The organism is Streptomyces sp. A5-4, assembly GCF_051131715.1.
Lineage (GTDB): Bacteria > Actinomycetota > Actinomycetes > Streptomycetales > Streptomycetaceae > Streptomyces.
The window spans coordinates 4,825,001-4,880,296 of the sequence record NZ_CP178591.1 but is presented as its reverse complement, the minus strand read 5'-3'; the positions used below and the strand labels follow the sequence as shown (position 1 = coordinate 4,880,296).

Annotated in this window: 59 protein-coding genes and 2 rRNA genes (2 of these 61 only partly in view); 24 read left to right on the top strand and 37 right to left on the bottom strand. The window is 69.8% G+C overall.

Annotated elements, in window-relative coordinates; translation table 11 throughout:
- Positions 1-942, bottom strand: partial view of a glutamate-1-semialdehyde 2,1-aminomutase gene (gene hemL, locus ACLLJJ_RS22740; protein ID WP_434594575.1) — the 5' portion only. It extends 375 nt beyond the left edge of the window; the window shows 942 of its 1,317 coding nt (coding positions 1-942); the start codon lies at positions 940-942; its stop codon lies off the left edge, out of view.
- Positions 943-1,058: 116 nt separating this feature from the next.
- Between hemL and ACLLJJ_RS22735 the strand changes: the two genes are divergently transcribed.
- Positions 1,059-1,622, top strand: a complete 564-nt coding sequence (locus ACLLJJ_RS22735; protein WP_434600492.1) for a hypothetical protein — start codon at positions 1,059-1,061, stop codon at positions 1,620-1,622.
- Between the two features lie 169 nt (positions 1,623-1,791).
- Here the strand turns inward: ACLLJJ_RS22735 and ACLLJJ_RS22730 are convergent, their stop codons facing one another.
- The 3 genes from ACLLJJ_RS22730 to ACLLJJ_RS22720 form a co-directional block, all read right to left on the bottom strand.
- Complete coding sequence (locus ACLLJJ_RS22730; RefSeq protein WP_434600491.1) at positions 1,792-3,018, bottom strand: cytochrome P450 family protein; 1,227 nt, start codon at positions 3,016-3,018, stop codon at positions 1,792-1,794.
- Positions 3,019-3,731: 713 nt separating this feature from the next.
- Positions 3,732-3,875 carry a hypothetical protein gene (locus ACLLJJ_RS22725; protein ID WP_434594572.1) on the bottom strand — a complete coding sequence of 48 codons (144 nt, stop codon included), beginning with the start codon at positions 3,873-3,875 and terminating at the stop codon, positions 3,732-3,734.
- Positions 3,876-4,084: 209 nt separating this feature from the next.
- Entirely contained in the window at positions 4,085-4,345 is a 261-nt protein-coding gene (locus ACLLJJ_RS22720) for a helix-turn-helix domain-containing protein (protein ID WP_434600490.1), read from the bottom strand.
- Here ACLLJJ_RS22720 and ACLLJJ_RS22715 point away from each other — a divergent pair.
- Positions 4,272-4,562, top strand: coding sequence for a hypothetical protein (locus ACLLJJ_RS22715; RefSeq protein WP_434600697.1), 291 nt, complete (start codon positions 4,272-4,274; stop codon positions 4,560-4,562). The genes ACLLJJ_RS22720 and ACLLJJ_RS22715 overlap by 74 nt on opposite strands.
- Positions 4,563-4,611: 49 nt before the next feature.
- Here ACLLJJ_RS22715 and ACLLJJ_RS22710 read toward each other — a convergent pair whose 3' ends face one another.
- Both ACLLJJ_RS22710 and ACLLJJ_RS22705 read right to left on the bottom strand, forming a co-directional pair.
- Positions 4,612-5,562, bottom strand: a complete 951-nt coding sequence (locus tag ACLLJJ_RS22710) for a M56 family metallopeptidase (protein WP_434594569.1) — start codon at positions 5,560-5,562, stop codon at positions 4,612-4,614.
- Between the two features lie 3 nt (positions 5,563-5,565).
- Positions 5,566-6,024: a BlaI/MecI/CopY family transcriptional regulator gene (locus ACLLJJ_RS22705; RefSeq protein WP_434594567.1), complete on the bottom strand. Its 459-nt coding sequence runs from the start codon at positions 6,022-6,024 to the stop codon at positions 5,566-5,568.
- Positions 6,025-6,175: 151 nt separating this feature from the next.
- Here ACLLJJ_RS22705 and ACLLJJ_RS22700 point away from each other — a divergent pair, with 151 nt between their 5' ends.
- Positions 6,176-6,751, top strand: coding sequence for a TerD family protein (locus ACLLJJ_RS22700; protein ID WP_434594565.1), 576 nt, complete (start codon positions 6,176-6,178; stop codon positions 6,749-6,751).
- Positions 6,752-6,836: 85 nt separating this feature from the next.
- Positions 6,837-7,412 carry a TerD family protein gene (locus tag ACLLJJ_RS22695; protein WP_434594562.1) on the top strand — a complete coding sequence of 192 codons (576 nt, stop codon included), beginning with the start codon at positions 6,837-6,839 and terminating at the stop codon, positions 7,410-7,412.
- A 54-nt stretch (positions 7,413-7,466) separates the two neighbouring features.
- Here the strand turns inward: ACLLJJ_RS22695 and ACLLJJ_RS22690 are convergent, their stop codons facing one another.
- Together ACLLJJ_RS22690 and ACLLJJ_RS22685 are read right to left on the bottom strand one after the other, a co-directional pair.
- Positions 7,467-8,480: a hemolysin family protein gene (locus tag ACLLJJ_RS22690; RefSeq protein WP_434594559.1), complete on the bottom strand. Its 1,014-nt coding sequence runs from the start codon at positions 8,478-8,480 to the stop codon at positions 7,467-7,469.
- A complete protein-coding gene (locus tag ACLLJJ_RS22685) occupies positions 8,477-9,853 on the bottom strand; it encodes a hemolysin family protein (protein ID WP_434594557.1) in 1,377 nt (458 codons plus the stop codon). Before ACLLJJ_RS22685 ends, ACLLJJ_RS22690 begins: the two co-directional genes overlap by 4 nt.
- Before the next feature lie 384 nt (positions 9,854-10,237).
- Here ACLLJJ_RS22685 and ACLLJJ_RS22680 point away from each other — a divergent pair, with 384 nt between their 5' ends.
- Positions 10,238-11,323 carry a magnesium and cobalt transport protein CorA gene (locus tag ACLLJJ_RS22680; protein WP_434600489.1) on the top strand — a complete coding sequence of 362 codons (1,086 nt, stop codon included), beginning with the start codon at positions 10,238-10,240 and terminating at the stop codon, positions 11,321-11,323.
- 59 nt (positions 11,324-11,382) lie between these two features.
- On the opposite strand, the gene ACLLJJ_RS22675 is transcribed toward ACLLJJ_RS22680, so the two are convergent.
- Complete coding sequence (locus tag ACLLJJ_RS22675; RefSeq protein WP_434594555.1) at positions 11,383-12,306, bottom strand: cation diffusion facilitator family transporter; 924 nt, start codon at positions 12,304-12,306, stop codon at positions 11,383-11,385.
- 361 nt (positions 12,307-12,667) lie between these two features.
- On the bottom strand, positions 12,668-12,988 hold the full coding sequence (locus tag ACLLJJ_RS22670) for a hypothetical protein (protein ID WP_434592928.1): 321 nt from the start codon (positions 12,986-12,988) through the stop codon (positions 12,668-12,670).
- Between the two features lie 101 nt (positions 12,989-13,089).
- Here ACLLJJ_RS22670 and ACLLJJ_RS22665 point away from each other — a divergent pair, with 101 nt between their 5' ends.
- Complete coding sequence (locus tag ACLLJJ_RS22665) at positions 13,090-13,404, top strand: helix-turn-helix domain-containing protein (RefSeq protein WP_434594552.1); 315 nt, start codon at positions 13,090-13,092, stop codon at positions 13,402-13,404.
- 12 nt (positions 13,405-13,416) lie between these two features.
- Complete coding sequence (locus ACLLJJ_RS22660) at positions 13,417-14,136, top strand: IS630 family transposase (RefSeq protein ID WP_434600488.1); 720 nt, start codon at positions 13,417-13,419, stop codon at positions 14,134-14,136.
- 34 nt (positions 14,137-14,170) lie between these two features.
- Here the strand turns inward: ACLLJJ_RS22660 and ACLLJJ_RS22655 are convergent, their stop codons facing one another.
- Positions 14,171-14,818 carry a hypothetical protein gene (locus ACLLJJ_RS22655; protein ID WP_434594549.1) on the bottom strand — a complete coding sequence of 216 codons (648 nt, stop codon included), beginning with the start codon at positions 14,816-14,818 and terminating at the stop codon, positions 14,171-14,173.
- Positions 14,819-14,888: 70 nt separating this feature from the next.
- Here ACLLJJ_RS22655 and ACLLJJ_RS22650 point away from each other — a divergent pair, with 70 nt between their 5' ends.
- From ACLLJJ_RS22650 to ACLLJJ_RS22640, 3 genes are all read left to right on the top strand, one after another.
- Positions 14,889-15,395 (top strand): GNAT family N-acetyltransferase, encoded by a 507-nt coding sequence (locus ACLLJJ_RS22650; protein WP_434594546.1) that lies wholly within the window; start codon positions 14,889-14,891, stop codon positions 15,393-15,395.
- Positions 15,396-15,861: 466 nt separating this feature from the next.
- Complete coding sequence (locus tag ACLLJJ_RS22645; protein WP_434594543.1) at positions 15,862-16,704, top strand: NAD(P)H-binding protein; 843 nt, start codon at positions 15,862-15,864, stop codon at positions 16,702-16,704.
- Positions 16,705-16,774: 70 nt separating this feature from the next.
- Complete coding sequence (locus ACLLJJ_RS22640; RefSeq protein ID WP_434594541.1) at positions 16,775-17,530, top strand: Mut7-C RNAse domain-containing protein; 756 nt, start codon at positions 16,775-16,777, stop codon at positions 17,528-17,530.
- A 15-nt stretch (positions 17,531-17,545) separates the two neighbouring features.
- On the opposite strand, the gene ACLLJJ_RS22635 is transcribed toward ACLLJJ_RS22640, so the two are convergent.
- From ACLLJJ_RS22635 to ACLLJJ_RS22625, 3 genes are all read right to left on the bottom strand, one after another.
- Entirely contained in the window at positions 17,546-18,037 is a 492-nt protein-coding gene (locus ACLLJJ_RS22635; protein ID WP_434594539.1) for a MarR family winged helix-turn-helix transcriptional regulator, read from the bottom strand.
- A gap of 80 nt (positions 18,038-18,117) precedes the next feature.
- On the bottom strand, positions 18,118-18,690 hold the full coding sequence (locus ACLLJJ_RS22630; RefSeq protein ID WP_434594536.1) for a TetR family transcriptional regulator: 573 nt from the start codon (positions 18,688-18,690) through the stop codon (positions 18,118-18,120).
- 104 nt (positions 18,691-18,794) lie between these two features.
- Positions 18,795-19,295: a hypothetical protein gene (locus ACLLJJ_RS22625; RefSeq protein ID WP_434594534.1), complete on the bottom strand. Its 501-nt coding sequence runs from the start codon at positions 19,293-19,295 to the stop codon at positions 18,795-18,797.
- A gap of 61 nt (positions 19,296-19,356) precedes the next feature.
- Here ACLLJJ_RS22625 and ACLLJJ_RS22620 point away from each other — a divergent pair, with 61 nt between their 5' ends.
- Together ACLLJJ_RS22620 and ACLLJJ_RS22615 are read left to right on the top strand one after the other, a co-directional pair.
- Positions 19,357-19,692, top strand: coding sequence for a YnfA family protein (locus ACLLJJ_RS22620; RefSeq protein WP_434594531.1), 336 nt, complete (start codon positions 19,357-19,359; stop codon positions 19,690-19,692).
- 10 nt (positions 19,693-19,702) lie between these two features.
- Positions 19,703-20,458: an SDR family NAD(P)-dependent oxidoreductase gene (locus tag ACLLJJ_RS22615; RefSeq protein ID WP_434594529.1), complete on the top strand. Its 756-nt coding sequence runs from the start codon at positions 19,703-19,705 to the stop codon at positions 20,456-20,458.
- 17 nt (positions 20,459-20,475) lie between these two features.
- Here the strand turns inward: ACLLJJ_RS22615 and ACLLJJ_RS22610 are convergent, their stop codons facing one another.
- Entirely contained in the window at positions 20,476-21,054 is a 579-nt protein-coding gene (locus ACLLJJ_RS22610; protein WP_434594527.1) for a TetR/AcrR family transcriptional regulator, read from the bottom strand.
- Between the two features lie 270 nt (positions 21,055-21,324).
- Here ACLLJJ_RS22610 and ACLLJJ_RS22605 point away from each other — a divergent pair, with 270 nt between their 5' ends.
- Positions 21,325-21,690, top strand: coding sequence for a S1 RNA-binding domain-containing protein (locus ACLLJJ_RS22605; protein WP_434594524.1), 366 nt, complete (start codon positions 21,325-21,327; stop codon positions 21,688-21,690).
- 7 nt (positions 21,691-21,697) lie between these two features.
- Here the strand turns inward: ACLLJJ_RS22605 and ACLLJJ_RS22600 are convergent, their stop codons facing one another.
- On the bottom strand, positions 21,698-22,525 hold the full coding sequence (locus tag ACLLJJ_RS22600) for a transposase (RefSeq protein ID WP_434594521.1): 828 nt from the start codon (positions 22,523-22,525) through the stop codon (positions 21,698-21,700).
- Positions 22,526-22,745: 220 nt separating this feature from the next.
- Positions 22,746-23,939, bottom strand: a complete 1,194-nt coding sequence (locus ACLLJJ_RS22595) for an RtcB family protein (protein ID WP_434594518.1) — start codon at positions 23,937-23,939, stop codon at positions 22,746-22,748.
- A gap of 161 nt (positions 23,940-24,100) precedes the next feature.
- On the opposite strand from ACLLJJ_RS22595, the gene ACLLJJ_RS22590 reads away from it, so the two are divergent.
- From ACLLJJ_RS22590 to ACLLJJ_RS22580, 3 genes are all read left to right on the top strand, one after another.
- Positions 24,101-24,940 (top strand): DUF3558 domain-containing protein, encoded by an 840-nt coding sequence (locus ACLLJJ_RS22590; RefSeq protein ID WP_434594516.1) that lies wholly within the window; start codon positions 24,101-24,103, stop codon positions 24,938-24,940.
- 169 nt (positions 24,941-25,109) lie between these two features.
- Positions 25,110-25,826, top strand: a complete 717-nt coding sequence (locus tag ACLLJJ_RS22585; protein ID WP_434594514.1) for a DUF3558 family protein — start codon at positions 25,110-25,112, stop codon at positions 25,824-25,826.
- 163 nt (positions 25,827-25,989) lie between these two features.
- The gene (locus ACLLJJ_RS22580; protein ID WP_434594512.1) at positions 25,990-27,471 is read left to right on the top strand and encodes a DUF2637 domain-containing protein; all 1,482 of its coding nucleotides are present in this window, start codon (positions 25,990-25,992) and stop codon (positions 27,469-27,471) included.
- A gap of 53 nt (positions 27,472-27,524) precedes the next feature.
- Here ACLLJJ_RS22580 and ACLLJJ_RS22575 read toward each other — a convergent pair whose 3' ends face one another.
- Entirely contained in the window at positions 27,525-27,728 is a 204-nt protein-coding gene (locus tag ACLLJJ_RS22575; RefSeq protein ID WP_434594509.1) for a hypothetical protein, read from the bottom strand.
- 211 nt (positions 27,729-27,939) lie between these two features.
- A complete protein-coding gene (gene lysS, locus ACLLJJ_RS22570; protein ID WP_434594507.1) occupies positions 27,940-29,700 on the bottom strand; it encodes a lysine--tRNA ligase in 1,761 nt (586 codons plus the stop codon).
- 310 nt (positions 29,701-30,010) lie between these two features.
- Between lysS and argS the strand changes: the two genes are divergently transcribed.
- On the top strand, positions 30,011-31,780 hold the full coding sequence (gene argS, locus ACLLJJ_RS22565; RefSeq protein WP_434594504.1) for an arginine--tRNA ligase: 1,770 nt from the start codon (positions 30,011-30,013) through the stop codon (positions 31,778-31,780).
- An 82-nt stretch (positions 31,781-31,862) separates the two neighbouring features.
- On the opposite strand, the gene ACLLJJ_RS22560 is transcribed toward argS, so the two are convergent.
- A complete protein-coding gene (locus tag ACLLJJ_RS22560; protein ID WP_434594502.1) occupies positions 31,863-32,132 on the bottom strand; it encodes a DUF1876 domain-containing protein in 270 nt (89 codons plus the stop codon).
- Positions 32,133-32,311: 179 nt separating this feature from the next.
- On the opposite strand from ACLLJJ_RS22560, the gene ACLLJJ_RS22555 reads away from it, so the two are divergent.
- Positions 32,312-33,205, top strand: a complete 894-nt coding sequence (locus tag ACLLJJ_RS22555; RefSeq protein ID WP_434594499.1) for an NAD(P)-dependent oxidoreductase — start codon at positions 32,312-32,314, stop codon at positions 33,203-33,205.
- Here ACLLJJ_RS22555 and ACLLJJ_RS22550 read toward each other — a convergent pair.
- Positions 33,195-33,593 (bottom strand): ATP-binding protein, encoded by a 399-nt coding sequence (locus tag ACLLJJ_RS22550; protein WP_434594496.1) that lies wholly within the window; start codon positions 33,591-33,593, stop codon positions 33,195-33,197. The two genes, ACLLJJ_RS22555 and ACLLJJ_RS22550, sit on opposite strands and share 11 nt — an antisense overlap.
- Before the next feature lie 112 nt (positions 33,594-33,705).
- Here ACLLJJ_RS22550 and ACLLJJ_RS22545 point away from each other — a divergent pair, with 112 nt between their 5' ends.
- From ACLLJJ_RS22545 to ACLLJJ_RS22535, 3 genes are all read left to right on the top strand, one after another.
- Positions 33,706-34,530: a helix-turn-helix domain-containing protein gene (locus tag ACLLJJ_RS22545; protein ID WP_434594494.1), complete on the top strand. Its 825-nt coding sequence runs from the start codon at positions 33,706-33,708 to the stop codon at positions 34,528-34,530.
- On the top strand, positions 34,527-34,775 hold the full coding sequence (locus ACLLJJ_RS22540; RefSeq protein WP_434594493.1) for a DUF397 domain-containing protein: 249 nt from the start codon (positions 34,527-34,529) through the stop codon (positions 34,773-34,775). Before ACLLJJ_RS22545 ends, ACLLJJ_RS22540 begins: the two co-directional genes overlap by 4 nt.
- Positions 34,776-34,873: 98 nt before the next feature.
- On the top strand, positions 34,874-35,761 hold the full coding sequence (locus ACLLJJ_RS22535) for a chitinase (RefSeq protein ID WP_434600487.1): 888 nt from the start codon (positions 34,874-34,876) through the stop codon (positions 35,759-35,761).
- Between the two features lie 118 nt (positions 35,762-35,879).
- Here the strand turns inward: ACLLJJ_RS22535 and hemB are convergent, their stop codons facing one another.
- From hemB to ACLLJJ_RS22505, 6 genes are all read right to left on the bottom strand, one after another.
- Positions 35,880-36,872, bottom strand: a complete 993-nt coding sequence (gene hemB / locus ACLLJJ_RS22530) for a porphobilinogen synthase (protein WP_434594491.1) — start codon at positions 36,870-36,872, stop codon at positions 35,880-35,882.
- Positions 36,873-37,175: 303 nt separating this feature from the next.
- Positions 37,176-38,849 (bottom strand): uroporphyrinogen-III synthase, encoded by a 1,674-nt coding sequence (locus ACLLJJ_RS22525; protein WP_434594489.1) that lies wholly within the window; start codon positions 38,847-38,849, stop codon positions 37,176-37,178.
- Positions 38,846-39,802, bottom strand: a complete 957-nt coding sequence (hemC, locus tag ACLLJJ_RS22520; protein ID WP_434594487.1) for a hydroxymethylbilane synthase — start codon at positions 39,800-39,802, stop codon at positions 38,846-38,848. Before hemC ends, ACLLJJ_RS22525 begins: the two co-directional genes overlap by 4 nt.
- Complete coding sequence (locus ACLLJJ_RS22515; RefSeq protein ID WP_434594485.1) at positions 39,799-41,463, bottom strand: glutamyl-tRNA reductase; 1,665 nt, start codon at positions 41,461-41,463, stop codon at positions 39,799-39,801. Before ACLLJJ_RS22515 ends, hemC begins: the two co-directional genes overlap by 4 nt.
- Entirely contained in the window at positions 41,460-42,233 is a 774-nt protein-coding gene (locus tag ACLLJJ_RS22510; protein ID WP_434594482.1) for a redox-sensing transcriptional repressor Rex, read from the bottom strand. Before ACLLJJ_RS22510 ends, ACLLJJ_RS22515 begins: the two co-directional genes overlap by 4 nt.
- A gap of 272 nt (positions 42,234-42,505) precedes the next feature.
- A complete protein-coding gene (locus tag ACLLJJ_RS22505) occupies positions 42,506-42,781 on the bottom strand; it encodes a glutaredoxin family protein (protein WP_434594479.1) in 276 nt (91 codons plus the stop codon).
- A gap of 124 nt (positions 42,782-42,905) precedes the next feature.
- Between ACLLJJ_RS22505 and ACLLJJ_RS22500 the strand changes: the two genes are divergently transcribed.
- The 3 genes from ACLLJJ_RS22500 to ACLLJJ_RS22490 all read left to right on the top strand — a co-directional run bounded on the left by ACLLJJ_RS22500 (position 42,906) and on the right by ACLLJJ_RS22490 (position 46,448).
- Positions 42,906-43,862, top strand: coding sequence for an HAD family hydrolase (locus ACLLJJ_RS22500; RefSeq protein ID WP_434594477.1), 957 nt, complete (start codon positions 42,906-42,908; stop codon positions 43,860-43,862).
- Positions 43,863-44,222: 360 nt separating this feature from the next.
- Positions 44,223-45,005: an ECF subfamily RNA polymerase sigma factor, BldN family gene (locus ACLLJJ_RS22495; protein WP_347125370.1), complete on the top strand. Its 783-nt coding sequence runs from the start codon at positions 44,223-44,225 to the stop codon at positions 45,003-45,005.
- Positions 45,006-45,248: 243 nt separating this feature from the next.
- A complete protein-coding gene (locus ACLLJJ_RS22490; protein WP_434594474.1) occupies positions 45,249-46,448 on the top strand; it encodes a DUF5667 domain-containing protein in 1,200 nt (399 codons plus the stop codon).
- 479 nt (positions 46,449-46,927) lie between these two features.
- Here ACLLJJ_RS22490 and ACLLJJ_RS22485 read toward each other — a convergent pair whose 3' ends face one another.
- The 10 genes from ACLLJJ_RS22485 to ACLLJJ_RS22440 all read right to left on the bottom strand — a co-directional run.
- Positions 46,928-48,022 carry a lysophospholipid acyltransferase family protein gene (locus ACLLJJ_RS22485; protein WP_434594473.1) on the bottom strand — a complete coding sequence of 365 codons (1,095 nt, stop codon included), beginning with the start codon at positions 48,020-48,022 and terminating at the stop codon, positions 46,928-46,930.
- 1 nt (position 48,023) lies between these two features.
- Positions 48,024-49,061, bottom strand: coding sequence for an NAD-dependent epimerase/dehydratase family protein (locus ACLLJJ_RS22480; protein WP_434594470.1), 1,038 nt, complete (start codon positions 49,059-49,061; stop codon positions 48,024-48,026).
- A gap of 171 nt (positions 49,062-49,232) precedes the next feature.
- Positions 49,233-49,331 carry a 30S ribosomal protein bS22 gene (locus tag ACLLJJ_RS22475; RefSeq protein WP_003948845.1) on the bottom strand — a complete coding sequence of 33 codons (99 nt, stop codon included), beginning with the start codon at positions 49,329-49,331 and terminating at the stop codon, positions 49,233-49,235.
- A gap of 110 nt (positions 49,332-49,441) precedes the next feature.
- On the bottom strand, positions 49,442-49,654 hold the full coding sequence (locus ACLLJJ_RS22470; protein WP_434594434.1) for a helix-turn-helix domain-containing protein: 213 nt from the start codon (positions 49,652-49,654) through the stop codon (positions 49,442-49,444).
- 128 nt (positions 49,655-49,782) lie between these two features.
- On the bottom strand, positions 49,783-50,598 hold the full coding sequence (locus tag ACLLJJ_RS22465) for a phosphatase (RefSeq protein ID WP_434594431.1): 816 nt from the start codon (positions 50,596-50,598) through the stop codon (positions 49,783-49,785).
- 167 nt (positions 50,599-50,765) lie between these two features.
- The gene (locus ACLLJJ_RS22460) at positions 50,766-51,938 is read right to left on the bottom strand and encodes an acetoin utilization protein AcuC (RefSeq protein ID WP_434594428.1); all 1,173 of its coding nucleotides are present in this window, start codon (positions 51,936-51,938) and stop codon (positions 50,766-50,768) included.
- A complete protein-coding gene (locus ACLLJJ_RS22455) occupies positions 51,907-53,115 on the bottom strand; it encodes an MFS transporter (protein ID WP_434594425.1) in 1,209 nt (402 codons plus the stop codon). Before ACLLJJ_RS22455 ends, ACLLJJ_RS22460 begins: the two co-directional genes overlap by 32 nt.
- 43 nt (positions 53,116-53,158) lie before the next feature.
- Positions 53,159-53,803 carry an HAD family hydrolase gene (locus ACLLJJ_RS22450; protein ID WP_434594422.1) on the bottom strand — a complete coding sequence of 215 codons (645 nt, stop codon included), beginning with the start codon at positions 53,801-53,803 and terminating at the stop codon, positions 53,159-53,161.
- A 68-nt stretch (positions 53,804-53,871) separates the two neighbouring features.
- A 5S ribosomal RNA gene (gene rrf, locus ACLLJJ_RS22445) occupies positions 53,872-53,988 on the bottom strand.
- 74 nt (positions 53,989-54,062) lie between these two features.
- Positions 54,063-55,296 (bottom strand): 23S ribosomal RNA (locus tag ACLLJJ_RS22440); it runs 1,889 nt beyond the window's last position.

The window sequence follows — 55,296 nt, the reverse complement described above, 5'->3', positions numbered from 1 at the left end:
GGTGGCGACCGGGTTACCGGAGAGGGTGCCCGCCTGGTAGACGGGGCCCTCGGGCGCGAGGTGCGCCATGATGTCCCGCCGACCGCCGAACGCGGCGGCGGGGAATCCGCCACCCATGACCTTGCCGAAGGTCATCAGGTCGGGTGCGACACCGTCGACGCCGTACCAGCCGGCCCTGCTCGTACGGAAGCCCGTCATGACCTCGTCGGAGATGTACAACGCGCCATTTTCGGCACACAGGTCCTTGAGCCCCTGGTTGAAGCCCTCTCCCGGCGGGACAACGCCCATGTTGCCGGGCGAGGCCTCCGTGATGACGCACGCGATCTCGCCGGGGTGCGCGGCGAAGGCCGCTCGTACGGCGGCGAGATCGTTGTACGGGAGGACAACCGTGTCGCCGGTCTGGGCGCCCGTGACCCCCGGCGTGTCGGGCAGCGCGAAGGTCGCGAGGCCGGATCCGGCGGCGGCGAGCAGCGCGTCCACGTGGCCGTGGTAGCAGCCCGCGAACTTCACCACCTTGGCGCGGCCGGTGAAACCACGGGCGAGACGGATGGCCGACATGGTCGCTTCGGTACCGCTCGACACGAGCCGTACCTGCTCGACGGGCGCGATCCGGTCGACGATCTCCTCGGCGAGCGCGACCTCGCCCTCACCGGGCGTACCGAAGGAAGTGCCGCGCGCGACAGCCTCCTGCACGGCCGCGACGACCTCGGGGTGGGCGTGGCCGAGAATCATCGGCCCCCACGAACACACGAGGTCGACGTACTCACGGCCGTCAGCATCGGTGAGGTACGGACCGGCACCGGACACCATGAACCGGGGCGTACCGCCCACGGCCCTGAATGCACGGACCGGAGAGTTCACGCCGCCGGGCGTCACGAGGGACGCGCGGTCGAAAAGCGTCTGCGAAACTGGGGCGTCATAGGGGAAGCTCACACAAGCCATGGTGTCAGAGGCTCGGACGGACTTGCGGACAGGTGTTTCACCGCACATCCGTGGGGGAGGTCACTGTCACGATGATCGGGTTGCGCGGCCACGGCCGCGAGTGGTCGGGTGGAGATATGCATCGCGGTGGCGAAGTGGGCGAGGGGACCGATGACCTGGGTCCCGAGCGGACCCGGCGCGGCCGACACCGTCGGGAGCACGAGAAAATGACCGACGCGCACACGGGAAGCAGGAGTGGCCGGGTGGGGGTGACCTACAAGTATTTCGGCGCTCCTGACGGCGCCACGGCGGCCCGCGTGCCCATTTCGATGCGCCCGGAGGAGCTGGGCGGCGACGAGCTGGGCATGGGCGGCATGTTCACGAAGATCAAGCCGGAGACGGTCGCTGCGATGGTCCTGACCGGCATCGAGGGGATACCGCTGCACAAGGTCCCCCCGCTGGAGCTGGTCGTGCTGCACCCCGACTACGCGGTGGTCAAGCTCCCCATGACGGTCGTCGACCCGCTGCGCGGCATCGGCGAGGAGTCGGTGGGCGCGGCGGCCTTCATCTGGTCGACGGTGCCGGATCGCGGAGGGCCGCGGGACGCGTACTACGTCTACCAATTGCTGCACGAATGGCAGGACTTCAGCCATCGGCTCCATGAGGCCGGACATCAGCCCTATTGCCTGGTATGGCCCTGATGGCCGGGTTGTCCATGACGGTCGTGCCGACTTCGGCTCGTACGGGCACCCTGCCGTCCCCCTCCTGATCCAAGGCGGGGCCGCGACCGCTGATCCGAGGCTGGGCCGCGACCGCGAGATCGTTGCGTACGACCTCTCGGACCGGCCACGCCGCGCGCGGATCACCGGATCAGCGGCCCCCGGCCCCCGTCTCCCCCCGCAACCGCACCGGCAGGTTTCGCACACTGTTGCCGACGGAGCTCGCGTGTCGGGGCAGGGCCGCCTCCGCCTCCGGGACGGCGAGGTCCAGGTCCGGGAAGCGGGTGAACAGCCGCTCCAGCGCGATGGTGGCCTCCATCCGGGCCAGCGGTGCGCCCAGGCAGTAGTGCGGGCCGTGGCCCAGGGAGAGGTTGCGAGCGGCCCTGGTGACGTCGAAGCGGTCCGCGTCGGGGCCGTACGCCGCCTGGTCGCGGCCCGCCGCCGAGTAACCGGCCAGCACCGGCGTGCCCTTGGGGATCACCGTGCCGGCCAGGGACAGGTCGCGGGTGGGGTAGCGGAACGGGAAGTAGCTCACCGGGGCGTCCCAGCGCAGCGTCTCCTCGACCACGTCCGTCCAGGAGACCGCGCCGCTCAGGGCCAGTTCGAGCTGGTCCCGGTGGGCGCACAGCGCCCGTACCGCGTTGGTGATGAGGTTCAGCGTGGTCTCGTGACCGGCGATGATCATCAGCAGCAGGGTGCCGATCAGCTCGTGCGGGCTGAGCCGGTCCCCGTCCGCCTCGCGGGCCGCGATCAGCGCGCTGGTGAGGTCCTCGCCCGGCTTGCCGGTGCGGTCGGCGACGATCGCGCCCAGCACCTCGACGAGCTCCCGGTTGGCGGCCATCGCCTCCTTGGGGCCTATGTCGGTGGCGACCACCTGGTTCGACAGGTGGTGCAGCCGGCCTTGGTGCGCGGCGTCCACACCGAGCAGCTCGCAGATGACGCCCATGGGCAGCGGCAGCGCGAAGTGCTCCCGCAGGTCGACGGCCGCACGGCCCGCCGTGGCCGCGCGCTCCAGGCCGTCCAGCAGCTCGGCGGTCACCTTCTCGATCCGCGGGCGCAGCTCCTCCACCCGGCGGGCGGTGAACGCCCTGCTCACCAGCGCCCGTAGCCGCCGGTGGTCCGTGTCGTCGGCGGTGGTCATGCCCTGCACGGTGGCGAAGGTCTTCAGCGGCCAGCCGTCGGGGATCCGCCCCTCCTGGAGCGCGGTGAAGTGCGCCGCGCCCTTGGCGACGTCGGGGTGGGCGAGGAACTCCTTGAGCGCGTCGTGCCCGAGGACCACCATGCCCTCGACGTCACCGGGGAGTACGACCGTCGCCACGGAGCCGCGGGCGAGCAGCCGCGCGTTGTCCGCGTGCGGGCAGCCACCGGCCGGGTCCATGCGGTGGGGTGTGCCGTGTGAGGTGCTCAACTGGGCTCTCCTGACGGTGGTACGGACGGCAGATGCGGTTTGGTGAAGCGCACCGGGAGCGCGGCGAGCCCCTTGCTCCACGGCGACTTGATCCAGGCCAGGTCGGCCTCGGGGACGGCCAGTTCCAGGCTCGGTCACCGGCGGCTGCCGTACGTCGTCGGGCCGGGCCTCCGCGGGCTGCCGTACGCCGCCGGGCTCGCCGTCGCCCCGGCTCCGTGGCGGCGTGGCCACGACCGGCGCGACGGTCTGGTGCAGCGGCACGGGTTCGACGGTCCGCCGCGGTGGCACCGGCGCGACGGACGGCGGCCGGGGGTCGGCGGCGGCCTGGGGCGACGCGTCGAAGTGGGACAGCGGCTCGGTCAGCAGCCGGTGCGGTACGAAGGCCACGGCGTGCATGTTCCGGGCGACGGATTCGAAGGCGGCCTGTACGGAGTCCCGCAGGGCCCGCTCCCGGCGCACCGCCTCGTCCGAACCGAGCGCCACCACCACGTCGGCCAGCGCGCGGGCGAACTCCTCGCCGGTCTCGGCCGCCGGGGCGACCGGGCCGGGAACTCCGTCCAACCGCTGTCCCGCACGCACGCGTTCGGCGATGGCGGGCACCCGTACCTCGGCCAGGTGGGTCACGGCCGCCGCCCGGGCGGCGGCCACTCGCTGATCCCCGGCCCGCCCGGCGCGCTCGGCGGTCAGCTGGCGGCGCAGCCCACGGCCAGGATCTGGCGCAGCCCGGCGGCCCCGGCCCAACCGGCGAGCGCGGCTCCGACGGCCGCGAGCGCCACCGCGAGGAGCCACCAGGCCCGTCCTGCACCGCTTTTCGGTCGGCTCAGCACGAGGCGAGGGGGGAACGGGGAGAGCGGGGGGAGCGCAGGAAGGGCGGGGAGTCGGGCCCGTACACCTCAACAGGCCTGTGGGCCAGGATCACGACTACGACCACGAAGACAGGGCCCCTTCCAGGACACGCCGAACTTCCTTGTGGATCAGGAGTACGCAGATCCTACGAGCAACAACTCATCTTCGGACAGCTGTTGTTCGACTCCTGTCACTTCGTACGGCCGCCCCGGCCCGGCCCGGCTCCCCCGCCGTCTCCCTGAGCACACCGATCCCCGCCCGCCGCACGCTGGGCCCGGCGGTAGGCGCTCGGGGTGGTGTCGGTGAGGGTGCGGAAGTGGTGGCGCAGCGCGGCCGGTGAGGTGAATCCCACCCGGTCCGCGATGTGCTCCACGGGGGTGTCCGTCTCCCGCAGTAGACGCCGGGACTCCTGGAGGCGTGCGCGGAGCAGGTACTGGAGCGGCCTCGGCACTCCCGCCAACCTGCGCCGCCACTTCCAGCGCCTGACGGGGACCAGCCCCAGCACGTACCGCACAGCCTTCCGCTCGCTCGTCGCGGAGCTCACCTGGTCGGAGCGGGCGGACACCGAAGACGCCAAGGACACCAGGGACCCCAGGGACCCCAAGGACCCCAAGGACACGGACAGCATGGGCAGCACGAAGGACACGGAAGGCACCGGGCCGTCCTGAAGGGCCCACCGGCCACCGGCACGACTGCCCGCCGCACGTCCGGCTACGGCTACAGCGGCGTGGCCGCCTGGAGCACCAGGAACAGCGCGAACGCCGCGTTCAGCGCCGAGAGCGTCGAGACCGCCGTCCCCGCCGCCGCGATCAGCGCCGCGATCCCCGTCGGGGTCAGCGCCGGGGGCCAGCCTCGCGCCGGGGGGACCGGGCCGAGCAGGGCCGCCACTCTGCGCGGCACCGGGCCGCCAGGCGCCGCGAAGGCCGGGAGCGGGAGGGCGTCGTGGGAGATCAGGGCCGCCTTGCCCACCGTCCGGGCCGTCAGGCGCCTGTCCCCCGTCGCCTGCGCCGCCTCCTCGTCCGCCCACCGCTCCGTGCTGTACCCGACCGCCGCCCGCAGCGGGCGCAGCAGGGGGTTCGCGCAGCCGGCCAGTCGGGTGGCCAGCAGCAGTCGGTGGTGGCGGCCGGTCAAGTGGGCGTATTCGTGGGCCAGTAGAGCGTCCCGCTCGTCCTCGTCCAGGGATGCGAGCATGCCCGTGGAGACCATGATCCGGCCGCCCCGCGCGGCCTCGGTACCCCGCGGGGCCGGCAACGCGTACGCGTACGGCGCCTCGTCCGGCAGGATCGCGACCTCGGCGGTGGAGGGGAGTCCCGCCAGGGCGCGGTGGGCCCGTGCCCGGAACCGGTAGTGGCGGCGGATCGTGAGCCCGCACGCGGTCGCCACCACGGCGAGCGCGACGATGGCCAGCTCCCCCGCCACCTCGTTGTACGGGACCGCCGCCCGCACCTCGGGGTCGGACCACGCGTCGGGCAGTGGATTGCCGGGCAGTTGGGCCGTGCCGACGATCACCAGCAGGCACAGGCACAGCGTGCTGCACGACGCGAGGATGGCCGCGGCGGCCGTCAGCAGGCGAGCCGCGCTCCTCGGGTGCAGGTGCTGCTCGGCCAGGCGCGCGAGCGGCAGCGCCGTCAGGGGCAGGACCAGCGGCAGCAGGACGAAGACGCCCACCTGTCAGCTCTCGTCCGGATCGCCCGGCCCGGCCCGCCGGGCCCGGCCGCCCGGCCCGGCCTGCCCGCCCACCTCGCCCAGCAGCGACCGCAGCAGGTGTTCGTCGTCCGGCGAGAGCGCCGACACGAAACTCGACAGGACCGCGTCGCGGTCGTCCCGCTTGTCCAGCAGGCTGCGCATCCGCAGCGCCGTCAGCCCCGCCCCGTCCGCCACCGGCTCCCACCGGATGGGGCGGCCCTCGCTGCTGCGGGTCACGGCCTTCTTCTCGTACAGCCTGGTCAGGATCGTGATGACCGTGGTGTAGGCCAGGTCGCCGTCCAGTCGGCCCTGCACCCAGGCCGCGGTGACCGGCTCCTGGGCCGTGCCCAGCACCGAGAGCACCTGGGCTTCGAGCTCACCCTGGCCGCGCCGGCGCCCGCGGGGCTCCCGCCCCCGGTCGGCCCTGCTTCCGTCTCCGCTCATGGCGCGGCCTCCTTCCCGAATCCGTATGCGACTCCTACACGACTCAAACAACGGGGCATCGTATCCGTCCTGCGGCCGTGCCCCCCGCGCTCTCTACTTGACCTCTACACTGCTGTAGTTTTCAGAGTACGGATTCCAGGGAGGAAACAACATGGGTGTGACCCTCGCCAAGGGCGGCAACGTCTCGCTGACCAAGGAAGCTCCCGGCCTGACCGCGGTCCTGGTCGGCCTCGGCTGGGACGTCCGTACGACGACCGGCACGGACTACGACCTGGACGCCAGCGCGCTGCTGTGCAACGAGACCGGCAAGGTCGTCTCCGACCAGCACTTCATCTTCTACAACAACCTCACCAGCCCCGACGGTTCCGTCGAGCACACCGGTGACAACCTCACCGGCGAGGGTGAGGGCGACGACGAGAGCATCAAGGTCAATCTCGCCGCCGTGCCCGCCGAGATCACCAAAATCGTCTTCCCGGTGTCCATCCATGACGCGGAGGGCCGCGGACAGAGCTTCGGCCAGGTCCGCAACGCCTTCATCCGCGTGGTCAACCAGGCCGGTGGCGCGGAGATCGCCCGCTACGACCTGAGCGAGGATGCCTCCAGCGAGACCGCCATGGTCTTCGGTGAGCTCTACCGGCACGGAGCGGAGTGGAAGTTCCGGGCCGTCGGGCAGGGTTACGCTTCCGGGCTCGCCGGGATCGCCACCGACTTCGGCGTCGACGTCTGAGCGGTCCGAGCGCACCGGCGCGAACGCACAACAGCACAGCCGCACGCACAGCACACTGCCCCGCCCCTCTCATGAGAGCCGAGCCATGACTGTCAATATGTCCAAGGGCCAGCAGATCAGCCTCACCAAGTCCGGCGGCGGCGAACTCACCGTCGTACGCATGGGTCTGGGCTGGAAGTCCGTGCCCCGCAAGGGGTTCCTCGCCCGGATGACCGCCAAGGAGATCGACCTCGACGCCTCGGCCGTGCTGTTCGCCGACAAGCAGCCCGCCGACGTCGTCTTCTTCCAGCACCTGACGAGCGACGACGGTTCCGTCCGGCACACCGGTGACAACCGGGTCGGCGGCGCGGGCGGCGACGACGAGTCGATCGTCGTGGACCTCCAGCGGGTGCCCGTGCACGTCGACCAGATCGTCTTCACGGTGAACTCCTTCACCGGCCAGACCTTCGAAGAGGTCGAGAACGCCTTCTGCCGTCTCGTCGACGAGACGAACGGGCAGGAGCTGGCGCGCTACACGCTGACCGGCGGCGGTCGCCACACCGCGCAGATCATGGCCAAGGTGGTGCGCGCGGGCTCCGGTTGGCAGATGGCCGCCATCGGTGAGCCCGCCCAGGGACGCACCTTCCAGGACCTGATGCCCTCCATCGCGTCCCACCTGTAAACAGCTCCGGCAGCCGGTTGCCCGGCCCAGCGGATCCAGCCGGATTCCGCCGGATCAGGCAGCCGGTCCCACCAGCTCCTCCAGGACGTCCTCCATCGTGACGAAGCCGAGCACCGCCTCCTTGTCACCGACGACCGCCGCCAGATGACTGTCGGCCGCGCGCAGCGCCGTGAGCGTGTCGTCGAGCGAGCTGTCGATCCGCACCCGCGTCACCGCGTGCAACGCCGAGCGCGGGAACGGCTTGTCCCGGTCCGGCGCCCCCAACGTGTCCTTGATGTGCAGGTACCCGAGCACCGCGCCGGTGGGCCCGGTCACCGGGAAGCGCGAGAAACCGGCGCCCGCCGCGGTCCGTTCCAGCTGCGCCGGAGTGATCCCGTGATCGACCGTCGTCATCCGCCGCGCGGGTACGAGAATCTCGCCGACCGGCCTGTTCCCGAGCTCCAGTGCGTCGCGCAGCCGCTCGCTGTCGGCCGGTGACAGCAGACCCGCGTCACTGGAGTCGCGCACCATACGGGCCAGTTCGTCGTCCGTGTAGACGGACTCGATCTCGTCCTTGGTCTCGACCTTCAGCAGTCGCAGCAGGCTGTTGGCGAAGGCGTTGATGGTGAAGACCAGCGGGCGCAGCGCCCGGGTGAGCGCGACCAGCGGCGGGCCGAGCAGCAGCGCGGTCCTCGCGGGCTCGGCGAGCGCGATGTTCTTCGGCACCATCTCACCGATCAGCATGTGCAGATACGTCGCGACGGTCAGCGCGATCGCGAACGCGATCGGGTGCGCCAGACCGGGCGGCACGTGCACCGCCTCGAAGGCCGGCTCCAAGAGATGCGCGATGGCCGGTTCGGCGACCGCGCCGAGCACCAACGAGGAGGCGGTGATGCCGAGTTGGGCGGTGGCCATCATCTGGGAGATGTGTTCCAGACCCCACAGGGTGGTCCGCGCCCGGTTCCCGCCGGCCCGGGCGTGCGGCTCGATCTGGCTGCGGCGTACGGAGACCAGGGCGAACTCGGCGCCGACGAAGAAGGCGTTGCTGAGCAGCGTCAGGAATCCGAGGGCGAGCTGGAGGGCGGTCATCGGGTCACCCCTTGCGGGTGCTGGCGCGGCAGCTGCGCGGGATCCGACTCGGCGGGCCCCGTGGTGTCGGGATCCGGTTCGGTGATGTGGACCCGGCCCGCCCGGTGGTGCTCCACGTCGAGCACCACCAGCGTCCAGCCACCGCCGAGCACCACCGAGTCGCCCTCGGCCGGGATGCGCGCCAGCTCGGTGGCGACGAGCCCCGCCACCGTCTCGTAGGGGCCGTCGGGGGCGATCAGCCCGATCCGGGCGAGCTCGTCGATGCGTACGCTGCCGTCCGCCTCCCAGGTCGCCCGGCCGTCGTCGGTGGGCGGAGCGGGCAGCAGGTCCGGGGTCTCGGCCGGGTCGTGCTCGTCGCGGACCTCGCCGACGACCTCCTCCACGATGTCCTCGACCGTGGCGACCCCCGCCGTACCGCCGTACTCGTCGATCACCACGGCCATGGTGTGGTGCGCGCGCATGCGCTCCAGGAGCCGGTCCGCGGGGAGCGAGTCGGGGACCAGCAGCGGCGCGGTCGCCAGGTCCGTGACCGGGGTCGCGGCCCGCTTGTCGGGCTCCAGGGCCAGGACATCGCGGATGTGGACGGTGCCGACGACCTCGTCCAGGGTGTCCTGGTAGACCGGGAAGCGGGAGAGCCCGGTCGCGTACGTCAGATTCGCCGCGTCGGCCGCGGTCGCCTGCGCGTCCAGCGCGCGCACGTCGACCCTCGGCGTCATCACGTTCTCGGCGGTCAGATCGCTCAGGTGCAGGGTCCGTACGAACAGCTCCGCGGAGTCCGGTTCGATGGCGCCCTCGGCGGCCGAGTGCCGAGCCAGGGAGACCAGCTCGTCCGGGGTGCGGATGGAGGCCAGCTCCTCGGCGGGCTCCAGGCCGAAGCGGCGCACGAACCGGTTCGCGGTGTTGTTGAGGTGCCGGATGAACGGCCCGAAAGCGGCCGTGAAGCCGCGCTGCGGACCGGCCACCACCTTGGCGACGGCCAGCGGGCGGGAGATCGCCCAGTTCTTGGGGACCAGCTCACCGATGACCATCAGGACGACCGTGGACACGACCACGCCGAGCACGGTGGCGACCGTGGAGGCGGCGCCCCCCAGGCCCATCGCCTCCAGCGGCCCGCGGAGCAGCACCGCGAGCGAGGGCTCGGCCAGCATGCCGATCACCAGCGAGGTGACGGTGATGCCCAGCTGGGCGCCGGACAGCTGGAGGGTCAGCCGCCGCACCGCCTTCAGCGCGCCATCGGCGCCCCGCTCGCCCGCCTCGGCGGCACGCTCCAGCTCGCCTCTCTTGACCGTGGTCAGGGAGAACTCGGCGGCGACGAAAAGCGCGCAGGCGAAGGTGAGGGCCAGTGCGAGAAGCAGCAGCAGCACTTCGGTCACCGTGCCACCGCCGCTCGCGGGCCGACGCGCTGCGGACGGGGTGTGGCAGGGCTCGTACTCGGAGGTTCACCCATTGCGGGACCGCTGCTCCTTCTCTGCTCGCTCGGTTCGGGGCCACGACGCACGGGACGACGCAGGGGACAGGACACGGATCGCGGCCGGATTTCCATCCTAAAACGATGGAAACCCGTACGCCCGGTTAACCGCCCAGCCCCCTGAGTACCCCGAGGCGACCGCGAGATTCCCCCGTCGGGCCCGACGGGCCCGACGGGCCCGACACGGCCGGGGCGGGCACGGGTGAGGCACAGGCCCGGGGCACGGGTCACGGGGTTCATGGAACCGGTGGCACACTGGCCGCCGATATCCGAGGAGCCCTCCGTGCCGATGTTGCGTCACCTGCGCCGCGTAGTCCGCCTGACCCACCGCAGGACCGTGGACCTCAGTCACCCGGCCCGCTCGCCGCTGGGCAGCGCCGTGGAGAACTGCGTGGTCTTCGAGCAGGGCGTGCGCCGCGCCAGGGACTGCCCCGCGCCGGAGGCCGTGCGCCAGGTCCGCGAATACGGCGGCAAGGGCTTCGTCTGGATCGGACTGCACGAGCCCGACGCCGAGGAACTCGCCGGGCTCGCCGACCTGTTCGGCCTCCACCCGCTGGCCGTCAAGGACGCGCTGAGCACCCACCCCCGCCCCAAACTGGAGCGGTACGACGACACACTCTTCGCCGTCTTCAAGACCGTCCGCTACGTCGATCACGAGGAGCTCACCGCCACCAGCGAGGTGGTGGACACCGGCGAACTCATGGTCTTCACCGGCCCCGACTTCGTCATCACCGTCCGGCACGGCAGGGGCGGCTCGCTCGGCCCGCTCCGGGAAGCCCTGGAGGCCGCGCCCGACCTGCTGGCGCAGGGCCCCGCGGCGGTGCTGCACGCCGTGGCCGACCATGTCGTCGACGAGTACGCCCTGGTGACCGACGCCGTACAGCACGACATCGACACCGTCGAGAACGCCGTCTTCAGCGTGGACGCGGGCCGCGGGGACGTCGGGCGGGTCTACCAGTTCAAGCGGGAGCTACTGGAGCTCAGGCGCGCCGTGACCCCGCTCGCCCGCCCCCTGCACGCCCTGGCCACCCGGCCCGTCCCGCCGGTCGGCCCGGACCTCCAGCCGTATTTCCGCGACGTCGCGGACCACCTGGACCGGACCATAGAGCAGATCACGTCGTTCGACGGACTGCTCGACTCGATCCTCCAGGCCCATCTCGCGCAGGTGACCGTCGCGCAGAACGAGGACATGCGCAAGATCACGGCATGGGCCGCGATCGTCGCCGTCCCGACGATGATCTGCGGCGTCTACGGCATGAACTTCGAGCACATGCCGGGCCTGGGGTGGAGCTACGGCTATCACCTGGCCGTGGCGGTCATGGCCGCAGCGTGCTTCACCCTGCACCGGAGCTTCCGCCGCAACGGCTGGCTCTGACCGAGGGCCCGACCACTGGCCACCGCCCACCTGCCATCGCCCATCGCCCACCGGTGCGCTCATTTATGGAGCGACCGTGCGTCCTCCGCGTACCCCTCGGGCTCCAGCTGGATCGTCGAATGCGGTACGTCGAAGTGGTCACCGACGCACGCCTGCAGGCGACCGAGCAGCCGGCCGGTCTCCTCCTCGCGCAGCGTCGCGTCCGAGACCACGATGTGCGCTGTCAGGACGGGCATCCCCGAGGTGACGGTCCACGCGTGCAGGTCGTGCACGGCGAGCACCCCGGGCTCCGCCAGCAGATGCCGCCGCACCTCGCTCAGGTCCATGTCCTGCGGGGTGGCCTCCAGGAGTACGTGCAGGGAGTCGCGCAGCAGCGAGTACGTGCGCGGCACGATGAGGACGCCGATGACGATCGAGGCGATGGGGTCGGCCGCTTGCCAGCCGGTGAGCAGGATGACCAGGCCGCCGACGATGACCGCGACGGAGCCGAGCGCGTCGCCGAGCACTTCGAGGTAGGCGCCGCGCAGGTTGAGGCTGCGGTCCTTGGCGTCGCGCAGCAGGTAGAGACCGACGATGTTGGCGGCGAGGCCGAGCAGGGCCACGCCGAACATCAGCCCGCCCTTGACCTCGACCGGCTCGCTGAAGCGCCGGATCGCCGAGTAGAGCACCCAGACGAAGATGCCGGCCAGGAGCAGGGCGTTCAGGACGGCGGAGAAGATCTCCACCCGGAAGAAGCCGAAGGTGCGGCGTGGGGTCGGTGCGCGCTGCGCGAGGGTGATGGCGCCGAGCGCGAGGGATACGCCAACAGCGTCGGTGAGGCTGTGCGCGGCGTCGGCGAGGAGCGCGAGACTGCCCGACAGGAGCGAGCCGACGACTTGGACGAGGGTGATGGTGGCGCTGATCCCGATGGTCCACAGCAACCGCCCGCGAAAGCCACCGCTGAGGGTGCCGGCGGCGGACGGCGCGCCATGATCATGCCCCATGCCCGAACCTCCTCGCCCGCCAGTCGACCACGGGCAATGGCCCCCCGCCACTTCCGGCCCGTTGGGGCTGCGACGAAGCCACCCTCCAGCCCGTCCGGCGTTTGAGGACAAGCCCGAGGCACGACCGGGGTCCGGGGCGGAGCCCAAGCGCCACCCTCCAGCCCGTCCGGCGCTTGAGGACCGGGGTCCGGGGCGGAGCCCCGGTTCGGGAAGGGGCGGGTAGGGGAGAGCCCCGCGCAGCGGCCGGACACGCCACGCACCGCCGGACACGACCGCCGAACACGACCGCCGGACACGCACCGCACCGCCGGACACGCCACGCACCGCTAGTGCTGCTCCGCGCAAGTTCGTGGAGGGGTGTTCAGGTGTCGAGGTAGAGGTGGCAGGCGCAGTCGAGGGCTTCTTCGGGTGAGCCTGCGGGGAGGCCGCTGGGCAGGATGTTGTCTTCGTAGCCGTCTCGGCTGGCGAGGTAGAGGGCGAAGCCCCACGTGTGCAGGACGCCGGTGAAGCGCAGGCGGCACAGTGGCAGGCACTCGCCGTCCGTCAACTCACCCTCCACGTAGGCGAATCCGGCCCGGTAACGGACCTTCACTCCGGCGAGCTGGGGCCAGCGGTTGCGGGCGTGGTCGTTCAGGCGCTGACGCAGGGAGTGCTGCATCGATTCCGGCGGGTTCTTCGGCACGGGACCCATCCTGCACGCCCTTCCCCGCGATGCGCCATGATCACCGGCAGATCGCAGGGGAGGCGAGGGGATCGGTGCTGGTAGCGGAGGCAGTCGCAATCGTGCTGGACGACGACGAAGGGGTACGGGATCGGCTGGTGCGGGCGGCGTCGTCGGTGACAGCACAGGTGCGTCAGGCCCTGCGGGCGCGGATCGTGCTCGCCGCGGCGGACGGGCTGACCAACGGGAGCATCGCCCGTGAGCTGGGGATTTCGGTGAACACGGTCCGTAAATGGCGGGGCCGGTTCGCGGCGGGCGGACTTCAGGGCCTGCTGGACGCGCAACGTTCGGGGCGCCCTCGTACCTACGGGAGCGAGGTGCGGGTCGCGATCGTGGCAGCGGCCACCAGTGCCCCGCCTCATCCGGAGTCGACCTGATCACACCGCACGATCGCCGCCCAGGTGGCGGGCACCGTGTTCGCGAAGATATCCGCCTCTCAAACCGGCCGGATTCTGGCTGACCTGGACCTCAAGCCGCACCGGGTGCGTGGCTGGCTCACCCGCCGTGACAGCCCCGACTTCTGGGAGCGGGTCGCCGATGTGTGCAGCCTCTACCGCAATCCGCCCGAGGGAGCGGTGGTGCTGTCCATCGACGAGAAGACCGCGATCGCCGCCCGCTCCCGCAGGCACCCCGGCGTCCCGGCCGCACCGGGCCGGGATGTCCGCGAGGAGTTCGAATACCGCCGGCACGGCACCGCCTCCATAGTGGCGGCCATGGACATACGCACCGGCGAGGTGCTGAGCGAGCCGATCGTCCGGAACAACGCGGTCACCTTCACCGCCTTCCTTGCCCGGCTCGATGCGGTCATCGAGCCCGGAAAGGAGATCCACGTGGTGCTGGACAACGGCTCCTCCCACACCGCCAAACACACCCGGAAGTGGTTCCAAGCTCATCCGCGCTGGCGCGTGCACTTCACCCCGCCGCACGCATCCTGGCTCAACCAGGTGGAACTGTTCTTCTCCGCCCTGACCCGCCGGGTCCTGCGGCACGGCGACTTCTCCAGCCGCGACGACCTGATCGACAAGATGGACCACTACGTCATCGCGCACAACGAGAAGGCCAAGCCCTACCGCTGGACCTACGACGGCACCCCGCTCAAGACCTCCTGATCAACACCCCTCCACGAACTTGCGCGGAGCAGCACTAGTACCGCCGGGTCACCCCGACCGCCCCCGCCCCCACGGCCGCCGCCTCCCGAAGCACCCGCACCGGCCCGTCAAGCAACTCCGCCGCATCCCCGCCGTCCCCGCCCCCGATCCCCCGCAGCCACGCCTCGATCCGCGCCAGCACCTCCGTACGCCGGTGCCCGCTCACCCCCAGCACCGCCTCCACCTGTGGAAGCACCCCCCGCACCGCGTCCGCGGTGAGCAGGAAGTCCCCGAACCAGCCCGGCAGCGCCGCCGCCGCCTCCGCCCCCAGCCCGTAACAGAGCGCCGCGGCCGGCCCCGCCCCACGCGCCGCCGCCGTGAAGGGCCGGCTCCCCTCCACCGCCCCGCGCACCAGGTCGAGGCTTGCCTCCCGCATCGCGTCCACCGCCGGCGCCGACGGCCCGCCGCTGTCGGTGAACTCCGCGAAGCGACGCGCGGCGGGGGTCGCCAGCAGCGTCTGCGGATCGTCGGGGTCGAGCGTGAAGAAGGGTTCGCGGTCGCCGCCGGAGAGCCACCAGCGCAGGGTCTCGGCGTAGCCGGGCGGCGTGTGCCATTCGCCGGGGAGATGTGCGAACCGCCCCGGCAGCGCTGCCACTTCGGCATCGGGTACGGCGCCAATGACCCACAGACCTGTGGTGCTCATGACGAAAGGCTAAGGGCTGTCCCAAGAGCTCGGGGCAGCACTGTCCGACCCGGGATCTACATTTGCGTTCATGGAACCGACCGTACGTATCGAGCCCTGGTCCGAGGACGAGTTGGAGCTGCTCCGGCGTGCGAACGTGCCGGAGATGATGAAGCATGTCGGAGGCCCGGAGACCGAGGAGCAGTTGCTCGCGCGGCACAAGAGGTATGTGAACGAGGACGGCTCGCACAACGGCCGGATGTTCCGGATCGTGCTGCTGCCCGAGGGTGAGTCGGCCGGCACGATCGGCTTCTGGAACCGGATCTGGCAGGGCGAGGCGGTGTACGAGACCGGTTGGGGCGTGCTGCCCGAGTTCCAGGGGCGGGGCGTCGCGAAGGCGGCGACGGCGGCGACGGTGGCGCTCGCGAGGGCCGAGGGCCACCACCGCTATCTGCACGCGTTCCCTTCCGTCGACAATCCCGCGTCGAACGCGCTGTGCGCGAAGGCGGGCTTCGAGTTCGTCGGCGCGTGCGACTTCGAGTTCCCCCCGGGGAACCAGATGCGGTGCAACGACTGGCGCCTCGACCTCCGCGCCTGAGCGCGGACCCCGGCCACCACCCGTGAACGAACCGGACCGCCGCCCGCGAGCGAACCTCGCCCCGCGCGCGTGAGCGCAGACCCGGGCCACCACCCGTGAACGAACCCGACGCGCCCGCGAGCGAACCTCGATCTCCGCGCGTGAGCGCAAACCCTTACCACCACCCGTGAGCGAACCCGACCGCCGCCCGTAAGCGACCCTCGCCCCCCACGCATGAGCGCAGACGAACCCGGCCACCACCCGTGAACGGACCCCGCCCCCACGCATGGGCCAGGGCTCCGGCTCCCACGCGCCGGCAGGCCGCAACCGCCGCGCGGCCAGGGCCGGCCGGACACCAGTGGGCCCCGGCCTCCCCACAGGCGCGTAAATATTACCTGCGTCACGCAGTTTCTGTGCAAGGCTGAGAACCCGGCATCTGAAACAGCCGCACCGCAGAGTGCGCGCACCCCGAAGGGAACCTCTCCTCATGACCACCCTCGTCACCGGCAGCCGCGGCCGCGTCGGCTCCACCCTCATCGAGCTGCTGCACAGCAAGGGCCTCGGCGTACGGGCCGCCTCCGCCGCTCCCGAGAAGCTGGTGCCGCCCGCAGGCGTAGCCACCGTGCGCTGCGACCTCAACGACCCCACGACCTTCGCCGCCGCCCTCGACTCGGTCACCTCCGTCTTCCTCTACGCCAACGGCTCCCACATCGACGCCTTCATCACGGCGGCCCGCGCGGCGGGCGTCGAGCACGTCGTGCTGCTCTCCTCCAGCTCGGTTCTCGCGCCCGATCCCACCAACGACCCGATCGCCAGGTCGCACTTCCTGGTCGAGCAGGCCCTGACCGCGGCGGACGGCCTCACGGCGACCTTCCTGCGGCCCGGCCCGTTCGCCACCAACGCCTTCCAGTGGTCCCGCGCCGCGAAGGCCGGGGGCCCGATCGACCACCCCTTTCCGCTGAGCCAGGCCGACCCCATCCATGAGGCGGACATCGCCGACTCCGCGCTGGCGGTGCTCACCACACCCGCGCTGCAGGGCGCGGCGTACCTGCTCACCGGGCCCGAGTCGCTCAGCGCGGCCACGCAGATCGAGCTGCTGGGACGCGCGACGGGCCAGGACATCGCCGTGAACGTGGTGGGCCGCGACGCGTGGAAGCAGTCCGTGGCCGGTCATATCCCCGGCTTCGTCGCGGACGCGCTGCTCGGCTTCTGGGCGCAGAGCGACGGTTCACCCGTGCCCCTGACCCGTGCGGTCGAGGAGCTGACCGGCCACCCGGGCCGCCCCTTCGCCCAGTGGGCGCGGGAGAACGCGGCAGCCTTCAGCCAGTGATCCGGGCAGTCCGCGCCCACCCCGCGGAAAGCCGTGGCCCCCGCCGACGCGGCAGTGGCATGCTGACGGCGTGAACGGACCGGAGATCCACCTCGCCTTCGCCCCCGAGCTGCACCTCTTCGTCGCGGTGGAGCGGCGCGGCGGTCGCACCGCGCTGGCGACCGACGGGTCGTCGACGCTCGGCCACGTCGTCGAGTCGCTGGGGGTCCCACTCACCGAGGCGGGCCAACTGCTGGTCGACGGCCGCGAAGTGGCCGTCTCCCACATCCCGGCGGCGGGCGAGAGTGTCGAGGTGCGGGCGGTGGAGCGGCCACAGCGACTGCCCGGCGGCCCGCCGCGGTTCCTGCTGGACGTCCATCTCGGCACGCTGGCAAGGCGGTTGCGGCTGCTCGGCGTCGACGCGGCGTACTTCAGCGAGGACATCGGCGACCCCGCCCTGGCCACGTACTCCGCGCGCGACCGGCGCGTCCTGCTGTCGCGGGACCGCGGGCTGCTGCGCCGCCGCGAGCTGTGGGCCGGCGCGTACATCTACAGCGACCGCACCGATGACCAACTCCGCGATGTACTCAGCCGGTTCAGGCCCACGCTCGCCCCCTGGACGCGCTGCACCGCCTGCAACGGCGACCTCACTTCCGTCACCAAGGAAACCGTCCGCGACCTCCTGGAGGGCGGCACGGAGCGTTCGTACGACGTCTTCGCGCAGTGCACGGCGTGCGAGCGGGTGTACTGGCGCGGCGCGCACCACACGCGCCTGCAGACGATCGTCGACGACGCGCTGGCCGAATTCGGCGGAGCGGGCGCGCGGCAGACCCCGCAGCCCACCTGAGGGCCGTCCCACTCCTCAGGGAGCGTCCAGCTCCCCACTGCGCAACAGCTCGACCTGCGCGGCGCTGACCTCCACGGTCCGCCACATATGGTCGATGATCAGGGCGAGTTGATCGTCGTCGTACGTTTCGAAGATCGTCGCCCAGCGTCCGCTCAGCTTCTCCCACACCGCCCCGAAGGCGGCCATCCGTTCGGGCACCGTCTCGACCAGCACCCGCCGCCGGTCCGCCGTGTCGCGGCGGCGGGTGACATAGCCGGACCGCTCCAGCCGGTCGACGAGCCGGGTCGCGGACCCGGTGGTGAGCCCGGTCAGCTCCGCGACGCGGCCGGTGGTGACCGGACCGGGTTCGAGGCCCAGCAGATTGAGGCACTGGAGATCGGTGGGGTGCAGACTCACATGGTCGGCGACGGCCTGGTTGAACAGGGCGTACGAGGCCATGGAGCGGCGCGATGCGACGGTCAGCTCCGCCACCAGGGTGCGGCGCCGGGCCCTGCTTGTCTGCGGCATGCAGAGAGTGTACGGAGCAGAGGTCGCCGGGGGCGGGCAGGCCGGTTCGCCGACGACGCCACGGGCCGGGCGCGCTGCGCCTACGGGCGCTCCGCCGTCAGATAGCGCTGCACGGTCGGCGCCAGCCAGCCGACCACCTCGTCCCGCTCCATCTCGACGGCGGCCGGCAGCCGCAGCACGTACCGCGTCATCGCCATGCCCAGGATCTGCGAGGACACCAGCGCGGCACGCCGGTTCGCCTCGGCGGGGTCGTGCCCCAGGGCGGCCGCCATGGGGACGAGCTGCTCCTGGAAGATCGCCTGCATGCGCTCGGCGCCCGCGGCGTTGGTGACCCCGACGCGCAGCAGCGCGGTCAGCACCTCGTTCGCCTCCCAGCGGTCCAGGAAGTGACCGACGAGGAGCACACCGACGTGTTCGCCGCCCTGCTCGGCCGGGTCGGGCAGCCGCAGGTCGAACTCGGAGGCGGCGGCGAAGAGCCCCTCCTTGTTGCCGAAGTAGCGCATCACCATCGACGGGTCGATGTCCGCGTCGCGCGCGATGGCGCGGATGGTGGCGCGCTCGTACCCGTCGGCAGCGAACCGCTCACGGGCGGCTTCGAGAATCGCGGCCTTGGTGATGTCGGAGCGGCGCGGCGGCCTGGGCACATCGGTCATGCCCAGGAATGTAGGCCAACGGACGTTGACATACCAGCGCCAGTGCGCGCCGCCCAGCGCCGCGCACCCCCGGCGAGCACCGGCATCCGGTCAGAAGAAACCGGTCAGAAGAAGTAGCGGTCCCCCGTGGCCGGGGCCAGCACCCGGTGCTCGTTGTTCTGCGGGTTCCGGTCGGACGCACCACCGTTCCACGCCGTGTCGATCCGCACAGTCACCTCGGCGGCGTGCACCGGCACCCGGAGCGCGAGGTCGAGCCCCCGCCCCGCCCCAGCACCCACCCGCAGCACCCCCGCCCCGCACAGCACCTCGTCCACCCCGGCCCGCAGGCAGCCCGGGGGCAGCGCCTGCGCACCGGTCGGAGGCACCGAGAACCTCAGCCGTACGGTCGCGCCCGGCACCCCCGAGGGCCCGTGGTTCGCCACCACCAGCCGCACGCCGAGCCGCCCTTCGCGCACCGTCACATGCCCGTGGTACGCCACGTCCGCCTCCGGGGCGATCCCCCCGACCCCCGCGCGAGCCCCCGCACCCGAACTCACACCTGCCACACCCACCACGGCCACAACCGCCCCGGCCACCGCCACCCATGCCCTGCGCATCGCAACCATGTCCCGAACATACCGATTCATCCCGCCGGGCCCGCCCGTCTCCCCATGACACGCTGAGCCCATGCTTTTCGCCCGCTCCGCCGCCCTCTTCCTCGTCGCCGCGCTTTTCGAGATCGGCGGCGCCTGGCTCGTCTGGCAGGGCGTGCGCGAGCATCGGGGCTGGATCTGGATCGGCGCCGGGATCATCGCCCTCGGCGCGTACGGCTTCGTCGCCACGCTCCAGCCGGACGGCGAATTCGGCCGCATCCTCGCCGCGTACGGCGGTGTTTTCGTCGCGGGCTCCATCGCCTGGGGCATGGTCGCCGACGGCTACCGCCCCGACCGCTGGGACGTGACCGGCGCCCTGGTCTGTCTCGCCGGAATGGCCCTCATCATGTACGCACCACGGGCTCGCTAACCTGTTCCCCATGCCTACGCCCATCGCCATCATCACCGGAGCGAGCAGCGGAATCGGTGCCGCGACCGCTCGCCAACTGGCCGCAGCCGGTTACCGCGTCGTCCTCACCGCCCGCCGCAAGGACCGCATCGAGGCCCTGGAGGCGGAGCTCACGGCCGCGGGTCACCAGGCGACGGCGTACCCCCTGGACGTCACCGACCGCGCGGCCGTCGACCAGTTCGCCACCGTCTTCCGCAGCCTCGCGGTCCTCGTCAACAACGCGGGCGGCGCGCTCGGCGCGGACCCGGTCGCCACCAGCGACCCCGACGACTGGCGCCAGATGTACGAGACCAACGTCATCGGCACCCTCAACCTCACCCAGGCGCTGCTCCCCGCCCTCACCGCGAGCGGCGACGGAACGGTGGTCGTGCTGTCCTCCACCGCGGGGCACGGCACGTACGAGAACGGCGGCGGCTACGTGGCTGCCAAGCACGGCGCCCATGTCCTCGCCGAGACCCTGCGCCTGGAGATCGTCGGCACCCCGGTCCGGGTGATCGAGATCGCCCCCGGCATGGTCAAGACGGAGGAGTTCGCGACGACCCGCTTCCGCGGCGACACCGACAAGGCCGCGAAGGTCTACGCGGGCGTGGCCGAGCCCCTCAGCGCCGACGACGTGGCGGAGACGATCACCTGGGCGGTCACCCGCCCGCCGCACGTCAACATCGACCTCCTGGTGGTCCGCCCCCGCGCCCAGGCCTCCAACACCAAGGTGCACAGGGAGCTGTAGGCCGGGCACTCCACCCGCTACTCCACCGGCACGATCCGGGCGACCACCGTCTCCACCAGCTGGTCGAGTCCTGCGTCGGAGAGCATCCCGGGCAGCGTGAAGTGCTCCAGCATCAGCCCGGTCATCGCGAGGTAGAGCACCAGGAACGTGTCCGCGTCACCCGGCAGGCGAGCGTCCACGTAGGAACGTGCGCTCTTCTCGAAGGCGGCGCGGACATTCCGGTTGAGCTGCTCCTGGAGCGCCGGCCGACGGGTCGCCTCCAGGCGCAGCTCCAGCAGGGCGAGGTAGCCGGAGCGGTCGTCGGCCATGCGCCGCACCAGCGACCGCATCAGCCCGGTGAGCATCGCGCGCGTGGGCCCCGCCGGCCGCGCCGCCTCGTCGACCGCGCCCGGGTCGGGGGTGTTGCGCACCTGGATACGGGCGCCCGCCTGCATGAACAGATCGTCGCGGCCGATGAAGTAGTTGGACGCCGTGCCGACCGGGACAGCGGCCTGGGTGTCGACGGCCCGAAACGTGAGCCCGCGCGCCCCTTCCTGCGCCAGCACCTCGATGGCGGCGTCGACGAGCGCCGTCCTGCGCTCCGGATTCCTGCCCATGCGGACCCGCCTCTTCCATCCCATCGCGTAACCACTCCAACCCAACCACTATATGCGCAGTGGTTACCGGCCGGCGACGTGATCGCCACGGTGCGCGAACCCCACTCGGGCGACAGCGACTTGGCCGCCTTTCCCCGCGCCGGACATGCGGAGGCCCCCGGCACCATCGGGACGCTGTTGGCGAATTCAGACATTGAGCCCGGTGCGAGCTTCAGCTCGCACCGGGCTCTCCTATAAAAGCCAGCGCTGAGGTGCGAGGATGCGTAAGTGGTGACGGAAGCAGAGTGGGAGCGAGTTCAAGGTGAGCTGCGCTTCGGTCAGGTCCTCACGGGCACTGTCGTCCGAGTGCCCAGGCCCGGGGCGATCGGGATCTTCGTGGACATTGGCCTCAGTGTCGAAGGGTTCGTCGACGTCGTGCTTCTGCCTCGTCGGCGAAGCGAGGACTGGCCTGTCGAGGGAACAGTGACCGACTTCGAGGTCTGGTGGGTTCACAGCGATCACCACCAGATACGGCTGAAGCCCTCTGACCCGCGGTACCTGTGCGAGGACTTCGCCGACTTCGTCGCCCGATACAGGCCCAATTGGCCATCCGACATCGGCAAAGCTTTAAGAGGTTCCGGGGCCATCAATCCGTAGACGCTGCTCAGCCCTCGCTCTGCTGAAGAGCCGCAGAGTGTGAGACGCGCGTGCGGGCATGGGAGGTACCGGAGAGCCAGGCGTCGATGCGGGCGAGGTTGATCGCCGCCCCGGTGAGCTGGTGCTGGAGGCTGGTCTTAGCAAGCCCGCGGTAGCGGGATCTGCGCAGGCCGCAGCGCCCTACGCCTTGGGAAATGGTGCCTTCCACTCCGGCGCGGAGTTGATAGCGCGTCTTCCATTCGTCGGTTTCCTGCTCGGCCCGGCGCTGGTGCAGAACTTCCTGGATGTCCAGGTCCTGGAAAGTCAGCTTGCGGCGTGGTCCGCGCGTGCAGGAATCCTTGACATGGCAACGTCGGCAGTCGGCCATGGAGAACTGGACTCGGATGTCGACTCGGTCCCCGGCGGGTTCCCTCGCCCAGCGAGTGCTGGTCTTACCGCCAGGACAGGTGACCTTGCAGTGGTCCCAGTCGATAGTGAACGCGCCGACGGGGAAGCGGCCGTCAGTCCTACCCTGCCAGCTTGGGCCGGGCACCATCGGTCCCACCAGATCAATGCTGTGGTCGCGCCGGGCCGCGACGATGTGTCGGGCGCTGACATAGCCGGCGTCGACCAGGTGCTCGTCGGGAAGCAGTTGGGTACGGGCGAGACCAGCGTGGACAGCCGGGACCATGTCGAAGTCGCTGACCGTGGCGTCGGTGGTGGCGACATGCGTGATCAGGTTCGGGGTGTCGGCACCGCAGGTCTCAGTGAGGTGGACTTTGCATCCGTCCCAGAAGGTGTCGCGCTTCGCGCCGTCGCGGGCCTCGATGGCATCGGGGTTGACCAGGCGCGTCACGCCTGGCGGCCGGTCTTTGGGAACGCCGCTCGGGCCACCCGAACCGTCTCCACCGGGATCTCCACTGCCCCGCCCGGGCGCATCGACATCGGCTCTCTCTCCCTACGACAACGTCGGCTCCCAAGACCACACCCGGGTCTTGGGAGCCGACGTCACGCACACCCCCGAATTAACCAACAGCGTCCCGCGCCGGGGGCCCGCACACTCCACGTCCGGGCCGTCAGCCCTTGACGCAAATGACCTGCTTCAGCTTCGCGACGACCTCGACCAGGTCGCGCTGCTGGTCGATGACCTTCTCGATCGACTTGTACGCACCCGGAATCTCATCCACGACGCCAGAGTCCTTGCGGCACTCCACGCCCTGGGTCTGATCGGCCAGGTCCTTCGTCGAGAAGCGCTTCTTCGCGGCGGTACGGCTCATCCTCCGACCGGCGCCGTGGGACGCCGAGTTGAACGACTTCTCGTTCCCCAGCCCCTTCACGATGTACGAACCCGTGCCCATCGAGCCCGGGATGATCCCGAACTCACCGGAGCCGGCCCGGATCGCGCCCTTCCGGGTGACCAGCAGGTCCATGCCGTCGTAACGCTCTTCGCTGACGTAGTTGTGGTGGCAGCTGATCACCGGCTCGAAAGCCACCTTGGCCTTCTTGAACTCCTTGCGGACCACGTCCTGGAAGAGCCCCATCATGATCGACCGGTTGTACTTCGCGTACTCCTGCGCCCAGAACAGGTCGTTCCGGTACGCCGCCATCTGCGGGGTGTCCGAGATGAAGACGGCGAGGTCCCGGTCGACCAGCCCCTGGTTGTGCGGCAGCTTCTGGGCCTGGCCGATATGGAAGTCGGCCAGCTCCTTGCCGATGTTCCTGGACCCGGAGTGCAGCATCAGCCAGACCGAACCTGTCTCATCGAGACAGAACTCAATGAAGTGATTCCCGCTGCCGAGCGTTCCGATCTGCTTCGTGGCCCGCTCCTGACGGAACTTGACCGCTTCGGCGATCCCGTCGAACCGCTTCCAGAAGTCGTCCCACCCACCCGTCGCGAACCCGTGCAACTGCCCCGGGTCGACCGGCGAGTCGTGCATCCCGCGTCCCACCGGGATCGCCTGCTCGATCTTGGAGCGGAGGCGGGACAGGTCGCCCGGCAGATCGTTCGCCGTCAGCGAGGTCTTCACCGCCGACATTCCGCAGCCGATGTCCACACCGACCGCGGCCGGACACACCGCCCCGTGCATGGCGATCACCGAACCGACGGTCGCCCCCTTGCCGTAGTGGACGTCCGGCATTACTGCGAGACCCTTGATCCAGGGCAGCGTGGAGACGTTCTGGAGCTGCTGCATCGCGCCGCCCTCAACTGTCGCCGGGTCCGCCCACATCCTGATCGGGACCTTCGCACCCGGTACCTCTACATACGACATAGCTCCTCGATCTCCCCGTAAGTGTGAAAAAGCAAAACTGACGCAAATCTCAATGAAAGAGACAGCGGACCGGCGTCGTGGCCGGTGCGTGCGATAGACATTGTGTCCACCGGCCGCCATCGCGCGGCAACCGCATTTCTCATCGAAGGGAGCCTGGGACCGTGCAGCGAAAGGTGTTCGTACCCGGCGTCGCGCTCCTCGCGGCGCTCGCCGCCGGCTGCACCGGCGGCTCCGGTACCGAGGGCTCCACCGCCGACTCCAAGGCGGGCGACCCCACCACGTCCGCCGCGCCGGACGGCAAGTACCGCACGCTCCGCGAGCCCTGCGGCTCCGTCGACCGCGGCATGCTGCGCGACCTGCTGCCCGGCGCCACCAGCCTGCCGCCCGAGCAGCAGGAGAAGGCGTACGCGGGCACGGCCGACGTGACCTACGACACCGACCGACGGGTCGGCTGCCGCTGGAAGGCCGACTCCCCGGAGGCCACCCACCAACTGGTCGTCGACTTCGAGCGGGTCGTCTCCTACGACACCACCGTCAGCGACGACGACCGCGCCGAGGAGGTGTACGCGAAGCAGGTGACCGCCGCCCACCTGCCGTCCCCCTCGGCCACCCCCGAGGACGAGGAGACGGGCGAGGAGACGGGCGAGGAGACGAGCGGGACGAGCCCGTCCCCCGACGCGGACGCCTCGCCGTCGGCCTCCGCCGAGCCCGGTGACACACCCGCCGACGCGGCCGACGCCCCCTCGCCGACCCCCGAGGGGCTCCAGCCGCGCACCCTCGGAGGTCTCGGCGACGCCGCCTTCCTGAACGACGTACTCGCCAGGTCCGACTCGACGGCGCAGCGCCGCACGGTCAGCGTGGTATTCCGCACATCGAACGTGATCGTGACCGTCCGGTACAGCGCCCAGCCGGCCCTGATGACCACCGCCCCCGACAGCAAGGAACTGCAGGAGAAGGCCCAGGCCGTGGCCCGCAGGCTCGCCGAGCAGATCACCGAATAGGGCCGCGGACGCCGGGCCGCACGGGCCGGGCAGCGCCTTGAGCGCGGCCCGGCGCGGATCGCCCCCGGCGTACCGTGGCCGCAGGAATCCGTCCCGAGAGCCCCGTCCCACGAGCCTCAGACGCGAGAGCGCCTGTCCCATGAGCCTCAGACCCGTGAGCGAAGGAACCATGCACCGATCAGCCCCGCGACTCACCCGCATTCTCGCCTGCGCCGCCGTACCGGTGATGCTCGTCGTCGCCGGCTGCTCGTCGGACTCCGACGGTGGGAAGGACGCTTCGCCGTCCGCCAGCGCCTCATCCAAGGCGCCGGCCAAGCCGACGGTCCAGCCCGCGGCGTTCGACACGCTGCCGAAGCCGTGCGACGGGATCACGCCGAAGACGACCGCATCGCTCGTGCCGGACGCGAAGGACAAGTCCGGCACCTCCGACCGGTCCAACGACGTCTCCACGCGCGGCGGTTGCTCCTGGAACGGGCTGGAGAGCAAGGGCGTGAAGGGGTCCCAGTACCGCTGGCTCTCCGTGTCGTTCATGCGCTACGACTCCGACCAGGCCCGCGGCGCCGGCGACAAGCTCGCCGGGGAGTACTACGCGAAGCAGGTCGAGGCCGCGAAGGCGACCGACAGCGCGAAGAAGGTCAAGGCGGAGCCCGCCACCGGCATCGGCGACCAGGCCACCACCATCACGTACGGCCTGCGGAAGACCGACGCGGACTTCGGATACGCAACGATCGTGACGCGGACGGAAAACGCCGTCGCCACGGTCGTCTACAACGGCGCGGGCTACCAGGGTGCCAAGTCCCCCGACCCCGCCGACCTGGTGAAGGACGCTCAGAAGGCGGCCAAGGAGGCCGTGGCTTCGGTCACTGCCGCCAACAAGAAGAGCTGAGCCCGTGCCGAGCGGCAAGTAGTACGTTGTAGCCGTTTCCGGCGCTTTGCGGAGCCCGGACCTCCTCCTGGGGGCCGGGCTTCGGCTGTACCCGCGCAACGCGACCCGCACACGTGTGCCAGGCTGGCCTCCGCCAAGTTGGACGTACGGGAGGGGATCGCGGGTGGCCGCGATGCAGCTGACACGCACGCACCGCATTTTGATCGGGGTCGTCGTCACCGGAGCGGTGCTCATCGCCGCGATCGGTTTCGCGGGCTCCTACGCCGCGGTGCGTGAGCTCGCGGAGCAGAAGGGTTTCGGGGACTTCTCCCTGGTCTTCCCGATCGGCATCGACGCGGGTATCTGCGTCCTGCTGGCGCTGGACCTGCTGCTGACATGGATGCGGATCCCGTTCCCGCTGCTGCGTCAGACGGCGTGGCTGCTGACCATCGCCACGATCGCGTTCAACGGCGCGGCGTCCTGGCCGGACCCGCTGGGTGTCGGCATGCATGCCGTGATCCCGGTGCTGTTCGTGGTCTCGGTGGAGGCGGCGCGGCACGCGGTCGGCCGGATCGCCGACATCACGGCCGACAAGCACATGGACGGCGTGCGCCTCACCCGCTGGTTGCTGTCGCCGCTGCCGACGTTCAAGCTGTGGCGGCGCATGAAGCTGTGGGAGCTGCGTTCGTACGAGCAGGTCATCAAGCTGGAGCAGGACCGCCTGATCTACCAGGCACGCCTCCAGGCCCGCTTCGGCCGCGCGTGGCGGCGCAAGGCCCCGGTCGAGTCGCTGATGCCGCTGCGCCTCGCCCGCTACGGCGTGCCGCTCTCGGAGACCGGACCCGCGGGGCTCGCCGCCGCGGGCATAGAGCCGGCGCTGCTGCCGCCGGTGGCGCAGCAGGAGCCCCAGCAGGCGCAGCAGCAGGTGCCGCAGCCACTGCAGGAGCAGCCGCAGTTGGCGGCGGCCCAGGTGCAGCAGGCGCCGGCGCTCCCGGCGCAGGCCTCACCGCAGCCGCAGCCGCAGCCGCAGTCCCAGCCCCAGCCGCTCCCGCAGGACCACCAGCAACCGCAGCCGCAGTCCCAGCCGCAGCCGCTCCCGCAGGACCACCAGCAGCCCCAGGAACCGCACGAGCCCCAGAACCAGGGCCAGCTCCAGCCGCAGGGCCGGCAGCCGGACCCGGCGGAAGAGACCCAGCAGGCCGCGCGGCAGGACGGCGCCCAGGCCGCGCACGTGAGCCCCAGCCCCTGGTTCGCGGCGCCACAGGCTCCGCAGGAGGCGTACGAGGGCGCGTACGACCCGTCGTACGTCGAGCCCGCGTATGCCGAGGAGCCCGGGGCCGCCCCCGTGATGGTCCCCTCGGGCCCCGGCCGCACCCGCCCGCTCGGCGGCATCCCCGGCCCGCGCAGCGAGCAGGATCCGGCGAACTACCAGGAGGAGCAGCGGCAGGCAGAGGAGATGGAGGAGGAGTTCTCGGCGGAGGAGACGTACTACAACGCGTTCCGCAAGTACGTCAGCGAGAACAGCACCTTTCCGACGGCCCGCCAGCTCGGCTCGTACCTCCAGGACCTGTACTCCCAGGCCCCGGTCCCCGGCGAACTGGCCGAGTACAACCGGCGGTTCGAGATCCGCTACCAGCAGGAGCTCGACGCGGAGCACATCGCGTAGCGGGTGTCTTTGGCCGATCGTGATCGTGGTCGGCCGGATCAGCGACACCGCCGTTAGGCGACCCGCTTCCTGCGCCCGGCCTCCCCCCAGACCGCGAGGACGGCCCCGACGACGGCGAGGGCGGCGTAGCCCGCGGTCGGGATCTCCCACCATCGGTGCAACAGGCCCCAGGGGCCGTCACCGAAGGTCCTACCGAGTACGCCGAGCGCGCCTTGAATGCCGACGACCCAGCCGATGATTGCGACGGTTTCTTTCATACGTCCACGATCACCCGGGTCCCGCGCCGAGACGTCCTGCGCAGGGTCGAACCCGCAGTACGTCGAAGGATGCAGCCGCGGGGCGTGGGGCGCCGGACGGGCTGAGACGCAGCCCGTCCGGCGCCCCACGGACACGCCCGCGGGGCGTCCGGGAACCCGCCCCGGACGCGGCAGGGGCGGGGGCGGGGCGGAAACAAGCCCCGCGCGGCGGCTACGCCCCCAACAGCTTCCTGACCCGCTCCGCCCCCACCGCGAGCAGCAGCGTCGGCAGCCGCGGCCCGGTGTCCCGCCCGACCAGCAGCCGGTACAGCAGCGCGAAGAACGACCGCTGCGCCACCTTCAGCTCCGGCGTCGGCTTCGCGTCCGGCGCCAGCCCCGCCATCACCTTCGGCACGCCGTAGACCAGCGTCGTCAGCCCGTCCAGCGACCAGTGCGCGTCGAGGCCGTCCACCAGCCGCCGCAGCGACTCGCGCCCGGCGTCGTCCAGCGCGCCCAAGGTCTCCGTGTCCGGCTCGCCGCGCACGACGGTGCGCTGCTCGGCCGGCACCTGGGTGCTGATCCAGCTCTCCGCGCGGTCGAGCCGCGGCCGTACCTCGTCCAGGGACGAGATCGGGTTCTCCGGGTCCAGCTCGCTGAGGATGCGCAGCGTCTGGTCCTCGGCCCCGGCCGTGATGTCGGCCACCGAGGCGAGCGTGCGGTACGACAACGGCCGTGGTGTGCGCGGCAGTTCACCGGCCGCGGTGCCGATCGCCCGGGAGTGCGCCGCCGCGTCGGCCGGCAGCACCGTGCCCTCGGCGACCTTCTTCTCCAGCGAGTCCCACTCGTCGTACAGCCGCTGGATCTCCTGGTCGAAGGCGATCTTGAACGACTGGTTGGGCCGGCGCCGCGCGTACAGCCAGCGCAGCAGCGGCGCCTCCATGATCCGCAGCGCGTCGACGGCCGTCGGCACGCCGCCCTTGCTGGACGACATCTTCGCCATGCCGCTGATCCCGACGAAGGCGTACATCGGCCCGATCGGCTGCACCCCGTCGAAGACCTCGCGCACGATCTGCCCGCCGACGACGAAGGACGATCCGGGCGAGGAGTGGTCGACGCCACTCGGCTCGAAGATCACGCCTTCGTACGCCCAGCGCATCGGCCAGTCGACCTTCCAGACCAGCTTGCCGCCGTTGAACTCGCTCAGCAGGACGGTCTCGGCGTGCCCGCAGACACAGGTGTACGACAGCTCCGTGGTCACGTCGTCGTACGCCGTGACCGTGGTCGTGTCCCGGCCGCAGACGGTGCAGTACGGCTTGTACGGGAAGTACCCCGCGCCGCCGCCGCTGCCGTCGTCCTCGTCGGCCGCGCCGGACCCCTCGGCGGCCTCCAGCTCGGCCTCGTCGACCGGCTTCTGCCCCTTCTTGCCACCGCCGGGCTTGATCTTCGTCCGGTAGCGGTCGAGTACGGAGTCGATGTCCGCCCGGTGCTTCATCGCGTGCAGGATCTGCTCGCGGTAGACCCCGCTGGTGTACTGCTCCGTCTGGCTGATGCCGTCGTACTCGACACCGAGCTCGGCGAGCGCCTCGGTCATGGCCGCCTTGAAGTGCTCGGCCCAGTTCGGGTACGCGGAGCCGGCCGGTGCGGGCACGGCGGTCAGCGGCCTGCCGATGTGCTCGGCCCACGACGTGTCGACGCCGGGGACGCCCGCGGGTACCTTCCGGAACCGGTCGTAGTCGTCCCAGGAGATCAGGTGCCTGACCTCGTACCCGCGCCGGCGGAGCTCGTCGGCGACCAGATGGGGGGTCATGACCTCGCGCAGGTTGCCCAGGTGGATCGGACCCGAGGGTGAGAGTCCGGACGCGACGACGATCGCCGGCGCGGCAGCGCCCGAGTGTTTCGCCCCAGGGGCACGTCGCTCCGACTCGGCGATGACATCGTCCGCGAAGCGGGAGACCCAGTCGGTCTCTGTGCTGCTCTGAGCCACGATCGGCACGTCCTTCTTTCTCGTCGGCTTGCGTGCGCCATTCTCCCAGACGGTACGACCTCGCCCGAGGTTGCCTTGAGAACGGCCGACACAACGGGGAGCGGCGTCACGGGGTCCGGCACGCGCATCTGCCGCGTTGTCGTCGATCAACCACGCTCCGCGTCGCCTCAAGCCGCCGCCCCGCAGCCGCACGCAACCGGACCCCGCTCCTTCACCCGCCCCCCATGCGCCGGTCGCTCTCATACGAGAAGACCCGCCCCCACCCCACATGAAATACTCGGTCGCACACTCCACCTCTCCTCGACAGGAACGGCAGCTCATGGCCTCGGTCCAATCCCTCGCCTCGACCGTCAATCAGCGCGTCGCGGACGCCCTCTCGGCAGCCCTGCCGGAGGCCGGCGCCGCCGACCCGCTGCTGCGACGAAGCGACCGGGCCGACTTCCAGGCGAACGGGATCCTGGCCCTCGCGAAGAAGGCCAAGGCCAACCCGCGCGAGCTGGCCACCCAGGTCGTCGCGGCGCTGCCCGCCGGCGATGTGATCAAGGACATCGAGGTCTCGGGCCCCGGCTTCCTCAACATCACGGTCACCGACAGGGCGATCGTCGAGACCCTCGCGGCCCGCGCCGCCGACGACCGGCTCGGCGTGCCGCTCGCCGCTGCCCCCGGCACGACGGTCGTCGACTACGCCCAGCCGAACGTCGCCAAGGAGATGCACGTCGGCCATCTGCGCTCCGCCGTGATCGGCGCCGCGATGGTCGAGATCCTGGAGTTCACCGGCGAGAAGGTGGTGCGCCGCCACCACATCGGCGACTGGGGCACCCAGTACGGAATGCTCATCCAGTACTTGATCGAGCACCCGCACGAGCTCGACCACAAGGACGGCGAGGAGGTCTCCGGCGAGGAGGCCATGTCGTCCCTGAACCGCATCTACAAGGCGTCACGCGTGGTCTTCGACTCCGACGAGGCGTTCAAGGAGCGGGCCAGGGACCGGGTGGTGGCCCTCCAGTCCGGAGACCCCGAGACGCGTGCCCACTGGCAGCGCTTCGTCGACGAGTCGAAGATCTACTTCTACTCGGTCTTCAACAAGCTCGACATGGACATCCGGGACGCCGACATCGTCGGCGAGTCCGGCTACAACGACATGCTCGAAGCGACCTGCCGTCTCCTGGAGGAGTCCGGCGTCGCGGTCCGCTCCGAGGGTGCGCTCTGTGTCTTCTTCGACGACGTGAAGGGCCCGGACGGCAACCCGACCCCGCTCATCGTCAAGAAGACCAACGGCGGTTACGGCTACGCGGCCACCGACCTCTCCGCGATCCGCAACCGTGTGAGCGACCTCAAGGCGACCACGCTGCTGTACGTCGTGGACGTCCGCCAGTCCCTCCACTTCAGGATGGTCTTCGAGACGGCCCGCCGCGCGGGCTGGCTGACCGACGGCGTCAAGGCCCACCAGCTGGGCTTCGGCACGGTCCTGGGCAAGGACGGCAAGCCGTTCAAGACCCGGGAGGGCGAGACCGTACGCCTCGTCGACCTCCTGGACGAGGCGGTCGACCGCGCCACGACGGTCGTCCGCGAGAAGGACGCCCAGGGCGGCCTGACCGAGGAGGAGATCGTCGAGCGCGGTACGCAGGTCGGCATCGGTGCGATCAAGTACGCCGACCTGTCCACGTCCGCGTCCCGCGACTACAAGTTCGACCTCGACCAGATGGTGTCGCTCAACGGCGACACGTCGGTGTACATCCAGTACGCGTACGCCCGCATCCGGTCGATCCTCCGCAAGGCGGGCGAGGCGAAGCCGACCGCCCATTTCGACCTCGAACTCGCTCCCGCCGAGCGGGCGTTGGGCCTGCACCTGGACCAGTTCGGGGAGAACCTGGCCGAGGTGGCTTCGTCGTACGAGCCGCACAAGCTCGCGGCGTACCTCTACCAACTGGCCTCGCACTTCACGACGTTCTACGACCAGTGCCCGGTCCTGAAGCCCGAGGTCCCCGCCGAGGTCGCCCAGAACCGCCTCTTCCTCTGCGACCTGACCGCCCGCACCCTCCACCAGGGCATGGCCCTGCTCGGCATCCGCACCCCCGAGCGCCTCTGACCGCAGGCAGCGGCCAGCGCACGCACGACCCTCCGCCGGTTCCGACCGGTGGGGGGTCGTCTGCGTTCACGGGTTCACGGGTTCACATCAGCGCGTGCGACGTCCGGCCCGAGTCCTCATCGATTTCCGTGTGTGCCTTCTGCAGCAGCAGCGAGGCAATCTCCATGAGCGCTCGCGCGCCCGCGACCTCCTCGCCGACCCGCAACTGTTCCGAATCGGTCGGGTGACGTCGGGCGGTGCCGTGACCACGTATTTCCGTGCCGTCGCCGAGCCTCACCATGGCGGCCGCCCTGGTCCGGTCGCCTTCCTCGTTGAACTCCATTTCGACGTGCCAGCCGACGAGTGTCTGCATGGCGGATCACCTCCAGCGGTACCTCTTCCAGGGTGCGCCGAATGGGCGCTGATCACCAGCGGGGCACAGACCATCCTTACCTTTTGGTAAGTACGTACTTTTCAGTCGGTACTTGTCGAAAAGAAAGCACCGGGCCAAGATCAAAGGGACCCCGAAGACACCTCCAAAAGGAGCCCGTCATGTCCGATTCCACCACCACCACCCCCACCCCTGACCCCGCCCCCGTCTCCGTCATCGGCCTCGGCATGATGGGCACCGCGCTCGCCGCCGCGTTCCTCGCGGCCGGTCACCCCACCACCGTCTGGAACCGTTCGGCGGCCAAGACCGGCCCCCTGACCGCCCAGGGCGCGCAGCCCGCCGCCACGGCCGCCGAGGCGGTCGCCGCGAGCCCGCTGGTGGTCGTGTGCCTCTCGACGTACGACACCGTGGAAGCCGTACTGCACCCCCTCGCGGAGCAGCTCACCGGCAAGACGGTCGTCAACCTCACCAACGGGACCCCGGCACAGGCCCGCGAGTTCGCCACCTGGGCGCGGAAGCAGGGCGCCGAGTACCTCGACGGCGGCATCATGGCCGTACCGCAGATGATCGCGGGCCCGTACGCGTACGTCCTCTACAGCGGCTCGCAGTCCGCCTTCGACGCCCACCGCGAGACCCTCGCCCGCCTCGGCGACACCAAGTGGGTCGGTACGGACCCGGGGCGCGCCGCGCTCCAGGACATCGCGCTGCTCACCGGCATGTACGGCATGTTCGCCGGCGTCCTGCAGGCCTTCGCGCTGGTGCGCTCGGAGGGCGTCTCGGCGGAGGAGTTCTCGTCGCTGCTGGTCCCGTGGATCGGCGCGATGACGGCGGACGCGGCGGCGATGGGCCGCGCGATCGACAACGGCGAGCACCTGACCGACGTCTCCAGCCTGGCCGTGAACCAGGCCGCTTTCCCGAACCTCCTCACCACCCACCGCGACCAGGGCGTCAACGCCGACCTGCTGGCCCCGTTCCAGACGCTGCTGGACCGCGCGGTGGCCGAGGGGCACGGCGCGGACGGCTTCTCGCGCCTGGTCGAGCTGCTCAAGTCCTGACGGCGAACTCGCACCACACGATCTTCCCGGGATCACGCTCGCCGACCCCCCATTTGTCCGCGAGCGCCGCGACCAGCAAGAGCCCCCGCCCCGACTCCCCGTCCGGCTCCCGCAACCGGGGCCGGCCCTCCCCGCTGTCATGCACCTCGATACGCAGCATCTCGTCGCCGTACGACAGATACAGCAGGTACCCCCGCCCCGACGGCACACCGTGCAGCAGCGCATTGGTCGCCAGCTCGCTCACGCACAGCAATACGTCGTCCACGCACCCGCCGAGCCCCCAGTCGCCCAGGGCCCACCGCGCGAACTGCCTGGCGGCGGGCACGGGACGCCGGTCCCGGCGGAAGAACTTCGCACGCGGCAGGGGTGGTTGATTTGTCTCATTCACGAGACGAGCGTTGCGGAGAGTGACTAACGTGGGACACCGAGCCAACCCGTACGGATTTCTTGTACGGGTACGAACGGGGTCGGGCGGGTCGGGTATGGGGAGTTGGACGGGCATGAGCTCCAGAAGGCGTCCGAAGAAGAACGCGTCGGCGATGAAGATGCTGGGCGCCCAACTGGCGGCGTTTCGCCGGGTGGCGGGCTACACCCAGCGCTCACTCGGTGAGCGCGTCGCGGTCGACGAGGAACACATCGCCTCGATCGAGCAGGGCAGACGCCCCCTGAAGGAGGACCTGGCCGACACGCTGGACGAACTCCTCGACACCAGGGGCGTGTTGTCGGTCGGGGTGGAGAATCTGCCCGACGTCGATCTGTTCCCGCTGTGGGCGGAACAGTTCATGGACCATGAGCGCGTTGCCATCGCCCTGTCGCTGTACGCGAACCAGGTCCTGCCTGGTCTGCTCCAGACCGAGACATACGCGCGAACGGTGTTCCGCAACCGCATCCCGGCGTACGACGAGGACGAGATCGAGATCTTCACCGCGACTCGCATCGAACGCCAGGAGATTCTGCATCAGAGGGTTCCACCGACGATCAGCTACGTCATCTGGCAACCCGTGCTCCACACCCCCCTCGGCGGCCCGCAGGTCCACGTCGAGCAGCTGCACCACCTACGCGCGTGCTCCGAACTTCCGGGCCTCTCAGTCCAGTTCCTGCCGCTGGACCGAACCACCCACGCCGGGCTCAACGGCCCCTTCGTCATGATGGAGACCCCCGACCACCAGCACCTCGCCTACTACGAGACCCAGCGCGGTAGCCAGTGGGTCTCCGACCCCGACGAGGTGTCCATCGTGGCGCGCAAATATGCAATGCTGCGGGCACAGGCCCTCACCCCCGAGGACTCCCGGGGCCTGCTGGATCGCCTGCTGGGAGAGCAATGAGCACCGAACTGCACTGGTTCAAGTCCACTCACAGCGGCAGCGAGGGCGGCAACTGCCTCGAAGTCGCCTACGCCTGGCGCAAGTCCAGCTATAGCAGCGACGAGGGCGGCGAGTGCGTAGAGGTCGCCGCCCATCCCACCGCCATCCACATCCGGGACTCGAAGTTCACCGACGGCCCCAACCTCACGCTCTCACCCACCACTTGGGGCGCCTTCATCGCGGACCTCGGTCGCCAACTGACTTAACTTCGCATTGGTCTATACCTTGACTGGATCATGTCAGCGCGCTTGAGTGTGGGCCATACCCCCCACCGAGGAGTGATCGAGTGCTGAGACACCGAATCATGGCGTTGCTGATCGCGATCCTCGTCGGAAGCGGGCTGGGGACAGCACTCGCCCCCACCGCCTCCGCCGCCCCCACTGCCGTCACCGGCGTATGCGACACCGCCCCCAACTGGCGGGCAGGCGCCTCGTACGTAACTGGCAACGTTGTCAAATACACCGACGGCAAGTTCTACGTGGCCGAGCACGACAACCCCGGCTACGACCCCATCGTCAGCACCTGGTTCTGGGAGCCCTACAACTGCGGCGGTGGCGGCAACCCGTCCCCCACCGGATTCCCCGTCAGCGAGTCCCAGTTCAACCAGATGTTCCCGAGCCGCAACGGCTTCTACACGTACAGCGGACTGAAGGCCGCGCTGAGCGCCTACCCGGGCTTCGCCAACACCGGCAGCGACACGGTCAAGAAGCAGGAAGCCGCGGCTTTCCTGGCCAACGTCAGCCATGAGACGGGCGGTCTGGTCCACATCGTGGAGCAGAACACGGCCAACTACCCGCACTACTGCGACCGGAACCAGCCCTACGGCTGCCCGGCCGGACAGGCCGCGTACTACGGCCGCGGTCCGATCCAGCTCAGCTGGAACTTCAACTACAAGGCCGCGGGCGACGCGCTCGGCATCGACCTGCTGAACAACCCGTGGCTCGTCCAGAACGACGCGGCCGTCGCCTGGAAGACCGGCCTCTGGTACTGGAACACCCAGACCGGCCCCGGCACCATGACCCCGCACAACGCCATGGTCAACCAGCGCGGCTTCGGCGAGACGATCCGCAGCATCAACGGCAGCCTGGAGTGCAACGGCGGCAACCCCGGCCAGGTCCAGAGCCGTATCAACACCTACCAGCGCTTCGTAGGGATCCTCGGCACGACGGCAGGCTCGAACCTGTCCTGCTGACGCACCACAGCACCACAGCACCACAGCACCACAGCACCACAGCGCAGCAGCCCCAAAGACAGGGCGGCGGTCCGGGAGAACACATCCCCGGACCGCCGCCCGACCACGTTTCGGCCTCTCAGCGCAGCCCGCGCGCGACCTCGGTCGCCCAGTACGTCAGGATCATGTCCGCGCCGGCCCGCTTGATCCCGGTGAGGGACTCCAGGATCGCCTTCTCCCGGTCGATCCAGCCCCGCTCGGCCGCGGCCTCGATCATCGCGTACTCACCACTGATCTGGTACGCCGCGACCGGCACATCCACGGACTCGGCAACCTTGGCCAGCACATCGAGGTACGGACCGGCGGGCTTGACCATCACCATGTCGGCGCCCTCGTCCAGATCCAGTGCCAACTCCCGCAACGACTCACGCACGTTGGCGGGGTCCTGCTGGTACGTCTTGCGGTCGCCGGTCAGCGAGGACCCGACGGCCTCGCGGAAGGGCCCGTAGAAGGCGGACGAGTACTTGACGGTATAGGCGAGCACCGCCACGTCGTCCCGCCCAATGCTGTCCAACGCCTCGCGAACGACGCCGACTTGGCCGTCCATCATGCCGCTGGGCCCCACTACGTGCGCGCCCGCGTCGGCCTGCACCTGCGCCATCTCGGCGTACCGCTCCAGCGTCGCGTCGTTGTCGACGCGCCCCAGCTCGTCGAGCACGCCGCAGTGCCCATGATCGGTGTACTCGTCCAGACACAGATCGGACATCACAACAAGGTCGTCACCAACCTCGGCCCGCACCGCACGCAGCGCGACCTGAAGAATCCCGTCCGGATCGGTACCGGCGTTCCCGGCCGCGTCCTTCTTCTCATCCACAGGTACGCCGAAGAGCATGATCCCGGCAACACCCGCGTCAACGGCCTCGACGGCCGCCTTCCGCAGGGTGTCCAGGGTGTGCTGCTGAACACCGGGCATGGCGGAGATGGCCACGGGCTCGCTGATGCCTTCGCGTACGAACGCGGGAAGGATCAGATCGGCGGGATGCAACCGGGTCTCGGCAACCATGCGCCGCATGGCGGGAGTGGTCCGCAGCCGCCGGGGCCGGGCCCCGGGAAAGGATCCGTACACAGTCATACGCCCAACGCTACGCCCGCCCACCCCAGGCTCTTGCCGACAGAATGCCGGACCCGAACAGCCGGAGCGCCCCCGCCCCTCTCAGCCGTCCGGCGCGTGAGCACCAGGACCGGCGCGTGAGCAGGCCCCCACATTCTCCACCCCCGCCCTCTCCAGCCCGTCCGGCGCTTGAGGACCGGGTCTGGGGCGGAGCCCCAGTTACGGGAAGGGGCGGGTAGGGGAACAGCGCCGCAGGCAACCCGCACCCACAACCCCGCCGCACCAACCCGCCCGCCCCACAACCCGCACACACCTACCGCACAGCTATGTAGTCCGTCTCCGCCGAGACCCCGGCCGCCGCTCACTCGGCCGAGCGACATGCTCCCCCGCCTCGAGCGCCGCGACCCGCCGCTGCGCCCCGAACTCCGCGAGCGCCTCGGCCAGCTTGTGCACCGACGGCTCCGGCGAGAGCACGTCTACCCGGAGCCCATGCTCCTCCGCGGTCTTGGCCGTAGCAGGCCCAATGCACGCGATGACGGTCACATTGTGCGGCTTGCCCGCGATGCCCACGAGATTCCGTACGGTGCTGGACGACGTGAACAGCACCGCGTCGAACCCGCCCCCCTTGATCGCCTCACGCGTGTCCGCCGGCGGCGGCGAAGCCCGCACCGTCCGGTACGCGGTGACGTCGTCGACCTCCCACCCGAGCTCGATCAGCCCGGCGACCAGCGTCTCGGTCGCGATGTCGGCCCGCGGCAGGAAGACCCGGTCGATCGGATCAAAAACGGGGTCGTACGGCGGCCAGTCCTCCAACAAACCAGCAGCGGACTGCTCACCACTCGGCACAAGATCCGGCTTCACACCGAACTCGACCAGTGAGGCCGCGGTCTGCTCACCCACGGCGGCGACCTTGATCCCCGCGAAGGCACGCGCGTCGAGCCCGTACTCCTCGAACTTCTCCCGGACGGCCTTCACCGCGTTCACCGAGGTGAAGGCGATCCACTCGTACCGGCCCGTGACGAGCCCCTTGACCGCGCGCTCCATCTGCTGGGGCGTGCGCGGCGGCTCGACCGCGATGGTCGGGACCTCGTGCGGCACGGCCCCGTAGGAGCGCAGCTGGTCGGAGAGCGACGCCGCCTGCTCCTTGGTCCGCGGTACGAGCACCCGCCACCCGAAGAGCGGCTTGGACTCGAACCACGAGAGCTGGTCGCGCTGGGCGGCGGCGCTGCGCTCACCGACCACGGCTATGACGGGCTGGTGACCGTCCGGGGACGGCAGCACCTTCGCCTGCTTGAGGATCTGGGCGACCGTGCCGAGCGTCGTGTTCCAGGTGCGCTGGCGGGTCGTCGTACCGGCGATGGTGACGGTCATCGGGGTGTCCGGCTTGCGGCCGGCCGACACCAGCTCCCCGGCCGCCGCGGCGACCGAGTCGAGCGTGGTGGAGACCACGGTCGTCGCGTCGCTGGCGCCGATCTCCGCCCAGCACCGCGCGTCGGCGGTGCGGGCGTCCACGAACCGGACGTCGGTGCCCTGCGGGTCACGCAGCGGCACACCGGCGTACGCGGGCACGCCGACCAGCGTCGCGACCCCGGGGACGACCTCGAAGGGGATGCCCTCGGCGGCGCAGGCGAGCATTTCCTCGCCCGTGTTGCCGTCGAGACCGGGGTCGCCCGTTACCGCACGGACCACCCGCCTGCCGCCCCTCGCGGCCTCCATGACAAGATTCACCACAGTGCTGGAAGTAAGCGGTGTCTTGATGGCGGGGATACCGGCGGCCTTTGACGCATCGTCAACTGCCGTCAGCTGAGGCGTGCTTACGCCTGCCCGGGTATGGGCGCGTACGACATCGAGAACATGCGGTTCGGCGATCAGTACGTCCGCGCTCGAAAGCGCTTCGACTGCGCGCAGTGTCAGCAGCCCCGGATCGCCGGGTCCGGCACCCAGGAAGGTGACATGCCCAGGTGCGGAGGCGGCCGAAAGTGCAGAGGTGGGGCTCATTGTGCTCGCTCCCCCATAAGACCGGCCGCACCCTTCGCGAGCATCTCGGACGCGAGTTCGCGCCCGAGTGCCATCGCGTCGTTGTGCGACGTGGGTACGGGACCGGTGATGGACAGCTGCACCAGCTCGGAGCCGTCGGGCGTACCGACAGCACCGCGCAGGCGCATTTCGTTGACAACCTGCCCGTCGGCCAACAGGTCGGCCAGCGCACCCACAGGTGCACTGCAACCGGCCTCCAGGGCGGCGAGCAGGGATCGCTCGGCGGTCACGGCGGCCCGCGTGTACGGGTCGTCGAGCTCGGCGAGCGCGGCGGCGAGGTCGACGCTTGTGGCGGCGCACTCGACTGCCAGGGCCCCCTGGCCGGGGGCGGGCAGGACGACATCGACCGAGAGGAACTCGGTCACCTCGTCGCTCCTGCCGATGCGGTGGAGACCCGCGGCGGCCAGAACCACCGCGTCCAGTTCCCCACTTCGTACAAATCCGACACGAGTGTCGATGTTCCCGCGGATCGGCACGGTCTCGATGGTGAGCCCGTGGACGCGCGCGTACGAGTTGAGCTGCGACATGCGTCGCGGCGATCCGGTGCCGATGCGCGCACCGGGCGGCAGCTGTTCAAAGGTCAATCCGTCCCGGGCGACGAGGACATCACGTGCGTCCTCGCGCTGCGGCACGGCGGCGAGCAGCAGGTTGTCCGGCTGAGCCGTCGGCAGGTCCTTGAGCGAGTGCACCGCGAAGTCCACCTCGCCGGTGAGCAGTGCGTCGCGCAGGGCGGTGACGAAGACGCCGGTACCGCCGATCTGCGCGAGCTGCTCCCGCGAGACGTCCCCGTACGTGGTGATCTCCACCAGCTCGACGGGGCGCCCCGTGATCTGGCGCACCGCCTCGGCGATCTGTCCGGACTGAGCCATGGCGAGCTTGCTGCGCCTGGTTCCAAGCTTCAAGGCATTGGTCATGCCCGGCCTCGATTTCCACCGTCGGTGTCGTTCAGGTCGGCCCGGCTGACGGCGGCGACCGTCTGCGGGTCGAGGTCGAAGAGTTCACGCAGCGCGTCCGCGTACCCGGCGCCGCCGGGCTCGCTCGCGAGCTGCTTGACCCGCACTGTGGGCGCGTGCAGGAGTTTGTCGACGACACGGCGCACGGTCTGGGTGATCTCCGAGCGCTCCTTGTCGTCCAGGTCGGGCAGCCGGCCTTCCAGCCGCGCGACCTCGTTCGCGACGACGTCGGCGGCCATGCTGCGCAGGGCGACGACGGTCGGCGTGATCTGGGCGGCGCGCTGGGCCGCGCCGAAGGCGGCGACCTCGTCGGAGACGAGGGAGCGCACCTGGTCAACGTCGGCGGCCATCGGCGCGTCCGCGGAGGCTTCCGCGAGCGACTCGATGTCCACCAGGTGTACGCCGTCGAGCCCGTGCACCGCCACGTCGATGTCACGCGGCATGGCCAGGTCGAGCAGCGCGAGGCGCACCGGCGCACCAACGCCGGCCACGCGCCGGGGCCGCCGGGGCTGCGCGACGGCGGTGGCGTTGTCGGCCCAGGCGCCGTGCTGCTCCAGCGGGTCGACGCCACCGCCGTGCCGGGCGCCGGGCAGCGGGAGGGCCGTGTCACCGGGCGAGGCCACGGCTTCGGCGGCCTCCGCCAGGGCGGGGTCGGCAGCGGGGTCGGTCAGATTCGGGGTGCTCGTACCGGCGGGCACCGGACAGCCGGGGGCCGAGCTCTCGCCCTGGCCGACGGCGGTGGAACCGCCCGTGGCGAGGACGGGCACGGCGGCCAGGCCCAGCGCGGCGGCGATGTCGTCGGCCGTAAGGACCAGGCCGATCGCGCCGGTGCACGAGACGACCACGTCGACTCGTGTCAGTTCCCGCGCGACGTCGTCCATGGGTACGGCGTGGGCGACCACACCGGGGCCGCCGGTCTCGGCCAGGATCTCCGCCAGCCGCTCGGCGCGCGCGTGCGTCCGGTTGGCGACGACGATCTCGCTCACCCCGGTGCGTACGAGCGTCGCCGCGGCCAGCGAGGACATCGAGCCCGCGCCGATCACCAACGCCCGCTTGCCCCCGGCCCATTCGGCCACCGGGGCCGCGGCCGGCGCACCGGCCGCGAGCTGTTCGAGGCCGAAGGTGACGAGCGACTGCCCGGCCCGGTCGATGCCGGTCTCGGAGTGCGCCCGCTTGCCGACGCGCAGCGCCTGCTGGAAGAGGTCGTTGATCAGCCGGCCGGCGGTGTGCAGCTCCTGGCCGCGCGCGAGCGCGTCCTTGATCTGCCCCAGGATCTGGCCCTCGCCGACGACCATCGAGTCGAGACCGCAGGCCACCGAGAAGAGATGGTGGACGGCCCGGTCCTCGTAGTGCACGTACAGATAGGGAGTGAGCTCCTCGAGCCCCACCCCGCTGTGCTGGGCGAGCAGCGTGGACAGCTCGGCGACGCCCGCGTGGAACTTGTCCACGTCGGCGTACAGCTCGATGCGGTTGCACGTGGCGAGCACGGCGGCCTCGACGGCCGGCTCCGACGCGAGCGTGTCCTGGAGCAGCTTGGCCTGCGTGTCCGCGGCCAGCGACGCGCGCTCCAGCACGCTCACCGGTGCGCTGCGGTGACTCAGCCCTACGACCAGAAGACTCATGCCGGCATCACGGCGGGAACGTCCCCGTCGGGTCCCTTCCGGCTCGCCGCGGAGGCGCGCGTGACGGGCGGCGCCGCGGCAGCGGCGGCTGCCTCGGCGGCGGCCCCCTCGCCTGCCTTGCGCTGCTCGTGGAACGCGAGGATCTGCAGCTCGATGGAGAGGTCCACCTTGCGTACGTCGACACCGTCGGGGACGGTCAGCACGGTGGGTGCGAAGTTCAGGATGGAGGTCACGCCGGCGGCGATGAGCCGCTCGCTGACCTGCTGGGCGGCGCCGGCCGGGGTGGCGATCACGCCGATGGAGACGCCGTTGTCCTCGATGATCTTCTCGAGTTCGTCGGTGTGCTGGACGGGCATCCCGGCGACGGGCTTGCCCGCCATCTCCGGGTCCGCGTCTATCAGCGCGGCGACCCGGAAGCCGCGGGAGGCGAACCCGCCGTAGTTGGCGAGCGCGGCGCCGAGGTTACCGATGCCGACGATGACTACCGGCCAGTCCTGGGTCAGGCCGAGCTCGCGGGAGATCTGATAGACGAGGTACTCCACGTCGTATCCGACCCCGCGCGTCCCGTAGGAGCCCAGGTAGGAGAAGTCCTTGCGCAGCTTCGCGGAGTTGACCCCCGCCGCCGCGGCCAGCTCCTCGGAGGAGACCGTGGGGACCGAGCGCTCGGAGAGAGCGGTCAGGGCGCGCAAGTACAACGGAAGTCGGGCGACGGTGGCCTCGGGAATGCCTCGGCTACGGGTCGCCGGTCGGTGAGTTCGGCCAGTTGCCACGGTGCTCCTGCGGGATGAGCGGGGCTGCAGGCGGCCGTATGTCCCAGGACCGCCCCGTCGACTGCAGGCTATGCCTTTGTGAACGCGTGCACAAAGATGGTGTCCGATTTGTCCGTGCAAAGTGACCGGGGTCACGCAGCGCGCTCGTCCGGTCCCGGAACCACGGACCGAGCGGCCTCGTTGAAGACCCGAAGGGGGCAAAGCCGTACACACTCCTCACGTCCACGCCCCCGGGACCGCTCAAATCGCCCACGATGGTAACCGGGTTTCGGTCAGCCCCCCAGCTCCTTGCGCAGTCTGGCCGCATCCACCCGCCAGAAGGTGTGCTGCTCACCGTCGACCAGCACCACCGGAATCTGCTCCCAGTACGCCCGGTGCAGCTCCTCGTCCCGCGTGATGTCCTTCTCCTCCCAAGCCGCGCCCACCTCCTCGCACACCGCCGCGACCACGGCACGCGCGTCGTCACAGAGGTGACAGCCGGGCTTGCCGACCAACGTGACCAATCGCTCGTCGGGCCTCTTCCTCGTACGCCTCAGCAGTGGGCTCATGCCGCCATTGTGGCCCTGTACCGCCGTATCGCGTTCGGCCGCGCGACACCGTGGTCGCGGAGAGTTCACGTCACCGCATCCCCGCCCGTCCGGAACTACCGAACAGACTGGCTATGCTCACGACATGGCCGCACTGGGATGGCTCACCCCCCGTAGGCGCTCCGCCACCGCGCGGAGTGTGCTGGCGGGAGAGGCAGCAGCCGAGGCAGCACGCAAGACGTCGCAGGAACTCGACGCGCTGGACGGACTCAGCGCGTACGAGTCGCCCTCGTCCGCCACGCCACCGGAACCCGCGTTCCCCGTCGCCGGCGATGTACACGCCGCCGCGTTCTTCGACCTCGACAACACCGTGATGCAGGGCGCCGCGATCTTCCACTTCGGCCGTGGCCTGTACAAGCGGAAGTTCTTCGAGCGCCAGGAGCTCGCCCGCTTCGCCTGGCAGCAGGCCTGGTTCAGGCTGGCCGGCGTCGAGGACCCCGAACACATGCAGGACGCCCGCGACAGCGCGCTGTCCATCGTCAAGGGCCACCGCGTCTCCGAACTGATGTCCATCGGCGAGGAGATCTACGACGAGTACATGGCGGAGCGCATCTGGCCCGGCACCCGCGCGCTGGCCCAGGCGCACCTCGACGCGGGCCAGAAGGTCTGGCTCGTCACCGCCGCCCCCGTCGAGACCGCCACGATCATCGCCCGCCGACTGGGCCTGACCGGCGCGCTCGGCACGGTCGCGGAGTCCGTCGACGGCGTTTATACGGGCAAGTTGGTGGGCGAGCCGCTGCACGGCCCCGCGAAGGCCGAGGCCGTCCGCGCCCTGGCCGCCGCCGAGGGCCTGGAGCTGGCCCGCTGCGCGGCGTACAGCGACTCGCACAACGACATCCCGATGCTTTCGCTCGTCGGACATCCGTACGCCATCAATCCGGACTCGAAGCTGCGCAGGTACGCGCGCGACCGCGAATGGCGGCTGCGCGACTACCGGACCGGCCGCAAGGCGGCCAAGGTCGGCATCCCGGCGGCCGCCGGCCTCGGCGCCATCGCGGGCGGCACCGCCGCCGCCATGGCCCTGCACCGCCGCCGCCGCTAGCCCGCACGACAGCCGGGATCCGGCGCCCCCGCGGAGCGGGAGCGCGCGCGGGGCGATGGGCAATCCGGGTTCTCTACCCGCTGGCGTTCCCCGGCAGTCCCGCCACTTCCACTCGGGCACAACAGATCCAGCAAACACGCAGTTACCGAAGCGAATCGATCAACAAACGGTCACAATCTGCGACTTGATCCGCCGCCTAGACGTCGCAGAAGCGACTGAACCGGTGATTTTCGCAACTGGGTGTAGCGCTGCCTGTACGAAGCGTTATTCTCCTCAGACGCATACGGGAACCTGCTCATCAATACGATGAGCGAACGGACCCGCACTGCACGTGATGGAAGCTCTGCCTCTGGGAGTCCCGTGTACCCACACGTCGGGGTTGACGCCTCGGGCCTGGCTACGCTGCGCGCAACGGTCGGCGACCGCTTGCGCGGCTTCGTCCCCACCGCGTACGCCGTCCCCGCCCTTGCCACCCCTGCACTTGTCGGCCCTTGTTACGCCCTGGCCGACGGCGGTGCGGCGGTCGGCAGACGCAGCCGTGGCGCCGGTTCGGGCACCGGCACGTCCACCGCCCGTCGGCCCAGTGCCGACAGCGACAGCGCCCGCATGATGGACCTCGTAGAACGCGCTCAGGCCGGCGAGGCCGACGCGTTCGGTCGCCTCTACGACCAGTACAGCGACACGGTCTACCGCTACATCTATTACCGCGTCGGCGGAAAGGCGACCGCGGAAGACCTCACCAGCGAGACGTTCCTGCGCGCCCTGCGCAGGATCTCCACCTTCACCTGGCAGGGCCGAGACTTCGGCGCCTGGCTGGTCACAATCGCCCGCAACCTGGTCGCCGACCACTTCAAATCGAGCCGATTCCGCCTCGAAGTGACCACCGGCGAAATGCTCGACGCGAACGAGGTCGAGCGCAGCCCGGAGGACTCCGTCCTCGAATCCCTTTCGAACGCGGCGCTGCTGGAAGCAGTCCGCAAGCTCAACCCGCAACAGCAGGAATGCGTGACCCTGCGCTTCCTGCAAGGCCTCTCGGTCGCCGAGACGGCCCGCGTGATGGGCAAGAACGAGGGGGCGATCAAGACGCTCCAGTACCGGGCCGTCCGCACCCTCGCCCGCCTCCTGCCCGACGACGCGCGCTGACGCCCGCCGACATCCGCCGACCGGTGGACCGCAAGTCACAGTTGGTGACGCCTCGATGACGCTGTGGTCCGATCATCCTTCGCGCGTAACCCAAGTGCCACGCCGCTCGTTGTGCGGGATGCAGGCTCCCTGCGGTCACGCCATGTCCGCAGCCACTCACTCAATCGAGTGGATGCGCTCATGGCGTGCAACCTTCCGGACCCCCAGGGGAGTCGATCGTCATGACGAGAGGAGGTGCCGCCAGTGATCGCGAATGTCTCGGCACACCGGCGGGCGAACGCCTTCGCCCAGGCCCTGGAGGATCAGAATCCCCAGGGCACGGCGGCAGATCAGCCCGAGGCTACGGCCGAAGGGCCGGCTCAAGGACGGCTGTTGACCCTGGCGAACGGTCTCGGCGAACTGCCGTCACCACAGCTGGATCCAGAGGTCAAAGTGGTGCAACGGGCACAGCTCATTGCCGCCATGGAAGCCATGGTCGCCGAGGGCGGCGCGCCGACGGGCCCACTAGTGCCCGAACAGCGCACCGGCCGAGGCGCCCATCGGGCCACGCTCCGGAAATTGCGTCCCCGCTCCCGCTGGTCGAAGGGCATTGCCGCGGGCGGACTCACCGTCGGTGTGGCCGCAGGAGCCTTCAGCGGAGTAGCCGCTGCGAGCTCCGACGCCCTGCCAGGTGATTCGCTGTACGGGCTGAAGCGCGGCATGGAAGACGTCAAGCTCGGCCTGGCGGGTGACGATGCCGACCGGGGTGAGATCTACCTCGACCAGGCATCGACCCGTCTCCAGGAGGCACGTCGCCTCCTGGAGCGTGGCCGGGTATCGGATCTGGACCATGAGCAGCTGGGCGAAGTAAGACACACGCTGCGCGGAATGAAACACGATGCCGGTGAAGGCCACCGCCTGCTCCACCGGGCGTACGAGCGTGAAGGCTCGATCGGCGCCATGCAGACGCTGTCGTCCTTCTCCAAGTCCCACCGGGACGCCTGGAGCACCCTCCGCGACCGGCTGCCGGTGCAGCTGGCCGACGTGGGCAACCAGGTGAGTTCGGTCTTCGACGCCATAGACGAAGAGGTCGCGCCGCTGCAGTCACTGCTGCCCCGCGCCCCGGAGTCGGGCCGCAGCCCCGAGCGCCCGAGCTCCACCCAGGACCGCACCGGCTCGTCCGGTACGGACCGCCCGGCACCCTCCACGACCGCCTCTTCCGGCGGCCGCACAGGTGACAACAGCAAGCCGAAGCCGCCGTCCGCACCGGACAGCTCCAAGGACGACGGCCTGCTCGGCGGCGGGACGGGCGGCCTGCTCGACCCCCCGAAGAGCGAACCCACCACCCAGTCACCACCCCCGGGCAAGGGCGCCAACAAGCCCCCCACCCCGGAAGTGACCCTCCCCCCGCTGCTCCCGGGCATCCTCCCGGGCTTGGGCATCGAAGGCGAGGACCTGCCGTAGAGCGACGTATGTAGGTGTGGGGCCCACTCTTCCTGAGAAGAGTGGGCCCCACACCTACACAACCGCCGGCCACCACGGGGCCTGCGCCACCCCGACCACTCAAGCCCACCCCGCGCACTACAGCCCGTCCGGCGCTTGAGGACCAGGGCGTGTGGCGGCCCCACGTTCCCCACCCCACCCACCTCAGCCGTCCGGCGCTTGAGGACCAGGACCGGGGCACAGGCCCGCCCCCACATCTCCCACCCCGCCCACCTCAGCCATCCAGCGCTTGAGGACCAGGACCGGGGCACAGGCCCGCCCCCACGTTCCCCACCCCGCCCACCTCAGCCATCCGGCGCTTGAGGACCAGGGTCTGGGGCGGAGCCCCAGTTACGGGAAGGGGCGGGTAGGGGACCGCGCCGCAGGCAACCCGCACCCGCGCCGCACCCGCAGGCAACCCGCACCGCACCGGCCCGCGCCCCGCACCCGTACGCCCCCACTCAGAAGAACACGGACCGCCGCTGCACCAGCAGCTTGTACAGCGTGTGCTGAATCTGCTCCCGCACCTGATCCGTCAGATTGAACATGAGCATGGGATCCTCCGCCGCCTCCGCCGGATACCCCGCGGTAGGAATCGGCTCCCCGAACTGAATCGTCCACTTCGTGGGCAACGGCACCGCCCCCAACGGCCCCAGCCAGGGGAACGTAGGAGTGATCGGGAAGTACGGAATCCCCAGCACCCGCGCCAACGTCCGCGAGTTGCCGATCATCGGATAGATCTCCTCCGCCCCCACGATCGAGCAAGGCACAATCGGCGCCCCCGCCCGCAGCGCGGTCGAAACGAACCCGCCCCGCCCGAACCGCTGCAACTTGTAGCGATCGCTGAACGGCTTCCCGATCCCCTTGAAGCCCTCCGGCATCACCCCGACGACCTCACCCCGCCGCAGCAACTCCTCCGCGTCCTCCGCACAGGCCAGCGTGTGCCCCGCCTTGCGAGCCAGCTCGTTGACGACCGGCAGCATAAAAACAAGATCCGCCGCGAGCAGCCGCAGGTGCCGCCCCGCCGGATGGTTGTCGTGCACCGCGGTCTGCAGCATCAGCCCATCGAGCGGCAGCGTCCCCGAGTGGTTGGCGACGATGAGCGCCCCGCCCTCCGACGGGATGTTCTCGACGCCCTTCACCTCCACCCGGAAGTACTTCTCGTAGATGGGCCTGATCATCGACATCAGGACCTTGTCGGTGAGCTCCTCGTCGTAGCCGAACTCGTCGACCTCGTAATCACCGGTGAGCCGCCGCCGCAGGAACGCGAGCCCGCCCGCGATCCGCCGGTCCCAGCCGCCGGCCTCCGGCTCGCCCACCGACCCCACAGAACCCACCGACCCCGCCGCCCCGCGCCCGCCGGCCTCGGGCTCCACGCCGAGCACCGCGTCGTCCGGCGCCGTCTGCTGCTCCGGTACGGGCGCGAGCGCCCCGCCCTTGCGCCCGGGAGCGCGCTTCGCCTTGGGGTCCTTCGCGGCGGCGTCCTTGCTCTTGGGCCTGGCTGCTCGCCTCGTCCTCGGTTCATCACCGAAGGGGATGACCTTGGCATCGGCCATGTCAGGTGCGCTCCTTGTTGACGAGAGTGGAGAGCCGGTCCACGCCACGGGCCACTGCCTCCGGCGGCAGCAGCCCCGCACCCCGGCTGCGCGCGAAGTCCGCGAAGGTCTCCGCCGTCGTGTACTTGGGGTCAAAGCCCAGTGTTTCCCGCATCTGGGTCGTCCGGACCACCCTGCCGTGCGTGAGCAAACGAATCTGCTCGGGAGAGAAATCGGTGATCCCGATGGTCCGCAGCGCGGACCCGACCCAGGTGACGGCGGGCAGCAGGACCGGCACCGTCGGCCGGCCGAGCCGCCGCGAGCACTGCGAGAGCAGCAGCACCCCGTCGCCCGCGACATTGAAGGTGCCGCTGTTCAACGACCCGCGCCGCGGGTCGTGCGACGCGATACGCAGGACATCCATCACGTCGTCCTCGTGGACGAACTGGAGCCGCGGGTCATAGCCGAAAACCGTCGGCAGCACCGGCAACGAGAAGTACTCGGCCAGCGGGGAGTCGGCGCAGGGCCCCAGGATGTTCGCGAAGCGCAGCACGCACACGGCCACATCGGGCCGGCGCCGCGCGAAGCCCCGCACATAACCCTCGACCTCGACCGCGTCCTTCGCGAAGCCGCCGCTCGGCAGCGACTTGGGGGAGGTGGTCTCGGTGAAGACGGCGGGATCACGGGGCGCCGATCCGTACACGCTCGTACTGGACTTGACCACGAGCCGCTTCACCGTGGGCGACTTCTGACACGCGCCGAGCAGCTGCATGGTGCCGATGACGTTGGTCTCCTTGACCGACGTCCGGCTGCCCGCGCTCAGCGGCATGCCTGTGACATCCATGTGCACGACGGTGTCCACGTGGTGCTCGGCGAGAACACGCGCGATGCCGGACTGGCGGATGTCCGCCTGCACGAAATCGGCGCCGCCCAAGTGGTGCTCGGGATATACGGCGTCGACGCCGATCACCCGGTCAACATCGGCATCACGCTGGATACGCCGCACGAAGCGGCCTCCCAGCTGCCGGGCCACGCCTGTGACGAGCACGACCTTGCCCAAGATCAGCGCCTTCCCTAGGTCCCCTAGCGCCACCGTAGCGGTTCGTTGTTGCGCTGTGATGACCGCACCGCACCCGAAGTGACCGCAGCGACCCTTTGCGTCACACCGTAAACGCACCGCAGCCCCTCCACCAGGACGGTGGAGGGGCTGCGGTTCACATACAGCTGTCGCTTACTTCTTGTTACGACGCTGAACACGGGTGCGCTTGAGCAGCTTGCGGTGCTTCTTCTTGGCCATCCGCTTGCGCCGCTTCTTGATAACAGAGCCCACGACTACCCTCGCTCACTTCTCTTCACTCGGTGCGGGGCGTCTGGGCCCACACGACCTACGAGGGCCTAGCCTACCCGCCACCGGGTGAGGGAGGTAATCCGAGGTGGACGTCAGCCCGCTTCCACCCCCACATAGGACTCGCGGAGGTACTCGTGAACCGCTTGCTCCGGAACCCGGAAGGACCTGCCCACCCGGATCGCCGGCAGATGACCACTGTGCACCAAGCGGTACACGGTCATCTTCGACACTCGCATTACCGAAGCGACTTCCGCGACGGTCAGAAACTTGACCTCATTGAGAGGCCTCTCGCTGCCAGCAGCCATGACCCACCTGTACCTTCCGCACCCGACGCGCACCGGCTTCCCCTCCGGTGACTCTTCGTCGTTGTGCGCTCACTCCCCAGACTAGGGGCGGGTGATGCGAGTGGGGAAGAGGAGCAGCCACCGGCCGCCTACTGTGACAGACACGCCCGATTGAGTACATAGCGAGTAAGCGGTCGGTAGTAATCAGACCGCACAGCGTCATCAAGCGGAACGGCGACGGACACCCGCCCCTCGGCCTCTCCGACGAACAGCGCGGGGTCGTCCGTATCCGCCAGACCGATGGCCTCAATACCGAGCTGACCTGCACCGCAGACCCATCCGTGGTCTCCGACGACCAGCTCGGGGAGAGGTCCGCCACCCTCCGCCGCAGCGGCCAGCGCGACCCGAATCGGGAGGGGAGAATGGGAGTGTGCGCCGGTCTCACTCGCGGGACCACGCGCGCCGGGTTCGCGCATCAGCGCGACTCCCCGTACGTAGTCAAGGTTGTACGTGCGTACCCCGAACCGGGTCGTTATGTCGACACATCGCCCCTGCGCGGAGGTGAGTACGACGCACCCGGCCGCCGACAAAGCGTCTGCCAACGCGGCGTAGAAGCCGAGCAGTCGGTGCGGATGCCCGGTCCCGATGAGCACCGTCGACCTCCGCGCGGCGGCCTCCCCCAACCGCCCGGCGAACGCACCCAGCGCCGCCAACGTCCGTTCGGGGTCGATCACATCAGGTCCTACCGTATGCGCGGGGTCGTCCGACACCCCGCACTTCTCGGCCATCAGAGCCATCACCTCACGCGCACCCCAGGCTCGTTCGGGCTCCAGCCCGAGCAGCACACGGGGATCACGCGCGGCGAACGCCCGATAACTCCGCAGGCTGACTTCCCGGGTGGTGGCCACGGGCCCGGCCAACCGGGCCGCCAACAAATGCGCACGCAGCGCGCCGGTACTCAACACCCGCCACATGCTCCCGCAGTCCCCGGCGTCCCGTACCAAAACCCCGGATACGCCGCACAGTTGGCGTAACACCTCGTATGCTCCCGGGACTCACGTGGCTTCCGCACCTCCCGTGACCACAGCGCCCCGCGGACGAGGCAAGCCCGGAGGCCCCGCCCGCGACCCCGCTACGGCAGCATTCCCCGCAATGGAAACACCGCCCGTCGCGCGGCCAGCACCGCCTGGTCCAGCCGATCCGCGGGATCGTACCCCGCCTCCCAGCCCTGCCAGGCCGGCGTCCGACCGTCAGTCATCCGCCCCGGCCCCAACTGCCGGGTCCGCGCGTACACCTCGTCCTGCCAGGACGCCGGAATAACGGACTCCGGATCAATCGGCCGGTGCGCCGCGATCGCCACCAAATGCGTCCAGGACCGCGGGACGACATCCACCACCGCGTACCCGCCCCCGCCCAGCGCGACCCACAACCCGCCCTCCACGTACTCGTGCGCGAGGTCATGGCACGCCGCCTGCACCGCCCGCTGCGCATCGAGGGAGACCGCCAAGTGCGCCAACGGGTCGTCGAAATGCGTGTCCGCACCGTGCTGGGTCACCAGCACCTGAGGTCGGAAATCCGCCAAAAGCTCCGGCACCACCGAGTGGAACGCCCGAAGCCATCCCTCGTCCCCGGTCCCCGCGGGCAGCGCCACATTCACCGCACCACCCTCCCCCGCACCGCCACCCGTCTCCTCGGGCCACCCGGTCTGCGGAAAGAGCGTCCGGGGGTGCTCGTGCAGCGAGATCGTGAGCACCCGCGGGTCCTCCCAGAACGCCGCCTGGACCCCGTCCCCGTGATGCACGTCAACATCCACATAGGCGACCCGCTCGGCCCCCAGCTCCAGCAGCCTGGCGATCGCGAGCGCCGCGTCGTTGTAGATGCAGAAGCCCGCCGCGCTCCCCGGCATCGCATGGTGCAGCCCACCCGCGAAGTTCACCGCGTGCGCGGCCTCCCCCCGCCAGACGGCCTCCGCCGCTCCCACCGACTGCCCGGCGATCAGCGCCGACGCCTCGTGCATCCCGGCGAAGGCCGGATCGTCGGCGGTCCCGAGGCCGTACGCCCCGTCCGCACCTCCCGGATCCGCCGACGCGGCCCGTACCGCCGCCACGTAGTCCTCGCGGTGGACGAGCCGCAGCGTCGAATCGCCGGCGGCCGGCGCGGCCACCACGTCCACCGCCCGGTCGAGCCCGTACGCCCGCACCAACCCCATGGTCAGGTCGAGTCTCACCGGGTCCATCGGGTGGTTCGCCCCGAAGTCGTATCCCGTTACCGCGTCATCCCACATCAACAGTGCGCGCCCGCTCATGCCCGCCACCGTATCGGTCGCCCTCCGCGGCGAACGACTGGGCGTACACCAGTGTCACCAGCACCAGAACCATCGGTACGAGCATCGCGCCCCGATAGCTCCACGCGTCCCCGAGCGCCCCCACCAGGGGCGCCCCGACCAGGAACCCCACGTAGTTGAAGACATTGATCCGGGCGATGGCCGCATCACTCGCCCCGGGGAACATCCGCCCCGCCGCCGCGAACGTCTGCGGCACGATCACACACAGCCCGAGCCCCAGCATCGTGAACCCGAGCATCCCGACACCGACCCCGGGCGCCACCGCCACCACTCCGAACCCCGCCGCGGCCACCACGGTCCCGCACCGCACCACCGCCACGGCCCCGAAGCGCCGCACCCCCAGGTCCCCGACGGCCCGCCCCAGCAGCGTGGTGACCATGTAGATGTTGTACGGAAGAGTCGCCGTCTGCTCGGACGAACCGAGCACGTCCTGGAGGTACTTGGCACTCCAGTTGGAGACCGTCGAGTCTCCGATGTACGCGAAGGTCATCACCAGGCACAGCGGCAGCAGAAGCTTGAACCCGACCCCGGGCGCACGCTTCTCGCCGGCCCGCACGGGCGCCACCGCCGACGCCACCGCCCCGTCGACGTACCACCGACTGCCGATGAGCGCGGCCGGCAACAACACGGCCACCACCGGCAGATACGAGACGAACAGCGACAACTCCCAGTGCGCGCCCACCCAGGCGAGCGAGGCACCCACGATCCCGCCCAGGCTGTACGTCGCGTGGAACCCGAGCATGATGCTGCGCCCGTACGTCCGCTGAAGACTCACCCCCAGCATGTTCATCGACGCGTCCAGCGCCCCCACGGCCAGTCCGAACACACCCAGCGCGACGGCTACTTGCCACACCTCACGGCCGGCTCCGACGCCGAGCAGCGCCAGCAGCACCACCGGTTGCGACCACCTCAGCACCACGCTGGGCGGGATCCGCTTCACCAACTGCTCGGTGGTCACACTGCCGACGCCCGCCAGGATCGGCACGGCAGCCAGGAAAACGGGCAGCAGCCCGTCGGATATCCCGTACCGGTCCTGGACGGCGGGCAGCCGGGTCACCAGAAGCGCGAAGGCCACGCCCTGCGTGAAAAAGCTCAAACCCAAGGAGGCCCTGCCGTGCCGCAGGCGCGTGTCTGTCATGGCCGCACAGCGTAGGCGCGCCATCTACCCATGGGTAGATGGATCACACAAGGAATCCCTGGAGCTCCCCCATGTCGGAGAAGAACCCGGTCGCCCCGGTCAGCCGCTCAGCGGGCGTCATGGCCGTGAAGCCGTACACGTCCATGCCCGCCGCCCTGGCCGCCGCCACGCCGAGCGGACTGTCCTCGACCACCGCGCAGCGGTCCGCGGGTACGCCCATCTGTTCCGCGGCGTAGAGGAAGAGGTCCGGTGCGGGCTTTCCATGCCCGACGTCCTGGGCGCTGAAGATCCAGCTGTCCTCGAACCACTCGTCGAGCCCCGTCACCAGCTGCCCGACCCGGATCCGCTCGTGGGTGCCGGAGGAGGCCACACAGTAGGGGACCCCGTCCGCGACGAGTTTGCCCAGCACTTCGGCCACCCCGGCCACCGGGGTCAGCTCGCGCTCGAAAGCGGCGAAGATACGGGCGTGCAGGGTCTCGTCGAAGTTCTCCGGCAGCTGTCGCCCGGTCCGCTCCTGCACAAGGTCGTGCACCCGGTGCACAGCGGCCCCCATGTAGTCGCGCAGTGAGTCGTCGTACGAGGTGGGGTGCCCGAGCTCGGTCAGATAACCGGCCAGGATGTTGTTGGAGATCGGCTCGCTGTCCACGAGCACGCCGTCGTTGTCGAAGATGATGAGGTCGTATCGCATGCCCCGACCCTAAACGCAAAAAAGCCCCGGCTCCTGGACATAAGTCCAGAAGCCGGGGCATAAAAATTGTTCGGCGGCGTCCTACTCTCCCACAGGGTCCCCCCTGCAGTACCATCGGCGCTGAAAGGCTTAGCTTCCGGGTTCGAAATGTAACCGGGCGTTTCCCTAACGCTATGACCACCGAAACTCTATGAAGTTAACCAAACCGGTGTATGCACAGTTCGTTACTTCAGAACTAACACAGTGGACGCGAGCAACTGAGGACAAGCCCTCGGCCTATTAGTACCAGTCAGCTCCACCCGTTACCGGGCTTCCACATCTGGCCTATCAACCCAGTCGTCTACTGGGAGCCTTAACCACTCAAGGTGGTGGGAATACTCATCTCGAAGCAGGCTTCCCGCTTAGATGCTTTCAGCGGTTATCCTTTCCGAACGTAGCCAACCAGCCGTGCCCTTGGCAGGACAACTGGCACACCAGAGGTTCGTCCGTCCCGGTCCTCTCGTACTAGGGACAGCCCTTCTCAATATTCCTACGCGCGCAGAGGATAGGGACCGAACTGTCTCACGACGTTCTAAACCCAGCTCGCGTACCGCTTTAATGGGCGAACAGCCCAACCCTTGGGACCGACTCCAGCCCCAGGATGCGACGAGCCGACATCGAGGTGCCAAACCATCCCGTCGATATGGACTCTTGGGGAAGATCAGCCTGTTATCCCCGGGGTACCTTTTATCCGTTGAGCGACAGCGCTTCCACAAGCCACTGCCGGATCACTAGTCCCGACTTTCGTCCCTGCTCGACCCGTCGGTCTCACAGTCAAGCTCCCTTGTGCACTTACACTCAACACCTGATTGCCAACCAGGCTGAGGGAACCTTTGGGCGCCTCCGTTACTCTTTAGGAGGCAACCGCCCCAGTTAAACTACCCATCAGACACTGTCCCTGATCCGGATCACGGACCGAGGTTAGACATCCAGCACGACCAGAGTGGTATTTCAAGATTGACTCCACACACACTGGCGTGCATGCTTCAACGTCTCCCACCTATCCTACACAAGCCGAACCGAACACCAATATCAAACTATAGTAAAGGTCCCGGGGTCTTTCCGTCCTTCTGCGCGAAACGAGCATCTTTACTCGTAGTGCAATTTCACCGGGCCTATGGTTGAGACAGTCGAGAAGTCGTTACGCCATTCGTGCAGGTCGGAACTTACCCGACAAGGAATTTCGCTACCTTAGGATGGTTATAGTTACCACCGCCGTTTACTGGCGCTTAAGTTCTCAGCCTCGCACACCCGAAGGTGCACTAACCGGTCCCCTTAACGTTCCAGCACCGGGCAGGCGTCAGTCCGTATACATCGCCTTACGGCTTCGCACGGACCTGTGTTTTTAGTAAACAGTCGCTTCTCGCTGGTCTCTGCGGCCACCCCCAGCTCACGGAGCAAGTCCGATCACTAGTGATGGCCCCCCTTCTCCCGAAGTTACGGGGGCATTTTGC

Coding starts and splice junctions, on each gene's coding strand:
- ACLLJJ_RS22635 (WP_434594539.1), bottom strand. CDS start 18,037: ATGCCGCAGACAAGCAGGGCCCGGCGCCGCACCCTGGTGGCGGAGCTG.
- ACLLJJ_RS22735 (WP_434600492.1), top strand. CDS start 1,059: ATGCATCGCGGTGGCGAAGTGGGCGAGGGGACCGATGACCTGGGTCCC.
- ACLLJJ_RS22500 (WP_434594477.1), top strand. CDS start 42,906: ATGGCCGCACTGGGATGGCTCACCCCCCGTAGGCGCTCCGCCACCGCG.
- ACLLJJ_RS22450 (WP_434594422.1), bottom strand. CDS start 53,803: ATGCGATACGACCTCATCATCTTCGACAACGACGGCGTGCTCGTGGAC.
- ACLLJJ_RS22595 (WP_434594518.1), bottom strand. CDS start 23,939: ATGTCGTATGTAGAGGTACCGGGTGCGAAGGTCCCGATCAGGATGTGG.
- hemC (WP_434594487.1), bottom strand. CDS start 39,802: ATGACCAATGCCTTGAAGCTTGGAACCAGGCGCAGCAAGCTCGCCATG.
- ACLLJJ_RS22585 (WP_434594514.1), top strand. CDS start 25,110: ATGCACCGATCAGCCCCGCGACTCACCCGCATTCTCGCCTGCGCCGCC.
- ACLLJJ_RS22555 (WP_434594499.1), top strand. CDS start 32,312: ATGTCCGATTCCACCACCACCACCCCCACCCCTGACCCCGCCCCCGTC.
- ACLLJJ_RS22690 (WP_434594559.1), bottom strand. CDS start 8,480: ATGACCGCCCTCCAGCTCGCCCTCGGATTCCTGACGCTGCTCAGCAAC.
- ACLLJJ_RS22705 (WP_434594567.1), bottom strand. CDS start 6,024: ATGAGCGGAGACGGAAGCAGGGCCGACCGGGGGCGGGAGCCCCGCGGG.
- ACLLJJ_RS22610 (WP_434594527.1), bottom strand. CDS start 21,054: ATGGGCAGGAATCCGGAGCGCAGGACGGCGCTCGTCGACGCCGCCATC.
- ACLLJJ_RS22675 (WP_434594555.1), bottom strand. CDS start 12,306: ATGGGGCATGATCATGGCGCGCCGTCCGCCGCCGGCACCCTCAGCGGT.
- ACLLJJ_RS22650 (WP_434594546.1), top strand. CDS start 14,889: ATGGAACCGACCGTACGTATCGAGCCCTGGTCCGAGGACGAGTTGGAG.
- ACLLJJ_RS22545 (WP_434594494.1), top strand. CDS start 33,706: ATGAGCTCCAGAAGGCGTCCGAAGAAGAACGCGTCGGCGATGAAGATG.
- ACLLJJ_RS22700 (WP_434594565.1), top strand. CDS start 6,176: ATGGGTGTGACCCTCGCCAAGGGCGGCAACGTCTCGCTGACCAAGGAA.
- ACLLJJ_RS22695 (WP_434594562.1), top strand. CDS start 6,837: ATGACTGTCAATATGTCCAAGGGCCAGCAGATCAGCCTCACCAAGTCC.
- ACLLJJ_RS22730 (WP_434600491.1), bottom strand. CDS start 3,018: ATGGACCCGGCCGGTGGCTGCCCGCACGCGGACAACGCGCGGCTGCTC.
- ACLLJJ_RS22615 (WP_434594529.1), top strand. CDS start 19,703: ATGCCTACGCCCATCGCCATCATCACCGGAGCGAGCAGCGGAATCGGT.
- ACLLJJ_RS22540 (WP_434594493.1), top strand. CDS start 34,527: ATGAGCACCGAACTGCACTGGTTCAAGTCCACTCACAGCGGCAGCGAG.
- ACLLJJ_RS22485 (WP_434594473.1), bottom strand. CDS start 48,022: ATGGCCGATGCCAAGGTCATCCCCTTCGGTGATGAACCGAGGACGAGG.
- ACLLJJ_RS22630 (WP_434594536.1), bottom strand. CDS start 18,690: ATGACCGATGTGCCCAGGCCGCCGCGCCGCTCCGACATCACCAAGGCC.
- ACLLJJ_RS22680 (WP_434600489.1), top strand. CDS start 10,238: ATGTTGCGTCACCTGCGCCGCGTAGTCCGCCTGACCCACCGCAGGACC.
- ACLLJJ_RS22560 (WP_434594502.1), bottom strand. CDS start 32,132: ATGCAGACACTCGTCGGCTGGCACGTCGAAATGGAGTTCAACGAGGAA.
- ACLLJJ_RS22470 (WP_434594434.1), bottom strand. CDS start 49,654: ATGGCTGCTGGCAGCGAGAGGCCTCTCAATGAGGTCAAGTTTCTGACC.
- ACLLJJ_RS22460 (WP_434594428.1), bottom strand. CDS start 51,938: ATGAGCGGGCGCGCACTGTTGATGTGGGATGACGCGGTAACGGGATAC.
- ACLLJJ_RS22525 (WP_434594489.1), bottom strand. CDS start 38,849: ATGAGCCCCACCTCTGCACTTTCGGCCGCCTCCGCACCTGGGCATGTC.
- ACLLJJ_RS22455 (WP_434594425.1), bottom strand. CDS start 53,115: ATGACAGACACGCGCCTGCGGCACGGCAGGGCCTCCTTGGGTTTGAGC.
- ACLLJJ_RS22505 (WP_434594479.1), bottom strand. CDS start 42,781: ATGAGCCCACTGCTGAGGCGTACGAGGAAGAGGCCCGACGAGCGATTG.
- ACLLJJ_RS22620 (WP_434594531.1), top strand. CDS start 19,357: ATGCTTTTCGCCCGCTCCGCCGCCCTCTTCCTCGTCGCCGCGCTTTTC.
- ACLLJJ_RS22535 (WP_434600487.1), top strand. CDS start 34,874: ATGGCGTTGCTGATCGCGATCCTCGTCGGAAGCGGGCTGGGGACAGCA.
- hemB (WP_434594491.1), bottom strand. CDS start 36,872: ATGACTGTGTACGGATCCTTTCCCGGGGCCCGGCCCCGGCGGCTGCGG.
- argS (WP_434594504.1), top strand. CDS start 30,011: ATGGCCTCGGTCCAATCCCTCGCCTCGACCGTCAATCAGCGCGTCGCG.
- ACLLJJ_RS22655 (WP_434594549.1), bottom strand. CDS start 14,818: ATGAGCACCACAGGTCTGTGGGTCATTGGCGCCGTACCCGATGCCGAA.
- ACLLJJ_RS22625 (WP_434594534.1), bottom strand. CDS start 19,295: ATGGTTGCGATGCGCAGGGCATGGGTGGCGGTGGCCGGGGCGGTTGTG.
- ACLLJJ_RS22575 (WP_434594509.1), bottom strand. CDS start 27,728: ATGAAAGAAACCGTCGCAATCATCGGCTGGGTCGTCGGCATTCAAGGC.
- ACLLJJ_RS22645 (WP_434594543.1), top strand. CDS start 15,862: ATGACCACCCTCGTCACCGGCAGCCGCGGCCGCGTCGGCTCCACCCTC.
- ACLLJJ_RS22515 (WP_434594485.1), bottom strand. CDS start 41,463: ATGAGTCTTCTGGTCGTAGGGCTGAGTCACCGCAGCGCACCGGTGAGC.